We start from the raw sequence: 55501 nt of genomic DNA, 5'->3' as shown, positions 1-55501 counted from the left end.
CGATTTCGTGGATCGCACAGGGGTGCTGCGCGGCAAAACTCAGCGCAATGGTGCGCGGCACGATGGCCGCGTAATCCGCGCCCTGTAGCAGCGAGGGCAGCACGAGAAAGTCGGGCAGCGACGCACGCACGCGCGGGGTCAATTCGTGCCGCTCCAGCAGCGTCATCGATTGAGGATGCGACATCACGGCAACAAGGCGCAAGCCAGCAGGCGCGCGTGAGTCGAGCACGAAGTCATCCGCGAGCCCAAGCCGACGGTTCGCGGCTTCCGAAAGAATCAGCACACAGCGCTCGCTCAATAGCTCGGTGCGCTGAAAATGTTCGGATGCCTGATTGAAGTGGCCGATGGCGAAATCGATCTTGCCGGCTTCCAGCGCGATATTGAGCTGTTGCTCGTCCAGATGGAGCGTCTCCACGACCGCGCCCGGCGCACGCGCGTCGAGCGCGCCCAGCAAGGTCGGCAAGCAGGCGCTGGCTGCGAAATCGTTCATATGCAGGCGAAACACGCGCTGGGTGGTCTCGGGCGTGAAGCTCGCGCCATCGTCGAGCACGTCCTGAAGAATCGCGAGCGCCTTGTCGACCGAAGCCGCGAGACGCCGCGCGCGCGGTGTCGGCTCCACGCCCAGGCCGGTGCGGACAAACAGGGCGTCGCGAAACATCAGGCGCAGGCGACCGAGTCCGTAACTCACGGAAGGCTGCGTGACGCCCAGGCTCAGCGCAGCGCGTCCCACGTGCTTCTCCTGATACACCGCGCGAAACGTCTTCAGCAGGTTGAGATCGAGATCCTGCACGCGCAGCGCCGCAGGATGGGCGGGTGAAACACCCGCCGCGCCCAATGCAGGCGTAGCGTCGTTGAGAGCGTGACTCATGCTGGCCGTCCGCGTGTGACCGAAGGCGCGTGGCCGTAGCGGCGCACATAAGCCCTGGTGAAGTGGCCGAAGCTCTGGACGCCGCAAGCAAGCATCGTTTGCGCGACGCTGGCTCGCGGATCGCGCGTGAGGGCGGCATGCACCGCGTCAAGCCGCCGTTCGCGCACATAGACCGCGGGCGACATGCCCACGAACTGCGCGAAGCCGTTCTGCAGGGTGCGAGGCGAGACGCCCGCCACGCGGGCGAGAACGGCAAGCGTGAGCGGCGTGTCGAGGTGGGCGTCGATATGGTCGCGAGCGCGGCGTACGTGCACGGGCAGCGGTGTGCGCGTGTCGCTGCGCAGAAGCGCGTCACTGTACGTATGCGGAAGTTGCGTGAGCAACATGGTCATGAGCCACTGCGTGAGATCGCTGCCGAAAAGCGTGGCGGCGTTCGCGCCATCGCATTGCCCATGCAGCCGATGCAGGTGCCCCAGCGTTTCTCGTACGACGGCCGCGCCGCGATGGGTGGCGTCGACGCTCATCGCAAAGCGCAGCGGCGCGCGCGGCGTCGCTTGCAGCAGTTCCGCGAGCTTGTATTCGAGGGCGTGGCGCTCGATGCGCAGCAGCAGGCTGCGGCAGTCGTTGCTGGTTTCGATGCGGCTCGCGCGCGCGGGCGACGAAACGCTGATCGCGCCCTGCGTGACGGCTGCGTGCTCACGGCCCGAGCTCAATTCGCAGGCGCCCGCAAGCGTGAGACGAAACAGGAATTGCGTGTCGTTGCCCGCGAAATCGATGCGCGTCGCCCGCCCATAGCTAAGTTCCGCCAGTCCGCCGTGTGCCAGCGCGACGTCGTAAAGCTCTGCATTGAGCGGTTCGCGTCCCTGCGCCTGCATGATGTGCGGGCCGAGCAGACGCGCGACGGTGCGCTCAATATCGGCGCGCGCGTGCGTGGCGTGCAGCAGGTTGGGGTTCATGCGGGATATCGCGGGAGTCATAAGCCGGTCTCTTCGATTCGTCGTGCGTCTGTCGTGCTCGTCAGTGCCATGATCGGCGAGAAAAAAAGCGCCCGCAACCAGGGCTTGCCGGATTCGTAGCGGACTTGCGCGAATTGAAGCGACAGGGCAGCGCCCCGCGCGTAATTTCATTCCAGTCAGCGCGCGAATTCGACAACCCGATTTGCGGTCGAGCGATTCGCGCGTCCGATTCACGCAACACGGGCGCTGAATGCGCAAAACAGGAGAAGTGGGAATGAAGGTCTGCGTTCTGGGTGGTGGACACGGATGCCATGCGGCTGCTATCGACATGCTGGAAAAAGGGCACGAAGTGAGCTGGTGGCGGCGCGATCGCGATGCGGCGCAAAAGCTGCGCACGCTTGGCGCACTGGAGGTGCAGGACTGGCGTGGTACGCGTCGCGTGCCGCTTGCCGGGCAGCGTCAAGCCGGGGCGATTGAGGTGGTGGACGATATCGCACACGCCGTGGACGGGGCGCAATTGATCGTCATTCCACTGCCTGCTATCACGCATGAACCGCTCGCCGCGCAACTCGCACCGCTGTTGAAAGACGGACAAGTCGTCTATTTGCCGCCCGGCACGTTCGGTAGCATGATATTCGCCGATGCGCTTGCCGCCGCGGGTAATCGCAGCCGGGTGGCAGTCGCCGAAACAGGCACGCTGCCGTATCTCGTGCGCACGCACGGTGCGAATCGCGTCGTGATCAGTGCTTATGCAACGCGTCTGCCGACGGGCGTCTTTCCCGCCGACGCTGGAGACTGGGCCTTCGAGATTCTCGAAAGCGCCTATCCAGCGGTCGAGCGCATCGAGGATGCGCTGTCCGGCGCATTGATGAATGCGGGCCCGGTCATCCACCCGCCGCTCATTCTGATGAATGCGGGGCCGCTCGAACACTTCGAAAGCTGGGATATCCATAACGAAGGCACGCAGCCGTCGATCCGGCGCGTGACCAATGCGCTGGACGCCGAGCGCATGGCGGTGCGCGAAGCGCTTGGTTACGGCGCGCCGCATTTCCCGCTCGCCGATCACTACGCGAGCGAAGGCGACGAATGGATGTATGGGCGCGGCGCGCACGGCAAGCTCACCGATAGCGGCGACTGGCGCGAGAAGATCGATTTGCAGAGCCATCGTTACATGCTGGAGGACACGCGCCTCGGGTTGTCTTTCATCGTTTCCTGTGGGCGTTATGCGGGCGTGCCGACGCCGGTTGCGCAGGGACTGCTCTCGCTGGCGAGCGCGGTGACGGGACGCGATCTGTACGCGCAGGGACGCACGCTCGAAGCGCTCGGGATGGCGTCGTTGCCGCGAACGGCGCTGCGAGCGATGCTCGCTAGCGGAGTCCGCCAGTGAGCGCCGCTCAGGGCATAGGGCGCGTGCATATGGTGGGCGCGGGCCGCATGGGCCAGGGTATCGCGCTTGCCGTTGCTTTCGCGGGACTGCAGGCGACGCTCGTGGATTTCAAGGTGCGTTCCCACGCGGAGCATGATGTCTTTGTCCAGAAGGCTCGCACTGCAATCAGCGAGCAATTGCAGTCGCTTGTGGCGCTGGGGCGTTTGACTGCCGATCAGGCCGCGCGGGTTCTTGAGCGTATCGAATTCGTGAGCCGTGAGAACGGTGCGAAAGCGTTGCGCGAGGCAGCGCTCGTCTTTGAAGCGGTGCCCGAAGTGCTGGACGTGAAAGCCGACGCCTTGCGCTGGATGGAAAGCGCACTCGCGGAGCACGCGGTCATTGCTTCGACTACCTCGACTTTCCTGGTCACGCAATTGCAGGCGATCAGCGCGCGGCCTGGGCGCATTATCAACGCGCATTGGCTCAATCCCGCGCATTTGATTCCGCTCGTTGAAGTGAGCCGCAGCGACGCCACGCATGCCGATACCGTTGCGCTAACAACCGACCTGCTGACGCGCATCGGCAAGCGGCCCATTGTTTGCGCGCCGTCCGCGGGCTATATCGTGCCGCGTATCCAGGCGCTCGCGATGAACGAAGCGGCGCGCATGGTCGAAGAGGGCGTGGCCAGCGCGGAAGATATCGACACGGCAATACGCACGGGTTTTGGGCTGCGTTTCGCAGTGCTTGGGCTGCTCGAATTCATCGATTGGGGCGGCTGCGATATTCTCTTTTACGCTTCGAACTATCTTGCGCGTGAAATTGCGCCGCGTTTCGAACCGGCGCAGGCCGTCATCGACAATATGGAGCAAGGCCGCGACGGGCTGCGTACGCGCAAGGGCTTCTACGATTACGCCGATGTCGACGTGCCCGATTATGTGCATCGGCGCGTGGCGTCGTTTGGGGCGATGCTGGATCATTTGGGACTGGCGCCGGAATTCGACGGCGCGATACGCAAACCCGCTTGATAGTACGAAAGAGCGCCCGAAATGGGCGCTTTTTCATTGCAGTCGTCAAGCGGTCAGGCTGCCACCGGACGCGTGATCCGATGAAAATTGCGGCTGAAATAGACCAGCCCGTCACCGTCGCTGCGCACACGAATGCGAGTGGCTTCCACGAACATCACCGAATGCGAGCCGACTTCCTTCATCTCGACGATATTGCCCTCGATACTGGCTAGCGCGTCGCGCAGGACGGGTACATCGGAGTCGCCAGCGTCCCAGCCGGGCAAGGCAAAGCGCTCGTCCATCGGCAGCTTCGTGAGGCCCGCGAAATGCTTCGCAAGGTCTTCATGCTCGCCGGGCAGCACGTTGATGCAGACGCGCCGGTTGCCTTCAAAAGCGGGGTGCATCGCGCTCGACCGGTTCAGGCAAACCAGCACCGTGGGCGGCGTATCGGTCACGGAGCAAACCGCGCTGGCCGTGATGCCGCAGCGCCCGGCTGGGCCATCGGTCGTGATGACATTGACGGCTGCGGGCAGGTGCGCCATGGCTTGCCGGAAATTGGCGCGGGCATCGTCGGCGGGCGTGGGGAGGTTGCCAGGAGAGTGGGGCATGGTGCGGTTCCGGAAATGAGCATGAGCGATACGTTCAGATTAGGCCACGCGAATTTTGAAATGTATCGGCACGAATGCCCGCGCCCTAAGCGCTTGCCCGCATCGACATAAAGATTTCTTCAGCGTGTCGCGCGGGGCGCGCTATTCATCACCTAAGCGCAATACCTGGTTACCAGGCGCATTTTGATCAGATAGGATGGCACGATAGCAGGAGGCTCTTTCTACGCCTCATTTTCTGGGCATTAACTTATTGTGGAGAGAGCAGATGACGGTGCCTGCTCAGGTCGTTTATATCGTCGACGACGATAGCGGCATGCGTACCTCGCTTGCGTGGCTGCTCGATTCGGTGGGGATCCAGTCGCAAGGATTTGGCAGCGCGGCGGAATTCCTCGCGGCATTCGATGCGAAGACGCCGGCTTGCCTGATCCTCGACGTTCGCATGCCCGAGCGCAGCGGTTTCGATGTCCAGTTCGAATTGAACCGGCGCGGCGCCACACTGCCGATTATTTTCGTCAGCGGGCATGGCGATATTCCCATGTCGGTACGCGCGATGCAGAATGGCGCGATCGATTTCGTCGAGAAGCCCTATAACTCGCAGCAGATGCTCGACCGCGTCCAGCGCGCGCTCAAGATCGCGGGCCAGCGGCATGCCGCCGAAATGAAGCGCAGCGAATTGCGGCAGAGAATCGAGTCGTTGACGGCGCGCGAGAAGGAAGTGCTGCGCGGCGTGATCGATGGAAAGGGCAGCAAACGCATTGCCGCGGATCTGGAAATCAGCGTCAAGACGGTGGACGTGCATCGTGCGAGCATCAAGGACAAGCTGGGTGCCGAATCGATTGCGATGCTCGTGCGCGACGTGGTCGCCGTCTGGAATCCAGACGACGGCGCGGAGAAGATTTGATCGGGGCGGGATGTTTTATCAGCCGCATCGCGCGGCTGATAAAACCGGAAATACAACGCGGTTAGCGCATATACAGGCCGCCGTTCACGTCCCAGCAGGCGCCGTTCGCGAAGTACGCCTGGCCTGAGGCCAGCAGTATCGCCACATCGGCGACATAGTCGGCATTGCCGAGCCGACCCACCGGAATCCCCGCAATGACCTTGTCGAGCTTGTCCGCGGGCACGCTCTCGTGAACGATGGGCAGGTCGAGCGGGCCGGGCGAAATGGCGTTGACAGTCACGCCTTTGGCGGCCAGGTCGCGTGCAAACACTTTGGTCAGCGTGAGCGTGCCGCCTTTCGCGGCGGCGTAATGCGCGCCCGTCGCCGAGCCGCCATTCTGTCCCGCCAGCGAAGCGATATTGACGATGCGGCCCTCGCCCCGGTCGGCAAAATACTGGCCGAACACCTGGCAGCCAAATAGCACGCTCTTCAGATTGACATTGATGACCTGATCGAATTGCTCGCCGGTAATTTCCATGACGGGCACGACCTTCGATGCGCCTGCGTTATTGATGAGCGCATCGACCTGGCCCCAGCGCGTGACCACGGTTTTCAAGGCGCTATCGAAATCCGGCTTCGAGGTCACGTCCAGCGGCACGGCGAAAGCGCTCGATCCATCGGGGCTGAGCGACGCGGCGACTTCACGCGCGGCGTCGAGCGCGAGGTCGGCCAGGGCGACGCGATAGCCTGCCGCATGGAATTTTGCGGCGATAGTCGCGCCCAGGCCTCGGGCTGCGCCTGTCACGACGGCGACTCTTGATGTCATAGGGATGATCTCCAGAAAGGATGTGCGTGCAACGATCAGGCGGACAGCGCCGCTTCGATGCGGGACGCCACGGCGCAGACCTGTTCGTCCGCGCCATGTCGGCCGATGATTTGCAGGCCGGCCTTGAGTGTCGTGTTTTTCACGGGAATCGGCAGGCTCAACGCGGGATGGCCGCTCAAATTGAATGGCCGGATCAGCGACGACATCGCGATGACCGACGGGCCGTTGCGCGCCTGCTCCAGCGTGACCGGAAAGTCCGGCAGTGTCGGCATGACCAGCACGTCGACGGTTTCCAGCGCATGATCGACGGCCTGGGTGAACTGCGCTCTCACGCGCTCGGCGTTCTCGACGTCCTGATGGCTTGTATTGGCCGCGGCGCGTAATCTCGCTTCGAGATCGGGCTGGAGATGGCCGGTTTCGACCAGATGTCCAAATGCCGCCGACGTTTCGCGATTAATAATCGAAAGACCCGCAGTGAAAGCGTCGGCGAGCCCGGGCAGATCGATATGTTCCAATGCAAAGTCCGCGTTGCGCACGGCGAGTTCGACGGCTTGCGCAATGTCTTGTCGCGCTTCGGCCCGCACGATGCCAACGCGCGTATCGTTCGCTTTGCTTGTGGCAATGGAAAGGTCGAATTGCGGGCTGATTGCCGTCATCGCCGCTACGATCGTCCGCATCTCACGCGCAAATGGGCCGACGCAATCCAGCGTGCTGGTTGCAGGTGCAGCGCCAACCCGCGACACGCGCCCAAAGGTCGGCTTCAGCCCGATCACGCCGCAACAGGCAGCAGGGCCGCGTATCGATCCGCCGGTGTCGGTGCCAAGCGCGGCATCGGCCAGGCGTGCACCGACGGCGGCTGCGGAGCCGCTGGACGATCCGCCAGGAATGCGCGTAGCGTCCTGCGGATTGATCGGCGTGCCGGTAAAGGCATTCATGCCCGTCATGCCGAACGCCAGCTCGTGCATATTGGCTTTGCCGACAATGTGCCAGCCGTGGTCGAGCAGGCGCTGCACAACCTCGGCGTGCTGACGGGCCGGTGCAACATCGGCCAATGCGCGGCTCGCACCAGTGGTTCGATAACCCGCGATGTCGATTGAGTCCTTGATGACGATCGTAGGACTGGCGGCGCCGTGGCCGCCCAATGAAAATTGCTGAAGCAACGTGCTCATGCTGACAGCTCCTGCTCTGGCGGAAGAAGGGCCGCGCGTGGATTGACCGACCACGGCGCGTCGAAAAGGCGTTCCGTGCGGAAATGCGCAATCTGCCAGTCCACGCCGTTAGCCGAAGGCACAAAATCGACCACGAGCCTCGCGCCGATCAATTCCGCATGGCCATCGACATAACCTGAGGCCTGCATCATGATCCAGCGCCCGCACGCCTGCAGGCCATTCACATCGATGGTTTCGGAGGTGACGAAATGCACATTGGTCGTGAAATGCGCGGTGGGCGGCAAATAGCGCGACAGCATGGCGACAATCTGCGCGCGGCCACGCGAGCGCCCGAAGGTTTGCGCGTAATGTGTGCCGACGCCTTCCCAGATGGCGTCGTCGGTGAATAGCGCGCCCAGCGATTCGCCTTCGAGCATCGTGGCGGGCACGTCGCACAGCGCCATATAGCGCGTGAACGTGCGGCGCACGGCGCGCTCCGCTTCAAGTTCGGCGAGCCGCGCTTCCAGTGCCGCGATACGTGCGTCAGTGTCGCTCATGGTGCGAACTCACGCGTTCGTTGCGGGCGGCACGACCAGTTCGCGCCCAACGCGAGCTTCGATCTTGCCGTAGCGCCAGAGGTTGTATTCGCCGACCGTGGTCGTGCGATAGAGATTGCACACGGCGGTGACGGTGTCGAAGTCCACCACGTCAGCCATGATGTAGAACGTCCACGGCGCGCCGTCCGACTGGCCGACCACGAGTCGATCGTCGTCCATGATGCCCAGTACGCGCACGCCTTCCATGGCTTCGATGGCGGCCAGCATCCGGCCGTATGCCTGCCAGACGGTGCTGATCTGTTCGCGCGGCAGATCGAAGAAGTTCTGCGTGACGCCGCAGCAAAAGAGGACGCGCAGGGGGAATTTATTGGCGGAATTCATCGAATGGATCCTGGGTAGTTCGAATTAATGTATGAAACTGCAAAGCGGGCGCTTTACAGATAACCGGGAATCGGCGGCACGCCGACGAACACGGCGCCCGCGCCGTCGTAATTGCCTTCGGCAAGAAACGCGTGCTGCGTGACGACAATCGCGTCGCGCAGAAGGCGCTGGAGCGGGTGTGTGCGGTAGATCGCCATCGTGCCGCCCAGCCGGTAGGCGCGCATGACGACGTCAGCGCCTTCGCGTGCGGTCTGGGTGGCGGCCAGACGCAGCAGGCTCACCTGGTCGGGCGTCGCGCTGTTGCCCGCCGCAATCGATTCCCACACGCTTTCTGTGGCTTCGTAGAAGAACGCGCGCGTGGAGCGCAGTTGCGCCTCGGCTTTGGCAAGCTCGATGCGGTAATACGCGCGATCCGCAAGCTGTGGTGCACCGGTGGTCGTGCGGCGGCCGCCCGACATCTGGTTGGCGACGTCGAGCGCGGCGCGTGCGAGGCCCAGGTTGACGACGGCCAGCACTTGGGCGGCGTAGGCCACGGTCGGGTAGCGATAGAGCGGCTCGTCGACGGTGGCGGGGCCGCCGCGCACGAACGTCCATTCGTCCGATACCACCGCGCCTTTGAGGCGCAGGTCGTGGCTGCCGGTGCCCTGCATGCCGACGACGCTCCAGTTCTCGACGATTTCGATATCGGAGGCGCGAAAGACCGCGGTGCGCGGCTTGCCCGGCGCGCCGCCATCGTTCGCGCCGGTATCGATGCCGACGCCCAGCCAGTCCGCGCCCTTGCAGCCGCTCGCGAATTTCCACGTGCCTTCGACGAGCCAGCCGCCGCCTTCAGCTGGCTGCACTTTCTGCACGGGAAAAAGCCCCGCGCCGAATGCCTGGTCGGGGCCCGTCGCATAGATTTTCGCCTGCGTTTCAAGGGGCAGCGCGGCCAGGTAGATGTTCGCCGAGCCGAAGCTCGCGACCCAGGCGGCCGAGCCGTCGGCGGTGGCGATGCGCTCGATCATGCGCAGGAATTCGGCGGGCGGCCGTGCGTCGCCGCCAAAGCGCTTCGGCGTGGCGGCGCGATAGATGCCCACGCGCTTGAACATGTCGATCACGTCGCGCGGTACGTGCGAGAGCCGCTCGAACTCATCGCGGCGCGCCACGATGACCTCGACAAGCTCGTCCAGCGTCAGGCGGTCGTTGGCACAGGCTTGCAGCGAAGCCGGGAAATGGCCGGCCTGTGGCGAAATAGCGGTCGCGGTAGCGCGCATGAAGCATCTCCTGAAGAGTGGGCGGCAAGTGGTTGACGTTGTGATGCGGGCGCTGCTTACCTGCCGGAAAGCGACTCGTCCGATTTGTAGTTCAGTCTAGGAACGACAAAATTGGCCAGCAATTGGGGCGCAGGCTGCAAACATGGGTGAAATCCTGCGTCTCCCTAAAGAAATCTTCAGGTTCCACCGGTAAACAGCCGGTGCTATCGTTGCGCATGAGCGATGTGGCTCGTTTGAGAGAACCGTGCACATGACGTCCCTGGTAGAAACCGATTTCCGCCGATTGCTCGATGCGTTGACGCTGTGCGTGCTGCTGCACGACGCGCACAGCAAAGCCATCGTCTGGGCAAACCGGGCTGCGTGCGAAGCGCTCGGGTTCAGCGTGGATGAATTGATTCCGCTGAAAGCGCGCGACATGACCCGGCCCGAGCCGAAATACGATCGCGAACTGGCCATTGCCGCGATGAACCGGTCGGCCACGCAGGGCCCGCAGGTCTACGAATGGTGTTACCGGTCGCGCACCGGCGACGACATGCTTTCCGAAGCGATTGCCACGACGGTGCATCTGGAAGAGCGCGATGTCGTGATGGTGCAGTTTCGCGACATCAGCGCCGAAGAAGGCATCAAAAGAAAGTTGCGCGCGCACGAAATGCGGCTGCGCGAATTCATGCAGGACTTGAGCGAAGGCGTGGCGCTGCTCAATGACGTCGCCGGGATCCAGTACATCAGCGAATCGGGCAGGCGCCTGTTGGGTCTCGCTGCCAATGAATCGCCAGGTGCAATCGTCGATCACGTCGCCGACGAAGAAGCGTCGCGCCTTGTGCAGCAACTCGCGCAGGCGCCCGCTGACGGGCCGTCCGGGCCAAGCCGTTATCGCAGTGCCGATGGCGAGCGCTGGCTGCGCGTTACGTGCAGACGCATTGAGCTGGAAGAAGAGTTGCGTGGCGTGCTGATTCACTTTCGCGACGTCACCGACGTGGTGCGAACCGAAGAGGCGCGTCGCGAAGAGGCGCGCATGCTCGAATACGCGGGCCGCTACAACGCGATGGGTGAAATGGCGATGGCGATTGCGCACGAGCTGAGCCAGCCCGTAGCGGCGATCCGCAATTTCGTCGAGGGTGCGATCCAGCGGCTTTCGCAGGCCGCGCCGCCCGAATCGGTGACCTGGGGCCTGCGCGCAGCGGATCGCCAGGCCGAGCATGCCGCCGCGATCATCAAAAGCGTGCGCGAATATGTGGCGCGACGCGACCCGAATATCGCGGTTGCCGATCTGCGCGCGATCCTTTCCGAAGCCGCGTGGTTCGTGCAGTTGCGCGCGCGGGAAGCCGATGTGAGCGTTCATGTCGAGCCAGGCGACGAGCCGCTCTTGATCGAGTGCGAGCGCGTGTTGATCGGCCAGGTCGTGCTCAATCTGGCTTTCAATGCGATCGATGCGCTCGCTGCGATGCAAGGCGTGCAAGGCGAGAAAAAGACCTTGACCATTGGCGCGTGCCTGAGCGAAGGCCAGGCGTTGGTCTTCGTGCGCGACAACGGCCCCGGCATTTCGGAAGGTCATGAGCGTCTGTTCGACGGTTTTTCATCGTCGAAGGAAACGGGAAACGGCATTGGCCTGTCACTTTGCAAAAGCATCATCGCCCGACATGGCGGCGTGATTCGCGCCGTGCCGGTGGAAGCGGGCGGCCTTGAATGCCGGTTCTGGTTGCCGCTCGCTAACGGCCAAGCGATTTAGCCGTCTTGCCGCCAAGACCGAAATCCGTATTCGGAATGTCTTTGATCATGACGCGCGTGGCGTCGATGGGTGTATCCAGGACGGCCGCGCCCGTCTCGCAGAGCGCGTGAATGAGCGCGCGCTTTTGCTCGTCGGTGCGGCCCGCAATCAGTATCGCGATGATGACTGGCAACGCAGGCGGCGTGCCTTCGGAAGCCGCGCGACCGCCTATGCCGTAGTCGCTGGCCGCAAGCTCGCTGAGCAGAATGCGCACGGCGTCCGCTGGTGCGCCGATGGCGCTGACCGTGGCTTGCGTTAGCTCACCGATGAGTGCGGCTTTGCGGGACTCGGTGTGGCCCGCGGGCAAATACACTTCAAGCGTGGGCATAGAATTGACCGAAAGTGAAGTTGGCCTCGATGCATGATCGAGGCCGATGAGGTTCTGAAGCGGCTTTAAAGCGGCTTTAAAGCAGGAAACCAATCGCGTTCAATGCATCCGTCGAATCGATCAGCCGGATCACCTTCTGCACGAGACGCGGCTCGTCGTCGCCATCGAAGCGGATTCGATGCGTCAAGTCCGCGGCGAAAATCGTCGGCACGGAGCGCTTGTAGGCCACGATGATCTGCGCCGATTGCACTTCGACGACATTCGCCTCGTCGCTGGCCAGCGTAAAGCGCGAGACCGTGCGCACTGTGCGCGCCGCGTCCGATGCGGAAGCGGAGTAGCCTGACGTCATACGCTCCACGCGTTTTTCGCGCATCTCCTGATCGTCATACGCATAGTTCAGCGTGGCGGCGAAATCCGTCGTGGCCGGATCGATCGGCACGACGTAAAAGCCCTCGGGATCCCACAGTTGCAGCCACTCGCGATATTCGCGGCGATCGAGCATTTCGGCTTCGCGCCAGATGAAGCGCACCGCGCGCGAAAACGTATCCTGCGACATCAACTTGTTGCGGTCGTCCATCATGCCTCCATCATCTTGCGCCACTGCGCATAAGCTTCGCGCATGCCGGTTTCGTCGGTCGCGTGCGCGGTTTTTTCGCCATTGGGCGCGGTCGTTTCGCGATTCAGGCCGCGATTGACGAGAATCGGCGTATTCGCGCCTGCATGCGAGCCGCGCTGGACGCGCTCCCACGCTTCTGCGTCGTCGGGGCTGCCGAAGCCGAACGGGCCCTGAAAGTGTTCGTGAATGCGCAGGCGTACGCGATTCGCTTCGTCCGGGCCGCCATCCATGCCCAGCGCGACGTGCCGGATCTCGGTTTCATCGGCGGAAATCGGCCGCAGCACGCGGAAAAACGCCATCGACAGCGCGAGATTCGGGAACAGGTTCAGGTTGAAGCCGACGCCCATGAGCGAGCGCACGATCCGTCGCACTTCTTCGGGCGTGTGCTTTTCCGCCAGTTTCGCGGCGAGTTCGTCGAAACGTTCAGGCAGCGGCGCGCCGTCGTCCTGGTCGAGATCGACGAGTTCCGGCACGAGCACCGCGAGGCTATGGCCGTTGCCGAGCGAGCGGCAAAAGGCCTGGTCGCTGGTCATGAAGCTCGTGATGACCGCCGTGGTTTCTTCGTCGATGGACTTGAGCCACGACTTGTGAACGACCGGGAAATGATAAAGATCGGTCGTGTTTTCAAGCTGGATTTTCCAGTTGCCTTTAAAGCGGAACTTATGTTCGCCATTGGCCTTGACCGGATAGCCCGCGCCTTGCTTCATGAACAGGTCGATCCACGGCTTCGCGCCGCCCAGGAAATCTTCGAGCGGTTCGATCTCTGCGTTGAAGCTCGCGAAAATCAGGCCCTGATAGACGCCGACGCGCAGCTTTTCCAGCGGCAGGTCACCCTTTTCGCAGACGCCTTCGTAGCCGTCGCCATAAGGCAGCGCGCGCAGCGTGCCGTCGAGCGCGTACGACCAGCTGTGATAGGGGCAGGTAAAGCCCTTTGCGTTTCCCTTGTGCTCCTCGCAAACCGTCGCGCCACGATGGCGGCAGCGGTTCTGCAGGACGTTGATTGCGCCCGTCTTGTCGCGCACGACGATGACCGGCTGGCGGCCGATGGTGGTGGTGCGGAAGTCGCCGGGATTAGGCAGCTCGCTTTCGTGCGCGACCCAGATCCACGTCTTGTAGAAGATGCGTTCGAGTTCGGCTTCGAACAGCGCCGGATCGTAGTAGAGAGACGGCGCGATGCGGTCGGCTTGTGCGAGGCCGCGCAGCGAACGCGTGTCGATGCTTTGCCAGGTTTCGCTCATGATTTAAGGGTATCGAGGTGAATGCGGGGTGGATGTTTCAGTAACGGTGCGATTCGCGCGTTGATGGTGCAGTGCGTAGTTGCAGTGTCGTTCCGCTCGTGTCATGCGTCAAATTGATCTAAAATTAGTCGACACATAAATTGAATGGATATCTCATGCAAACGCTCGATGGCGTCGACCTGAACCTGCTGCGTGTCTTCCTCGCCATCGTCGAGGAGCAGAGCCTGACGAAAGCGGGCGAGCGCCTCGCGCTATCGCAGCCTGCGATGAGTTATTCGCTCGCCCGTCTGCGCGCGTTGTTCGACGACCAGTTGTTTGTCAGGACGCGTCACGGCATGCAGCCCACGCCGATTTCGCAGGAGCTGGCGGTGATCGTCGCGCGGGCGCTTGATTCGGTGCGCGAGGCGCTTAGGTATGCAGAGCGTTTCGACCCGCAGGTGAGCACGCGGGCCTTCCGTCTTTCTCTATCCGATGCCGGGGAAATGGCGTATCTGCCGTCGATCTGCGAAGAGGTGAAGCGGCTCGGGCCGCGCATCAAGATCTGTATCGAGCCGCTGCCCGTCGGCCAGATCGAAGAAGCGCTGCGTTCGCGCAAGCTCGATTTCGCTATCGGCAACCTGCCGGAGCTGACGTCGCGCACGCGCCATCAGGTGCTGTTCGAAGAGGGATATGTCTGCGTGCGCAGACGGCGGCCCGAAATGGCGCGCAGCCAAAAGATCACGCTGGCGGAGTTCGTCGAGGGCACGCACGTGCTGATCCGCTCGGTCGAGCACAGCCATCACGCAATCGACGACGCGCTGCGTTCAAAGGGCGTGGCGCGCAATATCGGGCTGGAGGTGCCGCACTTCGTCGCGCTGCCTGGCGTGCTGGCCGTGACAGACCTGATTGCGACCTTGCCGCGCCGCCTCGCTGAACTGCTGGCGCGTGGCGGCGGGTTTGAGATTTTCGAATTGCCGGTGGACATCCCTTCGGCGGCCGTGACGATGCACTGGCACGAGCACTTTCACGAAGACGAAGGGATTGCGTGGATGCGCGACCTGCTCATGAATATCATGCGGCGTTTTGCAGGGCCGGTTGGCGCGGGCGTCGGCCATGCAGCCAGCGCTCCGGCTAAAAAAGCCGCCGTTAAACGTCGAGGATCAGCAGCGGCGAGCGCGAGCGCGAAACGCAGCAGCAAATAACCTTGTTGCTCGCGCGTTCTGCCTTGCTCAAGCAATGGTCGCGGTGCTCGGGATCGCCTTCGACCACATCGACCATGCAGGTGCCGCACACGCCTTCGCCGCATGAGGTGTCGATTTCGATGCCGATGGCGGCCAGTGCGTCAACGATCGATTGTTCCTTGCCCACGCGCACGACCTGGCCGCTGCTCGCGATCTTGACGTCGAATTCGCCTTGCGCCGTGTCTGCGTCTACCGCGGCGGGGTCGGCGCCGAAACGCTCCAGGTGTACTTGAGCGACGGCCGGCGTGGCTTCGCCCACGGCCACGACTTCGTCCATGAAGGGCGCGGGCCCGCAGGTGTAGACGTGGGTGCCGCTCTGCACGCCAACCAGGCATTCGCGCAGCGCGACGGCCAGGTCGCCGTTGCCGACGCCGAAATGAAACCGCACATGCGAAGCGAACGGCTCCTGCGATAGCACGGGAAGGAACGCCGCATGCGCCTCGCCGCGCGCGAAATAGTGCAGCACGAATGGCTCGCCACGTTCGGCCAGCCGGTACGCCATCGACAGCAGCGGCGTGATGCCGATACCCGCGCCAATCAGCACGTGCGCGCGCGCCTGGGCGTCGAGGCGAAAGAGATTGCGCGGCGCCCCCACCAGCAGTTCGCAGCCAACGCCCACATCGTCATGCAATGAGCGTGAGCCGCCGCGCGATTCCGGTTCGCGCTTGACGGCGAAAAGCTGGAACTCGCTGAAAGCCGGATCGCCACACAGCGAATACTGGCGCGTAACGCCAGACGGCGCCGTGACGTCGATATGTGCGCCCGGTTCGTAATGCGCGAACGGTTTTCCATCGACGCGTGCGATGCGGAACGAGCGGATGCCGTGAGCTTCGTCGCGAATGCTATCGACACGGACTTTGAATGTGTTGGCTTGCATGATGACACCGGCTGGAGAGGACGTTGACTGTGATGCCATGAACGGCAGCATGTGAGCCGAGCATAGCCACTCGCCATTGATCCGGCAAATTGATGAAAATTAGCCATGCAAATCCATAGAATGGATATCTGAGGGAAATCTTAAGCACTTGTTGCAAATAAAAATCATTCTCGCTACTATTACGAAAAATTACGGATGAAAGAATTCATAACAAGCTGCGCATAAGCGGGGGCGTCGGGGGAACGCAAGGCGGTCGCGCTCGCGTTCGGATCCGGGAGAGGTCAATGCCCGGATAGGCTGGTCATCGTTCCGGCGCAAACGCTTGCGGCGAATACACCACCAGAAGATGTCGAGCCATCACACTTTTCGCAATCTCTTTGTTGTACTAACTTCAATCGCGGGCGCCAGATCCGCATTCGCACAGGCTGAGGCCACCAGTTCAGCAACGCTGCCGGCGATTTCGGTCAGTGCTTCCGCAGCGGGCGAGGCCTATTCGGCCAGCCGCACGCGCTCGGCGACCAAGACCGATGCGTCGGTCATGGACGTGCCACAGACGGTCAACGTGGTGCCGCACGCGCTCATCGAAGACCAGAACGCGAACTCGATGCAGGACGCGCTGCGCAACGTGCCGGGCGTGGGCTATTCGCTGGGCGACGGGCAGCGCGACCAGATCACCATTCGCGGGTTCAACAGCATCACGGATCAGTACGTCGATGGGATTCGCGACGACGCGCTGTACTATCGCGACCTCTCCAACGTCGAGCGCGTCGAGGTGCTCAAGGGGCCCGCCGCCGTGCTCTATGGGCGCGGCTCGGCGGGGGGCATTGTGAATCGCGTGCTCAAGCGTCCGCTCGCCAATCCGGTGAACGATGTCGGCTTTACGCTGGGCACGGAAGGCGAGCGCCGTGGCGAATTCGACCTCGGCTGGAATGCGAATGACGCGGCGCGCTTTCGCCTGACTGGCGCTACCGAGAATTCAGGCAGCTTTCGCGACAAGTTCCTGCTGAATCGCCAGGCGATTGCGCCGTCGGCGCAATTCAAGCTCGACCAGGACACGGTGCTCAACGTCGAATTCGACTACCTGCACGACCGCCGCACGTCGGATCAGGGCATTCCCGCCTATGCGGGGCGGCCCGTCAATGTGCCGATCGAGACGTACTACGGTTCAGCCGATGGCGGAAACAGCTCGTATAACGACATTTCGGCGAAGAGCGCCACGGTGACGCTCGATCATCGCTTCAGCAATTCGCTGGCGTTTCATGGTGCGATCCGCGCTTACGATTATTCGCTGGAGCGCAAGAACTACGTGACGTTCGAGCCCATCAAGGTCGCCGCCGCGCCGCGCGTGACGCTCGATCAGGCGACGCGTCAGCGCCAGGATCATGGCGTGGACGGGGTGTTCGAACTGACCCAGAAGACAACGCTGTTCGGGATGCAGCACGATCTGCTGTATGGCGTGGAACTGTCCCAGCAACAGAAGTTCGACACGATTTATAGCGTCACCAAGGTGGCAAGCTACAACCTGTTCAATCCGCAATTGATCGATTTGCCAGGCGTGCCCGCTGGCACGCCCGCACGCACGAACGCCTCGACCGTGGTGGGTGTCGCGAGCGGCTACGCGCAGGATCTGGTCTCGCTTACGGAGCACTGGAAGGTGCTGGCGGGCCTGCGTTTCGACTATCTCCAGCAAATTCGCCACGATTACACTGCAGCAAATATCAATCTCGATCGCAGCGATCGTGCGTGGAGCCCGCGCGTCGGCTTGATGTACGAGCCGCTCGACTGGCTCACGATCTATGGTTCGTTTAGCCAGTCATTCACGCCGCTGGCCGATACGCTGATCAGTTCGGGCGCGTTTGCCAATGGCGATGCGCTGTCGCCGCAAAAGACGACGGCGTATGAGGTGGGGACGAAATTCGATATCGGCGGCCGGGCGATTGGCACCATTGCGCTGTTCGACATGCGCCAGACCAACCAGCAGATCGGCGACCCGAACAATCCCGGCTACGTGTTGCCGATCGGCACGCAGCATGTGCACGGACTCGAACTCGGTTATACGGGCGAAATCGCGCCGAAATGGATGCTGTATGCGGGCTACGCGTATCTGGACGGGACGGTTGGCGGTTCGGCGCAGGCGGCCGGGGCCGGGCTCTCGGTTTCGTCGAATACACCGGGACTCATGCCGCGACATAGCGCGAACCTGTGGCTGCGTCACGATTTGCCGTACGGTCTTTACGCGGCGGGCGGCCTGCAGTTCCAGTCGGCCCGTTATACGTCGGCGAGCGACCTCGTGACGTTGCCGTCGTTTACCGTATTCAACCTGGGAGCGGGGTATCGGTCGAAACGCGTGGACGTGACCCTGACGCTCGACAATATCTTCAACCGTCGTTATTTCATCTCCGCGCACGGCAACGCCGATCTTTACAACATGCCGGGCGAGCCGCGCACGCTGACGGCGGCGGTGAAGTGGCACATGTAATCGTAAAGCGGCCGTTGTTTAAAGGCCGCGTCGATTGCGGCGCTTCGATTCGAGATCATGCCCGCGTTGCAATTCGATGAAACGCGAAGCAAAGATCGAATAGAAAAACTGGCGCAGGGTATGGGACATGGCTGGGTATCAGGCGAATCAAAATGATCGCGTTGAACGCAACAGCTATGCCATCCCTCAATCTCGTGGTTCGACGTGCAACGCGTCGAACCGCGCGCCCATTAATAGTGCCGCGCGGTTCGCTTGCAGCGCATGAATCACCACGATGGGGCGCGCGCTGCACAAGCGCGCACCGCTTCAGGCACCTGGCCGCGCCACCCAATTTCACCGCCAGGCCCTTTAAGCAACGGGGCTTTTGAATCGAAGCAGACGCGCTGGCACAGATCTCGCTAAATCCCCTGGCGAGAGGTGCGAAGTAATTTGCATCATCTTAGGATCGCTAGGGTTCCGGTCGCTGCGCAGGACGAAGTCACATTCAGTCCTGCGCCCGATGCCTGGTCCGAGAGCAATCCGGTCTCGTCTCCCACCTTCATATCGAGGGCGGTGCCGAGGCTCCACGGAGGGATAAAAGCCCGGGAGGTCGCGATGTCGTCTGGTCGCCCTCTCACGCTTATTCCCTTCGCAACCAGGAGCCTCCATGCCGTCCAGCCTCCACGCCGAACTACCCGACCCCGCACCGCTGTGGGAAACCGTGATTCCCGCCGGCACGCATTGGTCGGGCATTCTGCGCCGCGGCCTCACGCTGCGCATCGTCGACCTTGAAGGCGGCGCGAATCTCGCCGCCGTGTTCCATCGACAGGAAGATCCGCTAGAACGCTACAACATGGCGGATACGCTCAAGGCGCAGCACACTGCACATCTCACGCGCGGCGACGCGCTGCATACCGATATGGGCCGCGTGATCGCCTCGATTACCGGCGACACGCTCGGCTGGCACGATCCGCTTGGCGGGGTCGGCGACGCCGCGCTGTTCGAACGCAAATACGGCGAGAAGCGCTATCAGGCGCATCGCAACGAGATGATCCGCAATGGCCGCGACAGCCTTGTGCTCGAACTCGCGAAATATGGACTTGGCGCGCGCGATCTCGTCGCCAACGTGAACTTCTTCAGCAAGGTGTCGGTCGGCGACGACGGCTCGCTCGAATATGTGCCGAACCATTCGAAGGCTGGCAGCGCGCTCGATCTGCGTTTCGAAATGAATACGCTCGCGGCGTTTTCCACCGCACCGCATCCCCTCGATCCGCAACGCGATTACGCACCGAAGCCGGTGAAACTGATTGCATGGCGCGCCTATGCCGCCGATGCAAGCGCGCCCGCAGATGATCTCTGCCGCACGTCGTGTGCCGAAAACGGCCGCGCATTCACCAACACCGACCGCCTGTTCGCCTGAGGAGCCGCCATGCCGATCATCGAAAGCGCGCTCGACGAGCGCCACGCCCATTACGATTTCACGCTCCCCGCAGGCGAGCCGTGGCTGTATGACCTCAAGCGCGGCCAGACGCTGCGCATTGTCGATCTCGAAGGCAATCAGGCCGTCGATACGCTGTTTTATCGCAGCGAAGATCCTGTCGAGCGCTATAGCGCGCAGGACACCATTCGCGCACAACGCAACCTTTATCTGAGCGCGGGCAGTGTGCTGATGTCGAATCTCGGCAGGCCGCTGCTGACTATCGTCGCGGATACCTGCGGACGTCACGATACGCTTGGCGGCGCGTGCGCAGCGGAAAGCAATACGGTGCGTTATGCGCTCGACAAGCGCCATATGCACAGCTGCCGCGACAGTTACCTCAACGCGCTCGCACATTGCACCTGCGGCGCGGCGGCCTTGCTGGGCAAGCGCGATCTCGTCAGCAACATCAACTTCTTCATGAACGTGCCAGTTACGCCGCTGGGCAAGCTCACGTTCGAGGACGGCATTTCCGCGCCCGGAAAATACGTGGAAGTGCGCGCAGAAGAAGACGTGACCGTGCTGATCTCGAACTGCCCGCAACTCAACAATCCCTGCAACGGCTATAACCCCACGCCGGTGCGCCTGCTCGTGTGGGAGGCGTGATGGCGTTCGACAAGATCCTGATTGCCAATCGCGGCGAGATTGCGTGCCGCGTGATTCGCACGCTCAAGCGCCTGGGCATTGCGTCGGTGGCCGTGTATTCCGAGGCCGATCGCCACGCCATGCACGTGATGCTGGCGGACGAGGCCGTCTGTATCGGCCCCGCGCCCGTTGCGCAAAGCTATCTCAACGCGGCGGCCATTCTCGACGCGGCGCGCCAGACGGGGGCGCAAGCCGTGCATCCGGGATATGGATTTCTTTCGGAGAACGCAGCGTTTGCGCGGGCCTGCGAAGCGGCCGGCATTGCGTTCATCGGGCCGCGCGCCGACCAGATGACGGCGTTTGGCCTCAAGCACACGGCGCGCGAGATCGCCCAGGCGAATGGGGTGGCCCTGCTGCCGGGCACCGGCCTGCTGGCCGACGCGCAGGCCGCGCTCGAAGCGGCCGCGTTGCTGGGCTATCCGGTCATGCTCAAGAGCACGGCGGGCGGCGGGGGCATCGGCATGTCCTTGTGCCGCGATGCGGCTCAACTGGAAGCGGCCTTTGCATCGGTTGCCCGCCTTGGGCAAAGCAACTTCGCCAACGCGGGCGTGTACCTGGAGAAGTTCGTCGAGCACGCGCGCCATATCGAAGTGCAGATCTTCGGCGACGGCCAGGGCGAGGTGATCGCGCTGGGCGAGCGCGACTGCTCGGTGCAGCGGCGCAACCAGAAAGTGATCGAGGAAACGCCCGCGCCGGGACTGAGTGCGGCGGAGCGGCAGTCCTTGCATGAGACGGCGGTGCGTCTTGCGCGTGCGGTTCAATACGCCAACGCGGGCACGGTGGAGTTCGTGTTCGACGCGCGCGAGCGTGCATTCTATTTCCTCGAAGTGAATACGCGCCTGCAGGTCGAGCATGGCGTGACCGAGGAAGTCTATGGCGTGGATCTCGTCGAGTGGATGATCCGCCAGGCCGAAGGCACGCTGGCGCCGCTCTCCACGTTTGCTACGCGCGTGAGCACGCCGCACGGCGCGAGCGTCCAGGTGCGCGTCTACGCCGAAGACCCCAACCGCCAGTTCCAGCCGAGTTCGGGCGTGCTCACGCATGTCGGTTTTCCGGAAGACGTACGCGTGGATACATGGGTCGATGCAGGCGCGGAAGTCAGCGCGTTCTACGACCCGCTCGTGGCCAAGATCATCGCGACGGCCGACACGCGCGAAGCCGCGCTCGCGAAACTGTCGAGCGCACTGGAGCGCACGCAGCTTTACGGCATCGAGACCAATCTCGACTATCTGCGTGCCGTGGTGGGATCCGCGACGTTTGCCGCGGGCGAACAAACCACCGGTTTTCTGGGGCGGTTCCTGTTTGCGCCGCATACCGTCGATGTGCTCGATGGCGGCGTGCAGACCACCGTCCAGCAGACGCCGGGCCGTCTGGGCTATTGGGACGTGGGAGTGCCGCCTTCGGGGCCCATGGACGATCTATCGTTTAGTCTGGCTAACGAATTGCTCGGCAACGAAGCCAGCGCGGCGGGCCTGGAATTCACCATGGTCGGCGCGACGCTGCGCTTCAATTGCGAAACGCTGTTCGTGCTGGGCGGCGCGCCACTGGCCGCGACGCTGGACGGCCAACCTGTGCCGTTCTGGCAAGTCGTGCGCGCGGCGGCGGGCCATGTGCTCAAGCTTGGCGGCGTGACGGGGGCGGGCGTGCGCGCGTGCCTCGCGGTGAAGGGCGGCTTGCAGGTGCCCGATTATCTCGGCAGCAAGGCAACGTTTACGCTTGGCCAGTTTGGCGGCCACGCGGGACGAGCGCTGCGCAAAGGCGACGTGCTGCATCTGGCTCCCGGTGCAGGCAAGGGCGAATCGGGCGCAACGCTGCCGTTCGAACGCGTTCCGGCCCTGACGCATGAGTGGGAACTGGCCGTGCTCGACGGCCCGCATGGTGCGCCCGATTTCCTCACGCGCGAAGACGTCGCCATGCTGTACGAGGCGCGCTGGACGGTTCACTACAACTCCAGCCGCACGGGGGTGCGCCTGATCGGCCCGAAGCCGCAATGGGCGCGCGCGGACGGCGGCGAAGCGGGCCTGCATCCGTCGAATATTCACGACAATGCCTACGCGATTGGCGCGGTCGATTTCACGGGCGATATGCCGGTGATCCTCGGCCCGGATGGCCCGAGCCTGGGCGGCTTTGTCTGCCCGGTGACGGTGGTGGGCGAGCAACTGTGGAAGCTCGGCCAGTTGCGTCCAGGCGATACGGTGCGTTTCGTGCCTGCGCGCGCTCAGTCGTCGGGCGATGCGCACGAATGCGTGCTTTATCGAAGCGAGCCTGCGGACGAAGCTGAAGCAGTCGTTTTCCGGCGCTCCGGCGACCGCAATCTGCTGATCGAATATGGCCCGCCCGCGCTTGACCTCAAGCTGCGTTTTCGCGTGCATGCGCTGATGAAGTGGCTTGCCGAACATCGCCTGCCGGGCATTGTCGATCTCACGCCGGGGATCCGCTCGTTGCAGGTGCATTTCGATCCCGCCGTACTGCCGCTTGAAAGCCTGATCGATCACATCAAGAGCGCGCAGGCGCAGCTGCCCGCCGTCGATGCGATGCGCGTGCCCAATCGCATCGTGCATCTGCCGCTGTCGTGGGACGATCCGTCGACACGCATCGCCATCGAGCGCTACATGCAGAGCGTGCGTCCCGATGCGCCCTGGTGCCCGAGCAACATCGAATTCATTCGCCGCATCAACGGGCTCGACAGCATCGACGACGTGAAGCGCATCGTGTTCGACGCGCGCTATCTGGTGCTGGGGCTCGGCGACGTCTATCTGGGCGCGCCGGTGGCCACTCCCGTCGATCCGCGTCATCGGCTCGTCACCACGAAATACAACCCGGCGCGTACGTGGACGCCTGAAAACGCGGTCGGCATCGGCGGCGCGTATATGTGCGTGTACGGCATGGAAGGCCCCGGCGGCTATCAGTTCGTGGGTCGCACGGTGCAGATGTGGAACCGCTATCGCTCGACGGCGGAATTCGCGCCGGGCCAGCCGTGGCTGCTGCGCTTCTTCGATGAAATCCGCTTTTTCGAAGTGAGCGAAGCTGAACTGGCGGAATGGCGCAGCGAATTTATCGCGGGGCGGCGCGCATTGCGCATCGAGGAATCGGTATTCGATCTCGGCGAATACGAGCACTTCCTGAGCGAAGAATCCGCATCGATTGCCGCATTCAAACGCACGCAGCAGGCCTCGTTCGAAGCGGAGCGCGAACGCTGGCGCGAAGCGGGGCATGCGGAATATGTCGGCGAGCCAGGCGCCCAGGGCGCTGAGCAGGCGACCGCCCAGGACGCGCTGGACGACGATTGCCGTGCGATTGGCGCGGACGTATCGGGCAGCGTGTGGAAACTGCTGGTGGCCGCAGGCGAGCGTGTCGAGGAAGGCCAGGACGTTGCCATTCTCGAATCGATGAAGATGGAAGTGACCGTTTGCGCGCTCGCGGCGGGCGTGGTCGAGTCGCTCGCCTGCGCCGAAGGCGATGCGGTCACGGCAGGCCAGCGGCTCATGGTGATTCGCGTGGATGCCGATGTCCCTTCTCTAACCGCAACAGAGAACATCGGCGGCGAGGAGGCCGCATGCCAATGAATGCGCTCACAACGATATTCGACCAGCCGATGACGATTGCGGCGCTGCGCGCGCGCTATCTGGACGGCAGCCTCACGCCCGCGCAAGTCGTCGAGCAGATTGCCGCACGCACCGCCGGCGACGATGCGCACCCTGTCTGGATTCGTGCGCTCACGCGCGACGAAATGATGGCCTATGTCGATGCGCTGGCGGGACGCGATCCAGCGACGTTGCCACTCTACGGCATTCCGTTCGCGATCAAGGACAACATCGATCTCGCAGGCGTGCCGACTACGGCCGCGTGTCCTGAGTATGCGTACACCCCGCAGACAAGCGCGGCAGTCGTCGCGCGCCTGATCGCGGCGGGTGCGATTCCTGTGGGCAAGACCAATCTCGACCAGTTTGCAACCGGCTTGTCGGGCCAGCGCTCGCCGTTTGGCGCGTGTCGCAATGCGCTCGATCCGGACTACGCTTCGGGCGGTTCGAGTTCGGGGTCGGCCGTATCGGTCGCAATGGGGATCGCGGCCTTCGCATTGGGCACCGATACGGCGGGTTCCGGCCGCGTGCCTGCAGCATTTCATGGGCTCGTCGGGCTCAAGCCGACCAAGGGCGTGTTGAGTACGCAAGGCGTGGTGCCCGCATGCCGCTCGCTGGACTGCGTGTCGATCTTTGCGCACACAATCAATGATGCGCAAACGGTTTTTGAATCCGCATATGGCGTGACCGAAGGCGATCCGTACGCGCGTGAATGGGACGGTTTCGCGGCCGATGCTATCTCTCTGCGCGGTCTGCGTCTGGGCGTGCCACTCGCGGAGCAACGCGAGTTTTACGGCGACGAGTCGTACGCGCACGCATTCGATGCGGCGCTAGAACAACTGCGTGCCAAAGGCGCACAGATTGTCGAGGTCGATTTCGCACCGTTCCTGGACACGGCGCGCCTGCTCTACGAAGGCCCATTTGTGGCGGAGCGGCTGGCGGCAATTCGTCCGTTTTACGAAGCGCATCCGGAGGCCTTGCATCCGGTGACGCGCGCGATTATCGGCGGCGCAACGCGCTGGAGTGCCGCCGATACCTTCGCCGCGCTCGACAGGCTGGCCACGTTGCGTATGCAGGCCGATCGCGTCTGGCCGCATATTGATGCCTTGCTGACGCCCACATCGCCGACGACCTCGACCGTCGCGGAGCTGGAGGCCGATCCCATCGGCGTGAATGCGAAGTTCGGCTATTACACGAACTTCGTGAACCTGCTCGATCAGACCGCAATTGCGGTGCCTGCGGGAGTGTGCACAACCGGCAGGCACGCAGGCAAGCCCTTTGGCATCACCTTCGGTGCGCGCGCACACGAAGACGCGAAACTGCTGGCGATTGCACGCGCATGGCTGAACGAGAGCGAGCCCCTAAGCGCGATTCAACCGGATAACAACGTCCGTGTCGCCGTGGTTGGCGCCCATTTGAGCGGGGAGCCGCTTAACGGCCAGCTCACTTCGCGTGGCGCGCGCCTGGTCGAGACCACGCAAACGGCGTCCGCATATCGACTCTACGCATTGCCACAGGGCAACAAACCAGGCCTTCAACGCGTTGCCGAAGGCGGCGTCGCGGTCGAAGTCGAAGTCTGGGAAATGCCCGCCGCGCAATTCGGCTCCTTTGTTGCGCTGGTTCCCGCACCGCTTGGCATCGGCACGCTGATGCTCGCCGATGGCCGCACGGTGCAGGGATTCCTGTGCGAGAGCATCGCCTTGCACGGCGCGACCGATATCAGCGCTTTCGGCGGCTGGCGTGCCTGGTTGAACCACGATGCATCGACGCCCGCTGAATCGACAGAAAAGCAGGAATGCTGATGAAAGCGTCAATTTCAAATGCTTTAAAAACCACTGCCGTACCGTTCAATACCTGGAGATCAGCCATGAAAACCACGCACGTTACGTTTGAACAAGGCGCGGCCCCGGCGCGCCGCTGGGCCACCCGGCTTGCCGCGGGCGTCGCGCTCGCCGCCGGCCTTTTTGCCGCGGCCAGCCAGGCCGCGAGCGCCGCGCCGCTGCGTATCGGTTATAGCGACTGGCCGGGCTGGGTCGCGTGGCAGGTCGCCATTGACAAGGGCTGGTTCAAGGAAGCCGGTCTGGACGTGAAGTTCGACTGGTTCGATTACGCCGCTTCGATGGACGCATTCGCCGCGAACAAGCTCGATGCCGTGCTCGTGACAAACGGCGACGCGCTCACGATGGGCGCCAACGGCGCGAAAAACGTGATGGCGCTGATCACCGATTATTCGAACGGCAACGATATGGTGATTGCCAAGCCGCCTGCCCGGAAGATCCAGGACTTGAAGGGCAAGAAGATCGGCGTCGAGTTTGGCGTGGTCGATCATTTGCTGCTGCTCGACGCGTTGCAGCGCGCGGGCATGAAAGAGGGCGACGTCACGCTCGTGAATGCGAAGACGACGGAAACGCCGCAAGTGCTGGCGTCGTCCGACATCGCTGCGATTGCCGCGTGGCAGCCCAATGCGGGCGAGGCGCAGCGCGCGGTGCCGGGCGCGCGCCCGGTGTTTACCTCCGCCGACGAACCGGGCCTGATTTACGACGTGCTCGCCGTGAATCCCGTGAGCCTCGCGGCGCACAAGGCGGACTACGAAAAGCTCGCCAAGGTCTGGTATCGCGTCGTGCATTACATCGAAGACCCGGCCACGCAAGGCGATGCGGTGAAGATCATGTCGGCGCGTGTGGGCCTCACGCCCGCGCAATACCTGCCGCTGCTCAAGGGCACGAAGTTGCTCACGCTGCCCGAGGCGCAGCAGGCCTACGTGAAGGCGGACGGCTTCAAGTCGCTTTACGGTTCCAGCCATGCCGCCGACGTGTTCAACGTGAAGTACCAGGTCTACAAGACGTCGCAGGACGTGGGGACTTATGTCGACCCGTCGCTCACGAGCGCATTGAAGTAAACCGCACCGCCGTCTAGCAGCACAAGAGGAGAGCGCCATGGCCGAAATCAGCCAGACCGGTATGTTTGCAGTGCGCCGCGAGCTAACGCCACGCGGCAAATGGATGTTGGGACTCGGCTCGTTTCTGGTGCCGCTCCTCGTGTGGTGCGTGGTGAGCTATGTGCCGTTCGTGTGGCATCCGCAGATGTTGATCACGCAGCCCGGCAGCGTCGATTATTTCCAGCCGGGCATGCGTATCGACAAAGCGATATTCGCCGACGAGCTTGCGCATGCGCGCGAGACGCACGCGGCGCTGCCGGCGGGCGTCCCCGCCAATCCCGTGTACCTGCCCGCGCCGCACGAAGTCTTGCGCGCGTTCTACACGGCGTTCACCACGCCGCCTGCTTCCGCGGATGGCGTGTGGCTGCATCAAAGCCTCTGGCACAGCGTGCAGATCATTTTCTGGGGCTTTCTGGTGTCGTCGCTGATCGGCGTGCCGCTGGGCATCGTGTGCGGCACGTATAGCGCGCTGGCCCGCCTTCAGGAACCGTTCTTCGAGTTCTTCCGCTATCTGCCCGCGCCCGCTTTCGGCGCGCTGATGGTGGCCGTGCTCGGCATTTACGACGCGCCGAAGATCGCCATTATCGTGATCGGCACGTTGTTCCAGCAGGTGCTCATCATCGCGAACACCACGCGCAAGCTGGAGTTCGGCTTGCTTGAAGCGGCGATGACGCTGGGGACGACGCGCCTGAAGCTGCTCACGCACGTTGTCGTGCCGGGCATCCTGCCCGACCTCTATCGCGACCAGCGCATCTTGCTGGGCTGGGCGTGGACGTACCTGATCGTCGCCGAACTGGTGGGCACGAGTTCGGGCATCACCTGGTACATCACGCAGCAGGCGCGCTATCAGCACTTCGACAACGTCTATGCCGCGATCATGATGATCGGCATCATTGGCCTGGGCACCGATCTCGTGCTTGCGTACGTCGGACGCAAGCTGTTTCCGTGGGATCGCATCTTGAAGGCGTGAACGCGCTTCATGAGCCTCGCATGCATCACGCTTTCATTTAAAAGGACGCCACCATGTACAACCCGCAGCCCGTCCCCGACTATCTTCTGCAATCCAGCGAGGTACGCGAGCGTTTCGCAAAGCTCAAGGCGCGCGAGCCGATTCTCGAAGTGCGCAATCTCACCAGGCGCTTCGCCACGCCGCAAGGCGAGCATACGGCGCTTTCCGATATCAGCTTCACGACGCACCGGCGCGAATTCGTCTGCGTGATTGGGCCTTCGGGATGCGGCAAGTCCACCTTGATCCGCATTCTCGCGGGACTGGACGCACAGACGTCGGGCGAAGTGCGCGTCGACGGCAAGCCGGTGCGCGGGCCGGGCGTCGACCGCGGCATGGTGTTCCAGGGCTATACGCTGTTTCCGTGGCTCACGGTGAAGAAAAACGTGATGTTCGGACTGCGTATGAGTGGGCAGGGCGCGGCGCAGGCGGAACGCGAGGCGCTGCAATGGCTCGATCTCGTGGGGCTGGAGAAGTTCGCCAATGCGTATCCGCATCAGCTGTCGGGCGGCATGAAGCAGCGCGTGGCGATTGCGCGTGCGCTCGCCAACCGGCCCAGGATCCTGCTGATGGACGAGCCGTTTGGCGCGCTCGACGCGCAGACGCGCGCCAAAATGCAGCGTCATTTGCTCGATATCTGGCGCAACGTGGATATCACGATCTTCTTCATTACGCATGACCTTGACGAAGCGATCTTTCTGGCCGATCGCATTCTCGTGCTCAAGGCGAATCCGGGCGAGGTGCAGGAGCTGATCGAAGTCCCGGTGCCGAGACCTCGCAGCTATGCGCAATTCAATTCACCCGAGTTTCTCGCGACGCGCGCACGGCTCGATGCGCTCATTCATCCGCCCACGCAGGATGACGTGGAGGAAGACACGAGCGTGCAACCGTCCATGATCCGGCTCACCGATATTCACGATTCGGTCGAATGAAAGGACAAGGGCGTGCGGCGTCACGCGTCACTTGGCTGCGACCGATTTATGCATCGAATCGTTGTGCGCCATGTCGGGCCATTGAGCGCGGATTCGCGACACGACGGTTTCCGGCAGCGACACATAGTCGAGCGTCCGCAGCGCGGCGGCTCCGTGCGTGAATGCCCAGTCGAAGAATTTCAATGTTTCGTCGGCGCGACCGGAGCCGTCAGGCGCGGCGTGCAATAGCACATAGGTCGCGCCCACGACTGGCCATGCGTCGTGGTCGGGCTGGTTGGTGAGGATCGGCGCCAGCGAACTGGCCCAATTGGCGCTTGCAACGGCCGCGTTGAACGAGGGTGGGCCCGGCTGGACGATCGCGCCTGCAACATTGGTCATCGCCACATACGTCAGGTGATTTTGCTTCGTAAAATCCCACGCCACGTAACCAATCGCGCCAGGCAGATAGCCAACGTAGGTCGCGACGCCCTCGTTGCCTTTGCCGCCGATTCCCAACGGCCAATGGACGCTGGTGCCTTCGCCGACGCGCCGCTTCCATTCCGGGCTGACCTGGGCGAGATAATGCGTCCAGATCAAGGTCGTGCCCGAGCCGTCCTGACGGCGAACCACCGCAATGGGCGTATCGGGCATTTTGATCTGCGGATTCAACCGGACGATGGCCGGATCGTCCCAATACTGGATTTTGCCGAGGAATATATTGCCGAGCACTTCGCCCGTCAATATCAGCTGGCCAGCCTTGATTCCCGGCAGGTTGACGACGGGCACCACGCCGCCTATTGCAGTGGGAAACTGACGCAGGCCGTTGCGGCTGAGTTCGTCGTCAGTGAGCGGCGCATCTGAACCGGCGAAATCGACTTCGCGGGAAATGACTTGTTTTACGCCGTCGGACGATCCGGTGCCGTGATAGCTGACCTTGCCGCCGCCAGCCTGTCGATATTCGGCGGCCCATCGCGTATAGAGCGGGGCAGCGAGGGTGCTGCCGGCACCGGTCACGCCATCGGCTTGAGCCGTGAGCGCGCAAAAAACCAACATCAAGCCCAGAAACAAGGGGCAAACGGGTCTCATGGTTGTCTCCGGCTGGATCGCGCTGTGAAACGTCGCGGAGTTTGTTGTGCCGGGATGCGTCAGTCCCGGTTGGACAGGGTCGCGTGGCAGGTTGCTTCGATTGCTAACCTGCCTGCCTCAGTTTTTCCCGCTGGGCGATTGACCGCATTCTCATCATTACAGGTCGTTGACATAGCGGATTCAAATTGAATCAAGCTATCGTGGGCCTTCATCGTAATGTTTGGGAATTCCAGGCCGGAAATTGGTAATCCTGAATAAGCGGAGTAAATGGCTCGCCAGGAGCCATTCGATTTAGTCTGAGGAGAAGGCAGGATTTTCGGCGGGCAGCGTGTGATCGCCCAGCGTGGCATTTTCGGCTAGCGTCTTGATGCGTTGAGCCGTGTCGTCGTCTAGCGGCGTATAGACGATCATGCCCAGGTCTGGACGGCCATCGACGGCAAAGGCCGAATACTCCAGCTCGATTTGCCCGAGTTGCGGATGCAGCAGACGTTTGACGCCGCCATCGGCGTGATTGTGCAGGTCGTTCTCGCGCCACAATGCCTCGAATTGCGGACTCGCGGCGCACAGTTCATCGACGAGTTTGCCCGCCTCCGATACCAGGCCCGCACGCGCCACATCGGCCCTGAACGCGCCCACGACGAATCGCGCGACGCTGTCCCAGTCATGCTGCTTCGCGCGCACCGCTGCATTGCCGAATAGAAAACGCAGGATATTGCGCCCATCGGGCGGCAGCGCGCCGTAGTCGGTCAGCACGACGGCCGCGGCCCGGTTCCACGCAATCACGTCCCAGACCGGATTTTTGATGATGGCGGGGCTCGATTCCAGTGAATCGAGAAAACGTTGCAGGCGCGGGTGCACGTCGTTGACGGCGCGATAGCGGACTTCGGGCGGGCGGCCCAGACCGAGCATGAAAAGATGTTCGCGCTCGGTATGGGTGAGCATCAGCGCGCTCGCGATGCGTTCGAGCACGCTTGCCGAGGGCGCGCCGCCGCGCCCCTGTTCGAGCCATGTGTACCAGGTCGGGCTGATATTGGCGCGTTGCGCGACTTCTTCGCGGCGCAGGCCAGGCGTGCGTCGACGCCCGGAAAAACCAAAGCTGGCGGGGTCGAGGCGGGTGCGGCGGCTCTTCAGGAAGTCGCCGAGCGAGGCAGGCGTGGTGACTGACATGGCATTCCTGTTAGTCGTTTTACCATGATAACGTCACTACTTTAACGGAATAAAGATTCGGCAGATAGTGCGCCTGTCACGACCAGAAGGAGTTGAGCATGCGAATCTTTTTGACGGGTGCGACCGGTTTTATCGGCTCGGCCCTTGTTCCGGAACTGATCGAGGCGGGCCACGAAGTGACCGGCATGACGCGCTCGGATGCAGGCGCGCAGGCGCTGCGCACAGCGGGCGCGCAAGCGCATTTCGGCACGCTGGAGGATGTCGAGAGCCTCAAGCGCGGCGCGCAGCAGGCCGATGCCGTGATCCACGCGGCCTTCGATCACGACTTTTCGCGCTTCGTCGAGAACTGCGAAAAGGACAAGCGTGCGATCGCGGCGCTCGGCTCGGTGCTGGCGGGCTCGGATCGGCCCTTGCTGATTACCTCGGGCACGGGCGTGGGCAGCGGCGAACATGGCGAACTCGCGAGCGAGGACGTGTTCAATACGACCCATCCGAATCCACGCATCGGCTCGGAAATCGCGGGCAACGCGCTGCTCGACGCGGGCGTGAATGTCTCGGTGATGCGCCTGCCGCAAGTGCATAACCCCTTCAGGCAAGGGCTGATTTCGCCGCTGATCGCGATTGCGCGCGAGAAGGGCGCGGTCGCCTATGTCGGCGAGGGCCACAACCGCTGGCCTGCCGGACATCTGTCCGACGTCGTGCGGCTTTATCGGCTCGCCATCGAAAAGGCGGCGCCGGGCGCGCGCTATCACGCCGTGGGCGAAGAGGGCGTGAGCAGCCGCGAGATCGCGGAGTCGCTCGGGCGCGGTCTCAAGCTGCCCGTCGTGTCGATCGCGGCGGAGCAGGCGCAGGCACAGTTCGGCTGGATGGCGATGTTCGTCGGCATGGACATGCCCGCGTCGAGCGCGCTGACGCAAGCACGTCTTGGCTGGAAGCCGGTCGGGCCGTCGCTCATTGCCGACCTCGATCAGGCGCGCTATCTGGAGCTGTAGCGTGGAGCGGTAGCCCGGACGTCGCGCCGCCCGCCCGCGCGACGCCACGTTACGTCGCGCCGGGAAACAGGTGCCGGTGCAGGAAGTCCACGAACACACGCACCTTCGGCTGCGTCATGCGGCCCGACGGCCAGAGCGCGCTAAACGCAATCCGGTCGGCCGTGAAGTCGCGCAGCACGGCGACCAGCGAGCCGTCGGCAAGCTGCTTGCGCACGCTGAAGTCGGGCACGCTCGCGAGACCGAGTCCCGCTTCGGCCAGCGCGATGAGCGGCTCCACCGCGCTCGCGATGGCTGTCGAAGGCAGGTCGATATCGAACGATTCGCCGTCGCGCACGAAGCGCCAGCGCCGCAGCCGCCCGGAGCGTGAAAAGCGATGCTGAAGGCAGGCGTGTTCGCTCAGTGCTTCCGGCGTCGTCGGCGTGCCGCGTGCATCGAGATAGGCGGGCGCGCCGACGATCAAATGCGTGTAGTGGCCGAGCGTGCGCATCGTGAGCTGCGAATCGACAGCGTCGCCGGTGCGCAGCACGACGTCGAGACCCTCCTCGATCACGTCGACCATGCGGTCGCTGAAGTCGATATCGAGCTGCACCTCCGGATAGTCGCGCATGAACGCCGAGAGCACCGGCATCAGCAAGGTGCCGACGAGCGGAATGCTCACGCGCAGGCGGCCCATTGGCCTCGCGCGCGAGATTGCCAAATCGGATTCGGCTTCCTCGATTTCGCCGAGGATGCGCTGGCAGCGCGCGAGAAACAATTCGCCTTCGGGCGTGAGGCGCACGCTGCGTGTGCTGCGATGAAAAAGCCGCACGCCCAGGCGCGTTTCCAGCCGCGCGACCGCCTTGCCGATTGCCGACGCCGAGAGGCCGAGTTGCCGCCCGGCCTCGGCGAAGCTCAGCGTTTCCGCCACGCGCGTGAACACGACCATGCCGCTCATGTGATCGAGCGCGCCCGAGGTGCGGGCGCCGCTGCTGGTTACGCGTTCGGCACCGGTCATCGCGAGGTTTTCCCTTCGTGCGCGCGAGCGCGATTGCGCATTATCGGAACGGCTGGCCGCGCGGTAAATCCCCCGGTGCCGGCATGACTATTCGGTTCGCCGGAACAATCGCGCCAGCGTCACCGCTGGTGGTCACTGCGCGACTGCGGACACGCGTGTCCGGGCTGAGCCCACCGCCAGACGGTTTTTCCCGGACGGCTGCGCCTCTACATTTCGTCTCAAGCGTCGCCGGTTGTCGGCATGACGCAGCAGCTAAACGGAATTGTGGAGATCGAAATGTCCAGACTCTTTTCACCCGTCAAGGTCGGTTCGTATGAATTCGCGCATCGCGTCGTGCTCGCCCCGCTCACCCGCATGCGAGCCGAAGAGGGCGCGCGCCCCGGCCCGCTGATGGCCGAATATTACGCACAACGTACTTCGCGCGGCGCGTTGCTGATCGGCGAGGCGACCATCGCCGCGCCGGAAGGCAACGGGTATCTCGGCGCGCCGGGGCTTTACGACGACAGCCAGGTCGCCGGATGGAAAGCCGTCACCGATGCGGTGCACGCCAGGGGCGGCAAGATTTTTCTTCAGCTGTATCACGCGGGCCGGCAGTCGAACGCGCAGTTGCAGCCCGACGGCGGACGCCCGGTCGGGCCGTCCGAAGTGCCGCACGGCGGCGTCGCTTACACGGAGGCGGGCTGGGTGCCGAACACGCCCAATCGGGCGCTCGAAACGGCGGAAGTCGCGGCCATCGTCGAGCGCTTCCGGTCGGCGGCGCAGCGCGGCGTGGCGGCGGGCTTCGACGGCGTGGAACTGCATGCCGCCAATGGCTATCTGTTCGACCAGTTTCTTCAGAACGGCAGCAACCGGCGCACGGACGAATACGGCGGCTCGATCGAAAACCGCGCGCGTTTGCTGCTCGATACGACGCGTGCCGTGATTGATATCTGGGGGGCGGACAAGGTTGCGGTTCGGCTTGGGCCGAGCGGCTCCTGGGGCGATATGTCCGATAGCGATCCGCAGGCGCTCTTTGCGTACGTCGCGGCGCAGCTGAACGCGCTCGGCATTGCCTACCTGCACCTGATCGAGCCGCGCATCGCCGGCAATATCGAGGACGATGCGCGCGACCAGGCGCCGGTCGCGGCAAAGACGCTGCGCGCGGTCTTTCACGGGCCGATCGTCGTGGCAGGCGGCTTCGATGGTGCGAGCGCCGAAGCGATCGTGCAGTCAGGCGACGCCGATCTGGTCGCGTTCGGGCGGCACTTCATCGCGAATCCGGATCTGCCCGAGCGGCTGCGCAAGCATCTGCCGCTCAATCCGTACGACCGCGCAACCTTCTTCGGCGGCACCGCAGTGGGGTATACCGACTACCCGTTCTTCACTGAGGATGCCGTCGCGGTTTGAGTCATACGCGGTCTTTCAGCGCGAGGCCAAAGTCTTACTGGCCGAAGTAGACCGGCTTCATGCCGTCGTACGAGGGGCGCACGGCAACCGGCGCACCCGACGCGCTCGATCCATCCGACACGCCGCCGACGGCGGTGTTTTGCGCGGCAACCTTGGCTTCGGCGGCAAGGATGTCGTCGGGGTAGTGCGGGTCGTTGCCGCGTGCGGGGCTATAACCGGCCTTTTCGAGCTGAACCAGTTCGGCGCGCACCTGAGCGCGGGTCAGCGGGCCATTCGACTGGGCGAACGAGGCAACCGGAACAACGAGGGCAACAGCAACGGCGACGGCTTGAATCAGGGACTTCATGACAACCTCCAATGTGCTTTGGTATTCGGTGCGGCGGATTCGCCGCAACCGATGAGGCAAGTCTAGGAGTTTGAAGCCCTGGGGTTAACCATGATTTCGGGAAGTCATCCTTCCTCGTTCTGGAAGTATTGGTCGCGGTTGCTATGGCGCCGCCAGGACACCGATGCGCCACCGAAGCCAGGACGATCAGGCCCCCAGCCTGAAAATCGACACGGCGGCGCGCAGCGTCCCGGCCTGGTCGGCCATGGCCTGCGCCGCCGCCGTGGCCTGCTCGACGAGCGCGGCGTTCTGCTGCGTGACGTGATCCATCTGCGTTACGGCCACGTTCACCTGTTCGATGCCGGTGGTCTGCTCGACCGATGCGGATGCGATCTCGCCCATGATGTCCGTCACGCGCTGCACCGAGCGCACCACCTCGCTCATGGTCTGCCCCGCGTCATGCACGAGTTCCGAGCCCGCCCGCACATGCGACACCGAGGTCTCGATCAGCGCCTTGATCTCCCTGGCGGCGCTCGCGCTGCGTTGCGCGAGCGTGCGCACTTCGCCCGCGACCACCGCGAAGCCGCGCCCTTGCTCGCCCGCGCGCGCCGCTTCGACGGCGGCATTGAGCGCGAGGATATTGGTCTGGAAGGCAATGCCTTCGATCACCGCGATGATCTCCGCGACTTTCGATGAGCTCGACGAAATGTCCTGCATGGTGCCAACCACGCGATGCACGACATCGCCGCCTGCGCTGGCGGTCTGCGAAGCCGTGCCGGCCAGCGTGCTGCCCTGGCGTGCGTTGTCGGTGTTGGCCTTGACCGTGGCCGTCAGCTCTTCCATGCTCGCGGCGGTCTGTTCGAGCGAGGCGGCTTGTTCCTCGGTGCGTTGCGAAAGATCCAGATTGCCCTGCGCGATCTCTCCGGCCGCCACGGAAATCGATTCCGCCGATGCCTTGATGTCCCCCACGATGCGCGTCAGTCGCGCGCGCATCGTTTCGAGTGACGCCATCAGGCTGTGCCCGTCGCCATCGGCGAGCCGGATGGGGACGGCCAGGTTGCCCGCCGCGATCTGGCCGGCGATCTGCTGCGCATCGCTGGGTTCGCCGCCCAGCTGGCGCAGCACGCTGCGCGTGAGAAGCACGGCAGTGACGACGGCGACCATGATGGCTAGCGCCACCATCGAGCCGACCAGGATGCGGATATTGCGGTACGTTTGCTCCGCGTCCTGCTGCGATGCGGCGTTTTCCTGGTCCTCCTGATCGGCGAGCGCGACCGCTTTCGCAAGCCATGCGCGTTGCGGCGCGCGCGCTTCGTGCATGATGGTGCGCGTGGCGGCGGGAATGTCGCCGGCGACGGCCTGCTCGACGGCATGGTTCATCGGCGGGACGGCGGCAGCTTCGCTCTGGTCGACTTCGGCCAGCAGCCTGCGTTCGCTGTCGCTTGTGGTGACTTCATGCGCGAACATGTCGCGTAGCTGCCTGGCGGCATCGGCGTAAATCTGCTCCTGCTTGCGGATGCGATCGACTTCGGCGAGGAGTGCCTGGCGATCTTCCAGAAAGGCCAGGTTGCGCACGGCGATGGCGCGATCCTGGATCGACGACTTCAGCACGTTGGCAAGGCGGGATTCGGTGTTGTTGATGCGCGCGATCTCGTCCAGCTTGCCGTTCAACTGCGATAGACCGTAAAACGCCAGGCCGGCCATGGCGAAAAGCAACAAGGTCAGCAGGGAAAAGCCCGCAATCAGACGCGTCGATAGCTTCAGGTTCTTCATAGGCCTTCCACAGAAAGTGAGCGCCTTTGAGGCGAGGTCAGCAGGTCAGTCAGTCTGTGGTTACGGCATCGTCTGATGAATCTGAAGGGTGGTAGAAAGGTTTGGGGAGAGGTTGTTTGATCCAGGTCTGGTTGTGTCCACCACGGAAAATGCGCCATGAATTCAACATGCCTTCCGATTATTTCGGTCTTCGAACGGTCGCCCGATCGCGGCAGGGGACTGGCGCGCGACATGCGGGTTCGGTGGGCGCTCGAAGAGGTGGGACAACCGTACGAGGTTCGTCTGGTTTCGTTCGCGGCGATGAAGGCGCCCGCACATCGGGCGCGGCATCCGTTTGGGCAGATTCCGACTTATGAGGAGGGCGATCTTTGCCTCTTCGAGTCGGGGGCCATCGTGCTTCACATCGCTCAGCGTCATGCGGGGCTGCTGCCTGACAAGGCCAATGCCAGGGCCCGCGCGATCGCGTGGATGTTCGCCGCGCTCAACACTGTCGAGCCGCCGATTCTCGAATTGCAGACCCTCAAGTTCCAGGAGCGCGACAAGCCCTGGTACGAGGCGCGACTGCCCCTTGTCGAGGATCGCATCCGTGGCCGTCTGGGCGAGCTTGCCGAATGTCCGGATGCTGGCGGGTGGCTCGACGGCGGATTCAGCGCGGGCGACCTGATGATGGTGACGGTGCTGCTGAGGTTGCGGGCGTCGGGCCTGCTGGACGAATTTCCGGCGCTTGCCGCTTATGCCGCGCGCGGCGAGGCGCGGCCCGCGTACCGGCGTGCCTTCGACGCGCAACTGGCGCTGTTCAACAGCACGCAATCGACCGACTGAGACGGTCTTCGGGGGCGGCGGGTACGCCATCCTTACGCGTAGATATGAAGGTAAGCTTTGCAGTTTAGCTTCATATTATCTAGAATGCGCGCATGACCTCCCCAACGACCCCTGGCCAGTCCCGTCCTGGCGCCGAACCTGTTTCTGCGCAGGCCGATGCGCTCGCGGGCGACCTGCGCGCCCTGGTCGGCAAGCTCAAGCGGCGTCTGCGCGAGCAGTCGAGCGCCGGTGACTTCACGCCATCCCAACTGGCGCTCCTGCAACGCCTGGAGCGCGACGGCCCTGCCACGGTGTCGAGCCTCGCGCGCGCCGAAGGCATGCGCCCGCAGTCGATGGGCACGGTGGTCGCCGCGCTTGAAGCGGCCGGTTTGCTGACCGGCGCGCCGGATCCCGCTGATGGCCGCCAGACGCTCTGGTCGCTCACCGACGCCTTCGCAAGCCGCATGCGCGCCAGTCGCGCGTCGCGCCAGGACTGGCTCGCGCGCACGATCGACGCGCAGCTCTCCAACGCCGAGCAGACGGAACTGGCGCGCGCCGTCGCGCTGCTTCAGCGTCTCGTGCAGCCATAGCAACGGGAGGCAAGGCATGAGCGATTCCGCCACCGGCATGTTCCGTTCGCTGCGCAGCTTCAACTATCGCGTGTGGTCAGCGGGCGCCCTGGTGTCCAACGTCGGCACGTGGATGCAGCGCACCGCGCAGGATTGGCTCGTCCTGACCGGCCTCACGCACCACAGCGCGGCAGCGGTGGGCGTGGTGATGGGCTTGCAGTTCGGGCCGCAGTTGCTGTTTCTGCCGTGGTCGGGCTACGCCGCCGATCACTTCGATCAGCGCCGCCTGCTGATGTTCACCCAGGCCATCCTGGGTGTGCTCGCACTGGCGCTCGGGCTGCTCACGATCACGGGCGTGGTGCAGCTCTGGCAGGTCTATGTGTTCGCGTTTCTGTTCGGCACGACGACGGCGTTCGATTCGCCGGTGCGCCAGACCTTCGTTTCAGAGCTGGTTGGCGATGGCGACCTGGCCAATGCCGTCGCGCTCAATTCGACCTCGTTCAACGCCGCGCGCATGGTGGGCCCCGCGGTCGCGGGCGTGGTGATTGCTTCAGTGGGCGTGGGCTGGGCGTTCGTGCTCAACGGGCTGTCGTTCGTCGCCGTGCTGGTGTCGCTCACGCGGCTGCGCTCGCACGAACTGCGCAACCGCGCGCGCGCCAAACCCGCCAAGGGCAGCCTGGTAGCGGGGTTTCGCTACGTGTGGTCGCGCCCTGACCTGAAGGCGATTGTGGTCATGCTGTTCTTGATCGGCACCTTCGGCCTGAATTTTCCGATCTTCATTTCGACGATGGCCGTGCGCGTCTTTCACGCCGATGCGGGCGGCTACGGCCTGCTGTCCTCATTGATGGCGGTGGGCACGGTGTCGGGCGCGCTGTTCGGCGCGCATCGCAGCAACCCGCGCTTTACGTCGTTGCTGGTTGCGTCCGCGATGTTCGGCGTGGGTTGCGTGCTGGCGGCCATCGCGCCGAGCTATGGCTGGTTCGGCGCCGCGCTGGTGGTGATCGGCGTGGCGGCGCTGACGGTCACGACGGAAACCAACAGCCTGATGCAGCTTTCGACCGAGCCTTCGATGCGCGGGCGCGTGCTTGCGATCCGGCTGGCCGTGGCGCTGGGCGGCACGCCCATCGGCGCGCCGATCGTCGGCTGGGTGGCCGACCACTGGGGCCCGCGCTGGGCATTGCTGGTGGGCGCATCGTCCGGATTCGCAGCGGCCGCCGTGGCGATCTGGGTGATGACGCGCGGCCGCTTGAACCGCGCCGATTGAACCGTGTCAATTGAGCGCGCTGCTCGATTCACGCCGAAGCACTGAGGTACGCCTAAGCACGCTGATTCAGCCGCCCGTCTTGATTGCTGACTAGGCGCAGAGCTTTGCGCTGACCAGACGGTTGAGGCTCACGCCGTCTTCGGTGGCCTGGATCACGAGCGCGCGATGGGCCGCAGGCGGAATGCGCACCTTGAAGATGCCGCTATAGCTGCGATCGGCGATAGGATCGGGCACTTTCTCGCCGTTGGCCGTCATTTCCTGCACGACTTCGTCCACCAGGCGGCGAATGCCGGCCAGCGCGCCTTCGGGCGACTTGTCGAGCCACGAGAGCGAGGGAAACTCCGCGCACAGCCCAACGTGTTCCCCATCCTCCGGCGACCACGAGATGCGATACGTAAAGTGATCGTGCTTCATGATTGCAGCTCCTTGAGCTTGTCGATCGCGGCGAGCACCTGGCGCACCTGATACACCTTGGCCTTGCCGTGATCGTTCTGGATATTCACGCGCGGGTCGCCCGGCCACGGCATCCTGAAAACCGCATGACTGGAGCCGGACTGACGGGCCGCGCCGAAGAACGTTTCACAGACCTTGAAGAGGTCGTTGAAGCGCACGTTGGCGGGTTCGCCGCGCATCTGTTCGAGTATTGTCTGTTCGTGTTTCATGGTGTCATTATTGACACCATTCGTCAAGCCGTGAGCGACACTCGCATAGCGCCGGTTTGCGCGCCATCAAGTTCTGGGTGAACACGGTGAAGGGCCGAATGGTGACGAAGCGGAAAAGGACTGCGGGATCGAGTCCGACGCGAAAATCTTAAGAACGGGCGCCGATGCGCAACACCTGGCCGGATGGCCAGAAATAGCGTCCGGTGTGTCGTCTGATACGCTTCGCCAGGCCATTCAATCAACGCCTGCGCACGCCGCATGGATCGACGCTCCCTTTTGCGTTCCCTTTTGATTCGCGCAGTCTTCGCGCTCTGCCTGCTTGCGGCGACCTTCAATCACGCGCGCGCCATCGCGGCGCACGGGTTGTTCTGGGACTACGGTTATGGCGGCGACGTCCTGTTCGCGAGCCAGGTCTTCTGGAGCCTGCTCACGCTCCTCGACCCGCTCGCGGCGCTGCTGCTGTTCGTGCGCCCGCGCGCGGGCCTCGCGCTGACGGTCGCGATCATCGTGGTCGATGTGGTGCACAACGGCTATTACGTCGCGCGCCACGGACAGTGGCTCGCGACGTTCTATGTGTCCCAGGTGGCGTTTTGCCTCGCGGTGCTGGCGCTGGCTCCGCGGGCGGCCAGGCCGTTTCGCTCGCGTGTCGCGCTTAAATCAGACGTTCCGAAATCACGCGAAACGGCGCAGCAGGAATAACGAAGCACAACGGCGCGCCCGTCGCGCCAATACCGTCGAGAAAGGCGCCGCTCACCGCCGTCGGCGCGACTTCCAGCGGCTGGGCGCTTTGCGGATCGATCGGCAGGTCGATGCGTGCGTGCGCGAGTCGTCCGCAATCCTCGACATGCGAGAGCGCCGCGTCCTGAAGACAGATCCCCGCCACCGCTTCATCCCACGAGTTGAAGAAACTGCCGAATTGCGGCGGCAATGCACGCGCCGTGGTGTGCCGGGCTTCACACCGAAAGTCCGGCGCGCTGCCGCGTCCGCCCGTAATCACGGTGCGATAGCCCTGCGCATGGCTGCGATGCTCGAAGTGCTGTGACAGATGCGAGGGCAGCGCGTCGCTGAACACGCGGCTGCCGATCGCATAGATCGCCTGATCGACCACGTTCTTGACGAACAGGACGGTCGGCTCCGGCGCGCTCGCGCCACCGAAGCGATCGACATAGAAGCGCCAGTTGCTTTGCAGCGGCGACCCAAAGAGCCGCCGTAACGGGCCCGCCATCGCCGGGCCGAAATGCCGGTGTGCGTAGGTCAGGATCGTGAAAAGCGTCTTGCCTTCGCGTTGTACGAGTTCGACGCCGGGCGGCACGAGCCCGGCCGCCTGGATACGCGGCAGATCGACGGCCCACGTGCAATAGACGATATCGGCGACGTCGCTCGCGAGCGTCATGAACGGCAGCCGCCCAAGCACAGCACGGCGCGCGCGCAGCAGTGGGCGGCAGCCGATCAACCGTTCGGCGGCGGCGCCGCTGAAACCCGGCGAGGGAGAGACGAATTCGTTGGTGAACAAGCAGGAACTCCGGCGCGAAGGGGATGAAAAAAGGGGGCGTTTGAATTGAAGACGCGCAGTATGCCCCGAGACCTTCAAACCGTGCCGTGTGCCTGTCCCAGTCTGATTCACCCAGCATCGGCGGGCGAAAAAACGGTCTTTTTACACCCGCCGTGCAATGTTTTGTGTCGTCGGAAGAGGCGGATACATTGGGATACAAAGCGCCGTTCGCTCTGCGCTATAAAGCTTCCATCGCTATCCGCTATCCGCTATTCAACACATCAACGCATCGAGGAGTACGTCCATGAACGCCGAGGCCTTGCACGGATCCTGCCACTGCGGCGCCGTGCGCTTCGAAGTCCGCACTGCGCTCGCGCCCGCTTCGCGCTGCAATTGCAGCCTGTGCCGCCGCAAGGGCGCGCTGATTTCGCCGCCGTTCGCGGCCGGCGAACTCACGATTACGCGCGGCGAAGCCGACCTCACGCTCTATCAGTTCAACACGCGCGTCGCGAAGCATTATTTCTGCAGGCACTGCGGCATCTATCCGTTTCATCAGACGCGCAAGGATCCCAACCTCTGGCGCGTGAACCTCGGCTGCCTGGACGGCGTGGATGCCTACGCGCTCGAAGCGGGCGTGAACGACGGCGCGAGCCTTTCCGTGGTGGAGGACGCATGAAGCGGCTCTTTGCGATGCTCGCGCTGCTGGCGGGTGGCCTTGCCAACGAAGCGGTGCACCCGCTCGTCTGCACGCTGACCACGGCCACGCGCCGCGAAAACCTGGAACCGGACGACGATCCGGCCGCCAACCCCAACGACCGCCGACGCCATGGTGCGCGTCGCCCGGCGCAGCGCGGAGTATGATCGGCGCATGGAAAAAATCGACCACATCCTGATCGTCGACGACGATCGCGGCATTCGCGAACTCATCGCGGATTACCTCGAAAAGAACGGTATACGCGTGTCGCTCGCCGCCAATGGCCGCGAAATGCGCGCGGCGCTGGAGAACGGCGCCCCCGACCTCATCGTGCTCGACCTGATGATGCCAGGCGAAGACGGCCTCGTGCTGTGCCGCGACCTGCGCGCGAGCCGTTTTCGCGCCGTGCCGGTGCTGATGCTCACGGCGCGCAGCGAGGAAACCGATCGCATCGTCGGCCTGGAAATGGGCGCCGACGATTATCTGTCGAAGCCATTCGCCGTGCGCGAACTGCTCGCGCGCATCCGTTCGGTGCTGCGCCGCACGCGCATGCTGCCGCCCGGCATGCAGGTCACGGAAACGGCGCCGATGCTCGGCTTCGGCGAATGGCGCCTCGACACCACGGCGCGCCACCTGCTCGACGAGGAAGGCACGCTCGTGGCGCTGTCCGGCGCGGAATACCGGCTGCTGCGCGTGTTCCTCGATAACCCGCAGCGCGTGCTCACGCGCGACCAGTTGCTCAACCTCACGCAGGGGCGCCAGGCCGATGCGTTCGACCGCTCGATCGACCTGCTCGTGAGCCGCCTGCGCCAGCGTCTGCGCGACGGCGCACGCGAGCCGCGCTACATCAAGACGCTGCGCAACGAGGGCTATGTGTTCTCGTCGACGGTGAGCGCGATCGAGGGTTCGCCATGAACGCCGCCACGCCTGCCGCCACCACTGCCGCGGCTGCCGGTTTCAGCGAAGGCGCGGCGCGCCACCTGCTGCACTGGCCGCGCACGCTGTTCGCGCGGCTCGCGCTGATCCTGTGCATCGGGCTTGCGCTCACGCAGACGTTTTCGGTCTGGCTCACGCTCACCGAGCGCGACGAAACCACGGCCAACATGATGATGGATTACGTCGAGCGCGAGGTCGCCAGTTCCGTGGCGCTGCTCGACAACCTGCCGCCCGCCGAGCGCGCCGCGTGGCTGCCCAAACTCGCGCGCCGCAGCTATATGTTTGTGCTGGGCGAGGGCGTGAAGGGCGTCGCGCCCGATGCGCAATTGTCGATGCGTTACGAGTCCGCGATTTCGAAGGGCATCGGCAAGCACTACGCGATGACGGCCAACGCGATCCCCGGCAATAGCGAGCACTTCCAGGTGCACCTGCACCTGAGCGACGGCACGCCGCTCACGATCGACGTGCGTCCGCAGCATTCGCTGCCGCTCTCGCGCTGGCTGCCGCTCGTGCTGATGCTGCAACTGGTCGTGCTGGCGGTGTGCTGCTGGCTGGCGGTGCGCGTGGCGACGCGGCCGCTGAACGCGCTCGCCAAGGCCGCCGATACGCTCGGCCCCGATCTGAAGGCTGAGCATCTCGACGAAAACGGGCCCTCCGAAGTGGCGCGCGCCGCCCGCGCGTTCAATGCGATGCAGGCGCGCATCGCCGGTTACATGGCCGAGCGCATGCAGATTCTCGCGGCCATTTCGCACGACCTGCAGACGCCGATCACGCGCATGCGCCTGCGTGTCGACGTGATGGACGACGACACCCAGGGCGCGCGCCTGCGGCAGGACTTGCAGGAGATGGAGCAGCTTGTGAAGGAAGGCGTCGCCTATGCGCGCACGTTGCATGGCGCGGCTGAAAAGCCGGTGCGCCTGGACCTGGATTCGATGCTCGACAGCATCGTGTGCGATTACATCGATGCGAGCAGCGATGTGCGTTACGACACGCGCGCGCCGCTGGCGGTGGTGACGCGCGCCCAGGCGCTCAAGCGCGTCGTCGGCAACTTTGTCGACAATGCGCTGAAGTTCGCGGGCGCCGCCGAGATCGCATTGGTCGAAGGGCCGGGCGACGGCAAGGTCACGATTTCCGTGATGGATCGTGGGCCGGGCATTCCGGAAGAAGCACTTGAGAAGGTGTTCGAGCCGTTCTACCGGCTCGAAACGTCGCGCAATCGCGGCACCGGCGGCACCGGTCTGGGGCTGGCCATCGCGCGCCAGCTGGCGGTGGCGATGGGCGCGCAGCTGTCGCTGCACAACCGGCCGGGCGGCGGGCTAGAGGCGCGCCTCGTGTTGCAGCGCGCGTCGGGCACATAAGGCTCGTAAGGCTTGTAACGCTCGTAGCCTAGGCCGGATTCGTAACGCAGGCCCAGATCAGGCCGTCGCGTTCACAGGCCGGATACACCGTGGCGTCGTTCGCGCTCATGCAGCGCGGCGACGCCACCGTCAACATCCTGACCTGCTGGCCGTTCACATCGAAGCGCCAGCCGTGCGAGGGGCAGGTGAGCAGCCCGCCGCTTACGCTGCCGCCCGATAACGGATCGCCCCGGTGCGGGCAGCGGTCGTCCCAGACGTGCACGCCGCCTTCGCCGTCGCGCCAGACCACCAGCCGCGCCGCGCCGAGCGTGACGGCGCGCGCCGTGCAATCGGCCACCTCGTCGCTCGCGCAGACTGCCTGCCAGTCCATTGCGTCTTCTTCAAACTGCCGCGCAGCGCTCGCACCCCGTCCCGAAAGTGGCATACCTGTCGATCCATCCAGAAAGCATCAAAAAACCTATCTTACGACATCGACTGCCGATCCGGCACTAGCCGCCGCTGACGCGCACCGCGGGATCGGCGAGCAGCTTGCCAAGCTGACGCATCGCGGCCTCGATACGCTCGCTCCACGGATGGCCGAAGTTCAAGCGGATGCAGTTGCGAAAGCCGTGTTCCGGCGAAAAGATCGGCCCCGGCGCGAGACTCACGCCGCTTGCAATCGCCAGCCGATGCAGTGCCATCGCGTCGATGGCCTCGGGCAATTCCAGCCACACGAAATAGCCGCCGCCGGGACGCGCATAGCGCACGCCGCGCGGCAGCCAGCGCCGGATCGCGCGTTCCATCTCTTCCAGTTGCGCTCTTAGCGCCGCGCGCACCTTGCGCAGATGCCGGTCGTAGCTGCCGTGTTGCAGGTAATCGGCCATGCCTGCTTGCACGGGGATGCTCGCGGACAGCGTGGACATCAGCTTGAGCCGCTGCACCCTCTGCGCGAAACGGCCCGCGGCCGTCCAGCCAATGCGATAGCCCGGCGCCAGCGTCTTCGAAAACGAACTGCAATGCATGACGAGACCCTGCGTGTCGAAGGCGAGCGCGGGCAGCGGATAGTCGGACTCGAAATGCAGCTCGCCGTAGACATCGTCTTCGATGAGCGGCACGTCGTGGCGCGCGAGCAAGGCGACCAGCGCGCGCTTTTTCTCGACGCTCAGCGTCACGCCGGTCGGGTTCTGGAAATTGGTCATGAACCAGCACGCGCGAATCGGGTGCTGCTCCAGCGCGGCCGCGAGCGCATCGAGATCGAGACCCGTGACGGGATCGACGCGAATCGGCACTGCGCGCAGGTCGAGTCGCTCGATGGCCTGCAAAGCCGCGTAAAAGCCGGGCGATTCCACGGCCACGCAATCGCCGGGACGCGTGACCGCCATCAGGCAGAGATTGAGCGCTTCAAGCGCACCGTTGGTCACGACGATCTCGTCCATTGGCTGGGCAATGCCCATCCCCATGTAACGCAGCGCGATCTGCTGGCGCAGCGCTTCGTTGCCGGGCGGCAGGTCGACGACCGTGCTCCACGGATTGAGATGGCGCGAAGCGGTCGCAAGCGATTTTGCGAGGCGTTCGAGCGGAAAGAGTTGCGGCGAGGGAAACGCGGAGCCGAGCGGCACGATATCGGGTTCGCGCGCGGCATCGAGCACCGAAAACACCAGATCGCTGATGTCGACCTTGCCCGCGGTTGTGGTTGCGTTTGCGATTGCGTTTGAGAGCGGCGTGCGTTCGACCGCTGTTACCCCCGCGCCCGGCGCAACGTAATAACCGGAGCGCTCCTGCGCACGCACAAGCCCCCATTCTTCGAGCAGATAATAAGCGCGCGTGGCCGTGGCCTGGCTCACGCCGTGTTGCGCGATCACGTGACGCAAAGAGGGCATGCGTGCGCCCACGGGAATGCTGCCGGAGCGGATCTCTTCGGCCATGGTGTGCGCGAGGGTTTCGTAGCGATGCATCGTTGGTACAGGCGTGCCGGTCGTGCGCGAAGCGCACGGCGGTGAAACGATAAAGCCTGCATCCTACGATGGCGCGTGTAAATCTGCTACGGAATCCTCATGTCCGGACGATGTCTGGATTCCTGTGTCGATCTCTGCGTTGATCCCTTAAACCTGCGACATTTTGCGCACTGCTGCGACGATGCGGTGCATAACTGCTTCTATACGCTGCATCGGCGAAATTGAATAATGGCTTCAGTGCCCGACGCTGCTTACATCCAATCTGTCGACATCGGGCATCAGGATTACTGCGCGAGTGCCTGGGTCATCACCCCTTAAAACCCGCAGAGCTTGCAGCTCTTTCTTTTGCCTGTTTTTTGCCTTTGGCGTGGCAAGCACTCAGCCCCGGCGTGTCGACGCGCCGGGGCTTTTTTACTTCGTCGAGAACGAAGCGAATTACGACGCCGAGAGTTTCACCGACACGCCCGTGTTCGTATAAACCGGCGTGGCCTTGAAGCCATCGACGTTGATCGTCGTGAACTGCTTCGCGCCGCCGCTGCCGTCGATGAGGTCGAGCGTATCGCCGGCTTTCGGCGTGTAGCCGTTCACGAACTTCACGTGCAGCGTGCCGCCCGCGATGGTGAACTGGCCGCCCACGCGCAGGCGTCCGCCGCCATTGCCGTCAAGCGACAGTTCGAGCGTGGTGTTGGCGAGCTGCGTGAACTTGCCGTTGACCGTCACCGGCGTGCCGCTCGCAGCTACCGCGACGCCGCCGTTGCCGCCCACGTACACATCGCCGCTGCCGAACGCATTGGCCGAATCCGCTTCGAGCACGCCGCCGCTTACCTGCGAGCCGCCGCTGAAGGTGTTGTTGCCCGCGAGCTTGAGCGTGCCGCTGCCTTGCAGCGAGAGCTTGCCCGTGCCGGAGATATCGTTGCGCCACGTATCGGCGGCATTGAAGCCGCCCTTGGTCGCGTCCATCGATACGCTCACGTTGCCGTTGAACACGCCATAACCGTCGCCTGCGGCGAACATGTTCAGGCGGCCCCAGCCTTCGGCGTCGTCCATGACGGGGTAGCCCGAGGCGATTTCCGTCGTCTTCAGCACGACGCGGCGCTGATCGGCGCTCAGGTACGGGAAGCGTGTTTCGAGCAGCACTTCGGCGCCCTTGGGCACCACGGGCGGCGCGTCCGTCGATTCGATCTGCGAGAAGCCGAACGTCATGCGGCGCGCGAATTCGCTCTTGTTGGTCGCGTAATTGGCGAAGCGGTCGGTCGTGCTCGTACCCGAATGCGCGTAGGCCGCGAAGGTCGTCGCGCTCGTGCTGGTGAGCTGCATGAGCGTGTTGTGCGCCTGCGTATAGGCCGCGCTCTTGAGCGTGGCGTTAGCCGGATCGTAGAGATTGGCGGCGGTGGCCGCGAGCGCGAACATGCGGCCGCCGATCACGTCGAGCGGCGAGTGCATGCCCGCGAGAATGCGGTTTTCGCCGAGTTCGAGACCCCGGCTCGCCATTTCCTGGAAGCGCTCGGGCACGAGATAGGCCATCGTCATGGCGTCGCGCATCGCTTCGGCTTCGTGGCCGCTGATGAAGCCGCCATCGGTGGCGGGCGCCGTGCTGATCGCGGGCACCAGCGTGGGATCGACCACGACGCTCGTGCTCCAGCGGAACGGGCGCGCGTACTTGTAGAAGCGCTTGGCCGGTTCCGTCGACGCGTTGTTGCCCATCGTGTTCAGGAGGTCGACGACCTGGCCGAAGCTCGTGTTGGTCGTGCTGCCCACGCCGACGTTGTTGCCCGAGTCGTTGTAGAGCGTCGTGGTGGCGTCGCTGGGAATCGACGTGATGCTGGTGGTCTGCTGGGCCGCCGAGCGCCACACGCTCGTGAGCGGGCCCATGCCGTCCGTCACGCTGTAGCCCTTGCCGCGACGGTCGTCGTAATAGGCCGCGTCGGCCTGCGCCTGGGTGCGGCTGGTCGTGGCGTTGACCACGTACTGCACGTTCGCGCCGAGCACCGTGCTGTTGAGGATCGCGCCGCCGGGCGTGCCGTCGTTGGGCACGCCAGTCCACGTCGATTGCGTGACGGCCGGGAACGAGCCGTTCGCGGGGGCGGACACGCCTGCATCGACGAGCAGCGTCAGCGGTTGCCAGAGATCGAGAAAACGCGCGCCAATGCGCACGCCCGCGTTGGTCGCGAGCGTCGCGTAGCGCGCATCGCCGCGCTGGTTGGTCGCGATGTTGTCGACGAAAGCGGGGACGTCGGGAATCGGCGCGTTATCGACGAAGCCAGGATCGGCGGGCGGGGCCGGCGTTGCGGCAGTGGTCGAATTATTGTTGTTGCCGCCACCGCAGGCAGCCAGCGCGGCAACGCTGGACAGCACCGCGAGGCGCAGCGGAAAACGAGTGCGTGTAGCACGTGAGGCAGACATGCAAGGGGCTCCGTCGTCGTGAGAGCTCGCGAACGAGCGTTAAGTAAACTGAATTCACGGCGGCGGATTATGGTTACGACGAATTACTCCCCAATTACGAATTTATTACTCAGATGTTAAACGGCGTAAGTAATGGAGGCCTCATTCTGGTGCATCGGTTCCTGCTCCAGACGCCTTTTTGCCACGCGAAGCCCCAGTGGGCGCGGCTTGCGCCGCCACGCGCGGCGACACCATCTGCCGCCCGCGATGGCGGATTTCCTTACTGAATTCAAGGCAGGTTTGCGTCATGAGATCGGTCGAGCGATAGACCATATAGACGTCGTAATCCGGCAATTCGTCGCGAATCGGCAGCGGCTTGAGCGCATCGGGATTGAGCGCGAGCGGGCCCACGCCGCCATAAAACACGAAATCCGACCAGACGCTGATGAGATCCGTGCGCGTGGCCAGTTGCAGGCCCAGCAGATTCGAGCTGCTTTGCACCACATCGCGCGGCATGTCCAGGCGATGCAGGCGCATGAGGCTTGCCAGCGGGCTGCCCGGATCGTCCAGCGGATCGAGCGTGAGCCATTGCGCGTCGGCCAGCGAGCGGATGCGCGTGGTGCGGCCTAAAGGGTGGCCAGGACGCGCCGCCACGATCATGCCCACGGAAAAAAGCGGCTCCCACTGGAACGCGCCGGTGCCGGGGCCGCTATTGGTGGAAATGAGCGCGAGGTCGAGATGGCCTTCGCGCAGCCCTTCGAGAATTTGTTGCGGACGCAACTCATAGGCGCGAATCGTCACGGCGGGAAAACGCGTGCGAAACGCGGCGATGGCTTCGGGCAGCGGGCCGCTCGACGCGACGGCGGAAAAGCCGATATTCAATTGCGCTTCGGCGTGGCCGCGCATCGACTCGATATCTTCCAGCGCGTGACGCAGTTCATGCTCGACGACGCTCGCGCGCTTGACCAGCGCGCGGCCGTAGTTCGTCAGGCTCACGCCGCGCACGGAACGCGAGATCAGCGTGACGCCCAGTTCGCGTTCCAGTTCGGCGACGGCTTTGGACAGCGCAGGCTGCGAGACGTGCAGGCTGCGCGACGCCTCATGCATGCTGCCGTGCTGCGCGAGCGCGAGCAGCACGCGCAACTGGTGGAGTTTCATCGGCTTGAATCCTCTGGGGCGGGAGCGAGGGTGATTTTACCGGGCGCGCCGTGCAAACGTGAGCGCTTGAAGCTTGCTTGCGCTTTCCTCCAAACAAACCCTGGTTTGCTGCGTTCTACCTCGCGCGTTGCCGATTTGTGCTGCCGTTGCGCATTTTTGGCCTTCTACATTGCCCTCGAAGCGCGACGCCGCTTATTTGCCCTGGGGTACGCCTCGATCAGCCGGGTCTCGTGCGTGTGCATCGGTGTGCATCTAGATGCACCAATGTGCAACCGGCACGCCGCGGACTTCCACTCACGCTAAATACGATTCAAAAAAACGATGAACAATAAATTGACCGGTCAGGCATTAGCAGTCCTTTTCATGGGTATTTCGGGTGGGGCGTGGGCGCAGAGCAGCGTCACGCTCTACGGCACCGTGGATGCGGGCCTGATTTACTCGACCAACCAGCAGACGACAAACGCCGATGGCTCCGTTCACGGCGGCCATGCCGTGCAGATGAGCGGCGGCAACCTGGTGCCGTCGCGCTGGGGCTTGATGGGCAGCGAAGACCTGGGCGGCGGCCTCAAGGCGAGCTTCGACCTCGAAAACCAGTTCCTGACCGGCACGGGCGCCATGCTGCAAAGCGGCTCGCTGTTCAATCGCCAGGCGTGGGTGGGGCTGGGCGATGCGCGTTACGGCACGCTCTCCGCCGGTCGGCAATACGATTCGTATTCGGATTTTCTGGGCGTCTATGCGTCGAGCAACAATTGGGCGACGCTGTACGGCTCGCATTTCGGCGATATCGACAACCTGAACGAAGCCTTCAACTTCAATAACGCGCTCAAGTTCACCAGCGCGAATTTTGGCGGCTTTACTTTTGGCGGAACGTTCAGTTTTGGCGGGCAGGCGGGCAATTTCTCGGCAAAACGCGGTTATGCGCTGGCCGCCGCCTTCAATCAAGGGCCGTTCTCGCTGAGCGCGGGCTATCTGTCGCTGAACCAGCCGCTCGACGCGGCGCTGGGCGGTTCGAGCGGCTATATCGGCGACCTGGCCTGTTCCAATACGGACGCCTCGTATTGCCAGTTGCAGAACGCGTCGTCGATGAAGGCCTGGGGCGCGGGCGGCTCCGTCGTCATCGACAAGGCCACCGTGGCCGTCGTCTATACGCATACGCGCCTTGAAAACAGCCAGTATTTCGCGAGCGGTGCGCGTCCAGCCGGCGCCGATGTCTCATTCGATATTGCTGAACTGAATGCCGTCTATACGGTGACGCCTGCATGGACGGTTGGCGCGGCGTATATCTTCAACGATGCGAAAGTGAGCGGCGGCAGCTCGACGCGCTTTCATCAGGTCAACCTGGGCACCAATTACTCGCTCTCGAAGCAGACGGCGCTTTACGCGGTGGCAATTGCGCAGAAGTCCTCGGGCGCGGGCCTGGGCATAGACGCGCAGACGGGCGCAAGCGTGAACTATGCGCAGATCCCGAACCTCGTCAACAGCAATTCCGATCGGCAACTGGCGATCATGGCCGGCATCCGGGTGAACTTCTAAAGCCGCCGGCCCGAAAACATGCACGCAATGACCTCGATTCATCGGGCGGGCGTTGGGGCAGACGAAGCGCAGGGTCAGGAACTCGGCATCATGCACAGCATCACGGGCAGGATGAACGGGTTTCTGTACCGTCAACTCAATGACGCGACTTACACAGTCGTCTATGCGACGCCTTCCATTGCCGCGCTCACCGGTTATCCCGCCGCCGATTTCATTCACAACGCCGTGCGTACCTTGCCTTCGCTGACCGAGCCGGAAGACGAGGTCTATGTGCTCGACGTGGTGCGCAAGGCGCTCGCGAAACGCGAGTCGTGGACGATCGATTACCGCATCCGGCCTGCGCGCGGCGAGCCTGTCTGGGTTCGCGAAGTCGGCGGCGGCGTGTACTCGGAGACGGGCGAGCTGCGCTTTCTGGAAGGACTCGTGATCGAAGTGCAGGGCGAACGCGCCGCGCAACTGGCGGCGCAACATCGTCTCGCGGCGATGACGGCCGCCACGAATCCGATTCTCGCCGACGTCGACGAAATCCTCAGGACGATCCGCACGCTCTCGATTCTTTCGTTCAACGCGCGCGTCGAAGCGGCACGCGCGGGCGATGCGGGGCGCGGTTTCACCGTGGTGGCTTCGGAAATGAAGCGCCTCGCCGACGATACCGACAAGCTCGCAAAGCGCATCTCCGAGCGCGTGAAAGTCGCGCGCCAGGTGCTGGCCGATCCGGCAGCCCACTAGTCCACGACGCAGGTGGAGGTTTTCCCTGGGCCACGACCACTTGCCAATCTGTGCTGACGCTCCCCGTTTTTGGGCACTTAAAGTCATTTCAAACCTGAGCGGAGAGCATCGATGTACAGCATTAAACCCGGCGAAATCGTGCCGGAGATGGAGGAGCTGGGCACGGTCGCGGATCTCGGCGCGACGATCCTTGAGGGCGAGGCGAAAGTATCCGGCCTGCTGACGCATGGCTCGCCGGACTCGCCGGTGAGCGCGGGCTGGTTCGGTTGCACGCACGGCCGCTTCGACATGGTCTATCCGTTCACCGAGCAGGCCACGGTCGTCACCGGCGAAGTCACGCTGCGCAACGGCCTGACCGGCGAAGCGGTGCGTTATCGCGCAGGCGACAGCTGGTTCGTACAGAAGGGCACGCCGGTCACGTGGGAAATTCATACCGAGCGCTTCGTCAAACATTATTTCGCGGTGGCCTGAAGGCTGCCAGCAGCAGGATTTACGATGCACACAGATGAAACTGCGACGTACTACACGGCCACGAAGAAATACGAATTGAGCTTTCCGTCGCTGGAAAACGATATTCAGGCCGAGGTCGTGATTATCGGCGGCGGCTTTTCGGGCATTCACACCGCGCTGGAACTCGCCGAGCAAGGCGTGACGGATACGGTGGTGCTGGAGGCGCGATATCTTGGCTTTGGCGGCACGGGGCGCAACGGCGGCCAGGTGATGGCCGGCATTGGCCACGATCTCGACGCGATCAAGGCCGACGTGGGCGAGGACGGCCTGCGCACGATTTTCGCGCTCAGCGACCTTGGCCCGCAGATCATGCGCGAGCGCATCGAGCGCTACAACATCGACGCCGATTTTTGCAGCGGCTACGGCTATCTGGCCTATAACGCGCGCCAGGCAAAGACGCTGCGTAGCTGGGAAAAAGATTTCAAGTCGCTTGGGAGTCCGCACGAGATTCGCTATGTGGAAGGCGCGGACGTCAAGCAGCTCATCGGTTCCGATGTGTACCATGCCGGTCTGTTGCATATGGGCGGTGGCCACGTGCATTCGCTGAACCTGCTGCTCGGCGAAGCCAAGGCGGTTTCGGAAATCTACGGCGTACGCATTTTCGAATATAGCCCGGCGCTGCAAATCAGCTACGGCGACACGGTGCATGTGCGCACGGCCAAGGGCAGCGTGCGCGCGAAGAAAATCGTCTGGGCGTGCGATGGCTTCAATAACGGCATCGAGCCGGAACTGCACAAGAGCACCATCAACGTCTACGCGTATAACTCGATGACGGAGCCGCTGAGCGACGAGCTGATCAAGCGCATCAGCCCGATCCACGGCGCGTACAGCGACATTCGCCCGGTCATCAACTATTACCGCGTGACGAACGAAAACCGCTTGCTGTTTGGTTCATCGACGTCACTGGTCGAGCATATTCCGAGCGACCTGAAGGCGTGGAATCGCAAGCTGATGCTTGAAGTCTTTCCCTATTTGCAGGACGTCAAGATCGACCTCGCATGGGGTGGCCCGATGGCCTCGACGCTCAATCTGTTTCCGCAGATCGGCACGCTGCCTGACCGGCCGAATGCCTATTTCGTGCAGGGCTATTCGGGCTTCGGCGTCACGCCCAGCCAGATCATCTGCAAGATCCTGTCCGAAGGCATTCTGGGTGGATCAGACCGTTATCGCCTCGTGAGTTCGATTCCGCGCGCCAGCATTCGCGGCAAGGATCAATACCGTGCGTTGCTCGTCACGCTCGGCAAGGTCATGCATCAGACGTCGGGCTACTGGCACGGCCGTCGTTGATCGCCGCTTTATTTATTTACCGACACGGAGTATTCAATCGTGAGTCTTACCGCAATCCAGCATGGCATCCAGATTTCCGAACTCGACGCATGGGGCAAATTGAGCGACCTCGGCGCGCAGATCATTGAAGGCGGCGACATCGGCGCCTTTGGGAAGATGACGCATGGCGCGCCGACCGACGCAGTGTCGGCGGCTTATTTCGGCACGAACCAGGGAAAGTTCCGCCTCGTCTATCCGTTCTCCGAGCAGGCGACCGTCGTGCAGGGCGAAGTGCGCCTGACCGACGAATCGACGGGCGAAACGCGCACGTTCAAGGCCGGCGATTCGTGGTTCGTGACCAAGGGCACGTCGACGGTCTGGGAAGTGCTGTCCGATGGTTTCGTGAAGCATTACCTCGCTTTTGCCTGAAGCAGGCGCGGGAGAGTGGGATGGAGTTCAGGGTTCGGGCGCTGTCCGATGTGCACGATCATTCGCTGGCGGTGAACGGCTGGGAGCAGGTGTATAGCCAGCTCACGCCGGGCCGCTTCGAAAGCGTCGTCATGCAGGCGCAGGCGTCCGACTTCCTGTTCTTTCGCGAATCGACCAATCGCAGCGTGGCGCAATCCGGTATTGCGCCACGCGGTTTTGCGTCGATTGCGTTGCCGTTGCAGCGGCCGGTGTCGGGCACGTTTCAGGGCTGCCGGCTGGATGGCTACGCGCTCTGGCTGCTCGGCCCTGGCGAAGATTTTCGCTTTTATACGCCTGAAACGATGTATTACCTGGGCGCAAGCATTCCCGCCGACGAAATGCGCGCGCTGGCGGCGTGCGTGCTGGGCGAGCGGGCTGCCGCGCTGCTCGCTCGCAATTTGCTGCCGGTTGTCGCGCAAGAGGGCGAGCGTGTGGGGGCGGAGCTGTCGCGCTTTCTCGACGCGTTCCGGCAACAGCCGGAGGCTTTTGACAATCCCGTGGCGAGCAAGCGCTTTCGCGACGAAATTCTCAGCATGCTGCTGGAGTTGTTCAATCCCGAGTACGCGCAAAAGCGCGACGTGACGCATGCGACTTATGCCGAAATCGTGTCGCGTAGCGAGCGCATTCTGCAACAGCGCGCGGATGAACCGCAGACGGTGCTCGATCTGTGTGTGGCGTTGCGCTGCAGCCGCCGCACGTTACAGACGAGTTTCCAGCGGGTCGCCAATGTGTCGCCTATTGAATATCTGCGTTCGGTGCGTTTGAATGGCGTGCGCCGTTTATTGCGCTCGACGGCGCAGGATGAATTAATGGTGGGCGACGCAGCCGCGCAATGGGGATTTACGCACCCGAGTTATTTTGCGCGTGAATATCGCGGGTTGTTTGGGGAGTTGCCTTCGCAGACTTTGCGCAAGGGGTGAGGCGATTTTTTACTTGCGCAGCGCGAGTTGCATGCGTCGCGCACTTGTTAATGGCCGTAATGTTTCCGCTGACGCCAGAAATGGCCATGCGATTTGGATTCTTCTAAGGCTGTTGACCGATTGCAATGCTTTGAGTGGTGGTAGCCGCTATTATGTCGACCTTGCGTTTGAAATTGAGGTGCGACTAGAAGG

At 63.5% G+C, this 55501-nt stretch carries 53 protein-coding genes and 1 riboswitch (1 of these 54 cut by a window edge); of the genes, 29 read left to right on the top strand and 24 right to left on the bottom strand.

The window, feature by feature from the left end; translation table 11 throughout:
* A protein-coding gene (locus BBA01S_RS26995; protein ID WP_052391909.1) for a LysR family transcriptional regulator crosses the window boundary here: on the bottom strand, positions 1 to 868 show its 5' portion. Its footprint begins 191 nt before the window's first position; 868 of the gene's 1059 nt are visible here — the first part of the coding sequence; the start codon lies at positions 866 to 868; the stop codon falls past the left edge of the window.
* On the bottom strand, positions 865 to 1845 hold the full coding sequence (locus BBA01S_RS26990) for an AraC-like ligand-binding domain-containing protein (RefSeq protein WP_027819173.1): 981 nt from the start codon (positions 1843 to 1845) through the stop codon (positions 865 to 867). Before BBA01S_RS26990 ends, BBA01S_RS26995 begins: the two co-directional genes overlap by 4 nt.
* A gap of 253 nt (positions 1846 to 2098) precedes the next feature.
* On the opposite strand from BBA01S_RS26990, the gene BBA01S_RS26985 reads away from it, so the two are divergent.
* A complete protein-coding gene (locus BBA01S_RS26985) occupies positions 2099 to 3211 on the top strand; it encodes an NAD/NADP-dependent octopine/nopaline dehydrogenase family protein (protein ID WP_027819172.1) in 1113 nt (370 codons plus the stop codon).
* Positions 3208 to 4215, top strand: coding sequence for a 3-hydroxybutyryl-CoA dehydrogenase (locus BBA01S_RS26980; protein WP_027819171.1), 1008 nt, complete (start codon positions 3208 to 3210; stop codon positions 4213 to 4215). The genes BBA01S_RS26985 and BBA01S_RS26980 overlap by 4 nt, the downstream gene beginning before the upstream one ends.
* A gap of 53 nt (positions 4216 to 4268) precedes the next feature.
* Here the strand turns inward: BBA01S_RS26980 and hpaC are convergent, their stop codons facing one another.
* Complete coding sequence (gene hpaC / locus BBA01S_RS26975) at positions 4269 to 4802, bottom strand: 4-hydroxyphenylacetate 3-monooxygenase, reductase component (protein ID WP_027819170.1); 534 nt, start codon at positions 4800 to 4802, stop codon at positions 4269 to 4271.
* Between the two features lie 265 nt (positions 4803 to 5067).
* On the opposite strand from hpaC, the gene BBA01S_RS26970 reads away from it, so the two are divergent.
* Positions 5068 to 5703, top strand: a complete 636-nt coding sequence (locus BBA01S_RS26970; protein WP_027819169.1) for a response regulator transcription factor — start codon at positions 5068 to 5070, stop codon at positions 5701 to 5703.
* Between the two features lie 61 nt (positions 5704 to 5764).
* Here the strand turns inward: BBA01S_RS26970 and BBA01S_RS26965 are convergent, their stop codons facing one another.
* The 5 genes from BBA01S_RS26965 to BBA01S_RS26945 are packed head-to-tail and all read right to left on the bottom strand — an operon-like array spanning position 5765 to position 9847.
* Positions 5765 to 6508, bottom strand: coding sequence for an SDR family NAD(P)-dependent oxidoreductase (locus BBA01S_RS26965; RefSeq protein ID WP_027819168.1), 744 nt, complete (start codon positions 6506 to 6508; stop codon positions 5765 to 5767).
* A 35-nt stretch (positions 6509 to 6543) separates the two neighbouring features.
* The gene (locus BBA01S_RS26960; RefSeq protein ID WP_027819167.1) at positions 6544 to 7677 is read right to left on the bottom strand and encodes an amidase; all 1134 of its coding nucleotides are present in this window, start codon (positions 7675 to 7677) and stop codon (positions 6544 to 6546) included.
* Positions 7674 to 8213 (bottom strand): nuclear transport factor 2 family protein, encoded by a 540-nt coding sequence (locus tag BBA01S_RS26955; RefSeq protein ID WP_027819166.1) that lies wholly within the window; start codon positions 8211 to 8213, stop codon positions 7674 to 7676. Before BBA01S_RS26955 ends, BBA01S_RS26960 begins: the two co-directional genes overlap by 4 nt.
* A 9-nt stretch (positions 8214 to 8222) precedes the next feature.
* On the bottom strand, positions 8223 to 8594 hold the full coding sequence (locus tag BBA01S_RS26950) for a hypothetical protein (RefSeq protein WP_027819165.1): 372 nt from the start codon (positions 8592 to 8594) through the stop codon (positions 8223 to 8225).
* 53 nt (positions 8595 to 8647) lie between these two features.
* A complete protein-coding gene (locus tag BBA01S_RS26945; RefSeq protein ID WP_027819164.1) occupies positions 8648 to 9847 on the bottom strand; it encodes an acyl-CoA dehydrogenase family protein in 1200 nt (399 codons plus the stop codon).
* A 250-nt stretch (positions 9848 to 10097) separates the two neighbouring features.
* Here BBA01S_RS26945 and BBA01S_RS26940 point away from each other — a divergent pair, with 250 nt between their 5' ends.
* A complete protein-coding gene (locus tag BBA01S_RS26940; RefSeq protein WP_027819163.1) occupies positions 10098 to 11576 on the top strand; it encodes a PAS domain-containing sensor histidine kinase in 1479 nt (492 codons plus the stop codon).
* Here BBA01S_RS26940 and BBA01S_RS26935 read toward each other — a convergent pair.
* The 3 genes from BBA01S_RS26935 to BBA01S_RS26925 form a co-directional block, all read right to left on the bottom strand.
* On the bottom strand, positions 11557 to 11943 hold the full coding sequence (locus BBA01S_RS26935; protein WP_027819162.1) for a tautomerase family protein: 387 nt from the start codon (positions 11941 to 11943) through the stop codon (positions 11557 to 11559). The two genes, BBA01S_RS26940 and BBA01S_RS26935, sit on opposite strands and share 20 nt — an antisense overlap.
* Before the next feature lie 76 nt (positions 11944 to 12019).
* Positions 12020 to 12523 carry an aromatic-ring-hydroxylating dioxygenase subunit beta gene (locus BBA01S_RS26930; RefSeq protein ID WP_027819161.1) on the bottom strand — a complete coding sequence of 168 codons (504 nt, stop codon included), beginning with the start codon at positions 12521 to 12523 and terminating at the stop codon, positions 12020 to 12022.
* The gene (locus BBA01S_RS26925; protein WP_027819160.1) at positions 12520 to 13797 is read right to left on the bottom strand and encodes an aromatic ring-hydroxylating oxygenase subunit alpha; all 1278 of its coding nucleotides are present in this window, start codon (positions 13795 to 13797) and stop codon (positions 12520 to 12522) included. Before BBA01S_RS26925 ends, BBA01S_RS26930 begins: the two co-directional genes overlap by 4 nt.
* 155 nt (positions 13798 to 13952) lie before the next feature.
* Between BBA01S_RS26925 and BBA01S_RS26920 the strand changes: the two genes are divergently transcribed.
* A complete protein-coding gene (locus BBA01S_RS26920) occupies positions 13953 to 14978 on the top strand; it encodes a LysR family transcriptional regulator (RefSeq protein WP_027819159.1) in 1026 nt (341 codons plus the stop codon).
* Here BBA01S_RS26920 and BBA01S_RS26915 read toward each other — a convergent pair.
* Complete coding sequence (locus BBA01S_RS26915) at positions 14923 to 15894, bottom strand: PDR/VanB family oxidoreductase (protein WP_027819158.1); 972 nt, start codon at positions 15892 to 15894, stop codon at positions 14923 to 14925. The two genes, BBA01S_RS26920 and BBA01S_RS26915, sit on opposite strands and share 56 nt — an antisense overlap.
* Before the next feature lie 346 nt (positions 15895 to 16240).
* Here BBA01S_RS26915 and BBA01S_RS26910 point away from each other — a divergent pair, with 346 nt between their 5' ends.
* The 8 genes from BBA01S_RS26910 to BBA01S_RS26870 all read left to right on the top strand — a co-directional run bounded on the left by BBA01S_RS26910 (position 16241) and on the right by BBA01S_RS26870 (position 28931).
* A complete protein-coding gene (locus tag BBA01S_RS26910) occupies positions 16241 to 18373 on the top strand; it encodes a TonB-dependent receptor (protein WP_027819157.1) in 2133 nt (710 codons plus the stop codon).
* Between the two features lie 437 nt (positions 18374 to 18810).
* A riboswitch (guanidine-I (ykkC/yxkD leader) is annotated at positions 18811 to 18963 on the top strand.
* A 56-nt stretch (positions 18964 to 19019) separates the two neighbouring features.
* Entirely contained in the window at positions 19020 to 19772 is a 753-nt protein-coding gene (locus BBA01S_RS26900) for an urea amidolyase associated protein UAAP1 (protein WP_027819156.1), read from the top strand.
* A gap of 9 nt (positions 19773 to 19781) precedes the next feature.
* A complete protein-coding gene (locus BBA01S_RS26895) occupies positions 19782 to 20435 on the top strand; it encodes an urea amidolyase associated protein UAAP2 (RefSeq protein ID WP_027819155.1) in 654 nt (217 codons plus the stop codon).
* Complete coding sequence (locus BBA01S_RS26890; protein WP_027819154.1) at positions 20435 to 24040, top strand: 5-oxoprolinase/urea amidolyase family protein; 3606 nt, start codon at positions 20435 to 20437, stop codon at positions 24038 to 24040. The genes BBA01S_RS26895 and BBA01S_RS26890 overlap by 1 nt, the downstream gene beginning before the upstream one ends.
* Entirely contained in the window at positions 24037 to 25857 is a 1821-nt protein-coding gene (gene atzF / locus BBA01S_RS26885) for an allophanate hydrolase (RefSeq protein WP_156966096.1), read from the top strand. The genes BBA01S_RS26890 and atzF overlap by 4 nt, the downstream gene beginning before the upstream one ends.
* 65 nt (positions 25858 to 25922) lie before the next feature.
* Positions 25923 to 26954, top strand: a complete 1032-nt coding sequence (locus BBA01S_RS26880; protein WP_027819152.1) for an ABC transporter substrate-binding protein — start codon at positions 25923 to 25925, stop codon at positions 26952 to 26954.
* Between the two features lie 37 nt (positions 26955 to 26991).
* Complete coding sequence (locus BBA01S_RS26875; RefSeq protein WP_027819151.1) at positions 26992 to 27963, top strand: ABC transporter permease; 972 nt, start codon at positions 26992 to 26994, stop codon at positions 27961 to 27963.
* A gap of 53 nt (positions 27964 to 28016) precedes the next feature.
* A complete protein-coding gene (locus tag BBA01S_RS26870; RefSeq protein WP_027819150.1) occupies positions 28017 to 28931 on the top strand; it encodes an ABC transporter ATP-binding protein in 915 nt (304 codons plus the stop codon).
* 27 nt (positions 28932 to 28958) lie between these two features.
* Here BBA01S_RS26870 and pstS read toward each other — a convergent pair whose 3' ends face one another.
* Complete coding sequence (gene pstS, locus BBA01S_RS26865; RefSeq protein ID WP_027819149.1) at positions 28959 to 29996, bottom strand: phosphate ABC transporter substrate-binding protein PstS; 1038 nt, start codon at positions 29994 to 29996, stop codon at positions 28959 to 28961.
* Between the two features lie 291 nt (positions 29997 to 30287).
* Entirely contained in the window at positions 30288 to 31163 is an 876-nt protein-coding gene (locus BBA01S_RS26860) for a helix-turn-helix transcriptional regulator (RefSeq protein WP_027819148.1), read from the bottom strand.
* 98 nt (positions 31164 to 31261) lie between these two features.
* On the opposite strand from BBA01S_RS26860, the gene BBA01S_RS26855 reads away from it, so the two are divergent.
* Positions 31262 to 32155, top strand: coding sequence for an SDR family oxidoreductase (locus tag BBA01S_RS26855; protein WP_027819147.1), 894 nt, complete (start codon positions 31262 to 31264; stop codon positions 32153 to 32155).
* Between the two features lie 49 nt (positions 32156 to 32204).
* Here the strand turns inward: BBA01S_RS26855 and BBA01S_RS26850 are convergent, their stop codons facing one another.
* Complete coding sequence (locus tag BBA01S_RS26850) at positions 32205 to 33149, bottom strand: LysR family transcriptional regulator (protein ID WP_042297966.1); 945 nt, start codon at positions 33147 to 33149, stop codon at positions 32205 to 32207.
* A gap of 276 nt (positions 33150 to 33425) precedes the next feature.
* Between BBA01S_RS26850 and BBA01S_RS26845 the strand changes: the two genes are divergently transcribed.
* A complete protein-coding gene (locus BBA01S_RS26845) occupies positions 33426 to 34535 on the top strand; it encodes an alkene reductase (protein WP_027819145.1) in 1110 nt (369 codons plus the stop codon).
* 34 nt (positions 34536 to 34569) lie between these two features.
* Here the strand turns inward: BBA01S_RS26845 and BBA01S_RS26840 are convergent, their stop codons facing one another.
* On the bottom strand, positions 34570 to 34881 hold the full coding sequence (locus tag BBA01S_RS26840) for a DUF4148 domain-containing protein (RefSeq protein WP_027819144.1): 312 nt from the start codon (positions 34879 to 34881) through the stop codon (positions 34570 to 34572).
* 186 nt (positions 34882 to 35067) lie between these two features.
* Positions 35068 to 36633 (bottom strand): methyl-accepting chemotaxis protein, encoded by a 1566-nt coding sequence (locus BBA01S_RS42950; RefSeq protein WP_084162571.1) that lies wholly within the window; start codon positions 36631 to 36633, stop codon positions 35068 to 35070.
* A 156-nt stretch (positions 36634 to 36789) separates the two neighbouring features.
* On the opposite strand from BBA01S_RS42950, the gene BBA01S_RS26830 reads away from it, so the two are divergent.
* From BBA01S_RS26830 to BBA01S_RS26820, 3 genes are all read left to right on the top strand, one after another.
* A complete protein-coding gene (locus tag BBA01S_RS26830) occupies positions 36790 to 37455 on the top strand; it encodes a glutathione S-transferase family protein (RefSeq protein WP_027819143.1) in 666 nt (221 codons plus the stop codon).
* 92 nt (positions 37456 to 37547) lie between these two features.
* Entirely contained in the window at positions 37548 to 38024 is a 477-nt protein-coding gene (locus BBA01S_RS42945; RefSeq protein WP_084162570.1) for a MarR family winged helix-turn-helix transcriptional regulator, read from the top strand.
* Positions 38025 to 38040: 16 nt separating this feature from the next.
* Positions 38041 to 39267 (top strand): MFS transporter, encoded by a 1227-nt coding sequence (locus BBA01S_RS26820; protein WP_027819142.1) that lies wholly within the window; start codon positions 38041 to 38043, stop codon positions 39265 to 39267.
* A 90-nt stretch (positions 39268 to 39357) separates the two neighbouring features.
* Here BBA01S_RS26820 and BBA01S_RS26815 read toward each other — a convergent pair whose 3' ends face one another.
* Together BBA01S_RS26815 and BBA01S_RS26810 are read right to left on the bottom strand one after the other, a co-directional pair.
* Positions 39358 to 39681, bottom strand: coding sequence for a type II toxin-antitoxin system HicB family antitoxin (locus tag BBA01S_RS26815; protein ID WP_027819141.1), 324 nt, complete (start codon positions 39679 to 39681; stop codon positions 39358 to 39360).
* Positions 39678 to 39929 carry a toxin HicA gene (locus BBA01S_RS26810; RefSeq protein ID WP_027819140.1) on the bottom strand — a complete coding sequence of 84 codons (252 nt, stop codon included), beginning with the start codon at positions 39927 to 39929 and terminating at the stop codon, positions 39678 to 39680. The genes BBA01S_RS26815 and BBA01S_RS26810 overlap by 4 nt, the downstream gene beginning before the upstream one ends.
* Before the next feature lie 288 nt (positions 39930 to 40217).
* Here BBA01S_RS26810 and BBA01S_RS26805 point away from each other — a divergent pair, with 288 nt between their 5' ends.
* Positions 40218 to 40628 carry a hypothetical protein gene (locus BBA01S_RS26805; RefSeq protein ID WP_218004262.1) on the top strand — a complete coding sequence of 137 codons (411 nt, stop codon included), beginning with the start codon at positions 40218 to 40220 and terminating at the stop codon, positions 40626 to 40628.
* Here the strand turns inward: BBA01S_RS26805 and BBA01S_RS26800 are convergent.
* On the bottom strand, positions 40582 to 41442 hold the full coding sequence (locus BBA01S_RS26800; protein ID WP_027819138.1) for a DUF2071 domain-containing protein: 861 nt from the start codon (positions 41440 to 41442) through the stop codon (positions 40582 to 40584). The two genes, BBA01S_RS26805 and BBA01S_RS26800, sit on opposite strands and share 47 nt — an antisense overlap.
* Positions 41443 to 41725: 283 nt before the next feature.
* Between BBA01S_RS26800 and BBA01S_RS26795 the strand changes: the two genes are divergently transcribed.
* The 4 genes from BBA01S_RS26795 to BBA01S_RS26780 are packed head-to-tail and all read left to right on the top strand — an operon-like array spanning position 41726 to position 44409.
* Complete coding sequence (locus BBA01S_RS26795; protein WP_027819137.1) at positions 41726 to 42097, top strand: GFA family protein; 372 nt, start codon at positions 41726 to 41728, stop codon at positions 42095 to 42097.
* Positions 42094 to 42282, top strand: a complete 189-nt coding sequence (locus BBA01S_RS26790; protein ID WP_027819136.1) for a hypothetical protein — start codon at positions 42094 to 42096, stop codon at positions 42280 to 42282. The genes BBA01S_RS26795 and BBA01S_RS26790 overlap by 4 nt, the downstream gene beginning before the upstream one ends.
* A 7-nt stretch (positions 42283 to 42289) precedes the next feature.
* Complete coding sequence (locus tag BBA01S_RS26785) at positions 42290 to 43030, top strand: response regulator (RefSeq protein WP_027819135.1); 741 nt, start codon at positions 42290 to 42292, stop codon at positions 43028 to 43030.
* The gene (locus BBA01S_RS26780; RefSeq protein ID WP_042297965.1) at positions 43027 to 44409 is read left to right on the top strand and encodes an ATP-binding protein; all 1383 of its coding nucleotides are present in this window, start codon (positions 43027 to 43029) and stop codon (positions 44407 to 44409) included. The genes BBA01S_RS26785 and BBA01S_RS26780 overlap by 4 nt, the downstream gene beginning before the upstream one ends.
* A 28-nt stretch (positions 44410 to 44437) precedes the next feature.
* Here the strand turns inward: BBA01S_RS26780 and BBA01S_RS26775 are convergent, their stop codons facing one another.
* From BBA01S_RS26775 to BBA01S_RS42940, 4 genes are all read right to left on the bottom strand, one after another.
* Positions 44438 to 44779 carry a Rieske 2Fe-2S domain-containing protein gene (locus tag BBA01S_RS26775; RefSeq protein WP_027819133.1) on the bottom strand — a complete coding sequence of 114 codons (342 nt, stop codon included), beginning with the start codon at positions 44777 to 44779 and terminating at the stop codon, positions 44438 to 44440.
* 118 nt (positions 44780 to 44897) lie between these two features.
* Positions 44898 to 46343, bottom strand: coding sequence for an aminotransferase-like domain-containing protein (locus BBA01S_RS26770; RefSeq protein ID WP_027819132.1), 1446 nt, complete (start codon positions 46341 to 46343; stop codon positions 44898 to 44900).
* Positions 46344 to 46778: 435 nt separating this feature from the next.
* The gene (locus BBA01S_RS26765) at positions 46779 to 48746 is read right to left on the bottom strand and encodes an acid phosphatase (RefSeq protein ID WP_042297964.1); all 1968 of its coding nucleotides are present in this window, start codon (positions 48744 to 48746) and stop codon (positions 46779 to 46781) included.
* A gap of 141 nt (positions 48747 to 48887) precedes the next feature.
* The gene (locus BBA01S_RS42940) at positions 48888 to 49883 is read right to left on the bottom strand and encodes a LysR family transcriptional regulator (RefSeq protein WP_042297963.1); all 996 of its coding nucleotides are present in this window, start codon (positions 49881 to 49883) and stop codon (positions 48888 to 48890) included.
* A gap of 321 nt (positions 49884 to 50204) precedes the next feature.
* Between BBA01S_RS42940 and BBA01S_RS26755 the strand changes: the two genes are divergently transcribed.
* The 6 genes from BBA01S_RS26755 to BBA01S_RS26730 all read left to right on the top strand — a co-directional run bounded on the left by BBA01S_RS26755 (position 50205) and on the right by BBA01S_RS26730 (position 55309).
* Positions 50205 to 51416: a porin gene (locus BBA01S_RS26755; protein ID WP_084162569.1), complete on the top strand. Its 1212-nt coding sequence runs from the start codon at positions 50205 to 50207 to the stop codon at positions 51414 to 51416.
* 18 nt (positions 51417 to 51434) lie between these two features.
* Positions 51435 to 52145: a methyl-accepting chemotaxis protein gene (locus BBA01S_RS26750; protein ID WP_084162568.1), complete on the top strand. Its 711-nt coding sequence runs from the start codon at positions 51435 to 51437 to the stop codon at positions 52143 to 52145.
* Between the two features lie 111 nt (positions 52146 to 52256).
* Positions 52257 to 52616, top strand: a complete 360-nt coding sequence (locus tag BBA01S_RS26745; RefSeq protein WP_027819128.1) for a cupin domain-containing protein — start codon at positions 52257 to 52259, stop codon at positions 52614 to 52616.
* A gap of 24 nt (positions 52617 to 52640) precedes the next feature.
* Positions 52641 to 53942: an NAD(P)/FAD-dependent oxidoreductase gene (locus tag BBA01S_RS26740; RefSeq protein ID WP_027819127.1), complete on the top strand. Its 1302-nt coding sequence runs from the start codon at positions 52641 to 52643 to the stop codon at positions 53940 to 53942.
* Between the two features lie 39 nt (positions 53943 to 53981).
* Positions 53982 to 54350, top strand: a complete 369-nt coding sequence (locus tag BBA01S_RS26735) for a cupin domain-containing protein (protein WP_027819126.1) — start codon at positions 53982 to 53984, stop codon at positions 54348 to 54350.
* Positions 54351 to 54370: 20 nt separating this feature from the next.
* Positions 54371 to 55309, top strand: a complete 939-nt coding sequence (locus BBA01S_RS26730) for a helix-turn-helix domain-containing protein (protein WP_027819125.1) — start codon at positions 54371 to 54373, stop codon at positions 55307 to 55309.
* Positions 55310 to 55501: the final 192 nt, after the last annotated feature.

The organism is Paraburkholderia bannensis NBRC 103871, assembly GCF_000685015.1.
Classification (GTDB): domain Bacteria; phylum Pseudomonadota; class Gammaproteobacteria; order Burkholderiales; family Burkholderiaceae; genus Paraburkholderia; species Paraburkholderia bannensis.
This window is presented reverse-complemented; position numbering and strand designations above follow the sequence as displayed.

Excerpts from the sequence above, each read along its gene's own strand:
- BBA01S_RS26990 (WP_027819173.1), bottom strand. The coding sequence starts at position 1,845 with ATGACTCCCGCGATATCCCGCATGAACCCCAACCTGCTGCACGCCACG.
- BBA01S_RS26985 (WP_027819172.1), top strand. The coding sequence starts at position 2,099 with ATGAAGGTCTGCGTTCTGGGTGGTGGACACGGATGCCATGCGGCTGCT.
- hpaC (WP_027819170.1), bottom strand. The coding sequence starts at position 4,802 with ATGCCCCACTCTCCTGGCAACCTCCCCACGCCCGCCGACGATGCCCGC.
- BBA01S_RS26970 (WP_027819169.1), top strand. The coding sequence starts at position 5,068 with ATGACGGTGCCTGCTCAGGTCGTTTATATCGTCGACGACGATAGCGGC.
- BBA01S_RS26965 (WP_027819168.1), bottom strand. The coding sequence starts at position 6,508 with ATGACATCAAGAGTCGCCGTCGTGACAGGCGCAGCCCGAGGCCTGGGC.
- BBA01S_RS26960 (WP_027819167.1), bottom strand. The coding sequence starts at position 7,677 with ATGAGCACGTTGCTTCAGCAATTTTCATTGGGCGGCCACGGCGCCGCC.
- BBA01S_RS26955 (WP_027819166.1), bottom strand. The coding sequence starts at position 8,213 with ATGAGCGACACTGACGCACGTATCGCGGCACTGGAAGCGCGGCTCGCC.
- BBA01S_RS26950 (WP_027819165.1), bottom strand. The coding sequence starts at position 8,594 with ATGAATTCCGCCAATAAATTCCCCCTGCGCGTCCTCTTTTGCTGCGGC.
- BBA01S_RS26945 (WP_027819164.1), bottom strand. The coding sequence starts at position 9,847 with ATGCGCGCTACCGCGACCGCTATTTCGCCACAGGCCGGCCATTTCCCG.
- BBA01S_RS26940 (WP_027819163.1), top strand. The coding sequence starts at position 10,098 with ATGACGTCCCTGGTAGAAACCGATTTCCGCCGATTGCTCGATGCGTTG.
- BBA01S_RS26935 (WP_027819162.1), bottom strand. The coding sequence starts at position 11,943 with ATGCCCACGCTTGAAGTGTATTTGCCCGCGGGCCACACCGAGTCCCGC.
- BBA01S_RS26930 (WP_027819161.1), bottom strand. The coding sequence starts at position 12,523 with ATGATGGACGACCGCAACAAGTTGATGTCGCAGGATACGTTTTCGCGC.
- BBA01S_RS26925 (WP_027819160.1), bottom strand. The coding sequence starts at position 13,797 with ATGAGCGAAACCTGGCAAAGCATCGACACGCGTTCGCTGCGCGGCCTC.
- BBA01S_RS26920 (WP_027819159.1), top strand. The coding sequence starts at position 13,953 with ATGCAAACGCTCGATGGCGTCGACCTGAACCTGCTGCGTGTCTTCCTC.
- BBA01S_RS26915 (WP_027819158.1), bottom strand. The coding sequence starts at position 15,894 with ATGCAAGCCAACACATTCAAAGTCCGTGTCGATAGCATTCGCGACGAA.
- BBA01S_RS26910 (WP_027819157.1), top strand. The coding sequence starts at position 16,241 with ATGTCGAGCCATCACACTTTTCGCAATCTCTTTGTTGTACTAACTTCA.
- BBA01S_RS26900 (WP_027819156.1), top strand. The coding sequence starts at position 19,020 with ATGCCGTCCAGCCTCCACGCCGAACTACCCGACCCCGCACCGCTGTGG.
- BBA01S_RS26895 (WP_027819155.1), top strand. The coding sequence starts at position 19,782 with ATGCCGATCATCGAAAGCGCGCTCGACGAGCGCCACGCCCATTACGAT.
- BBA01S_RS26890 (WP_027819154.1), top strand. The coding sequence starts at position 20,435 with ATGGCGTTCGACAAGATCCTGATTGCCAATCGCGGCGAGATTGCGTGC.
- atzF (WP_156966096.1), top strand. The coding sequence starts at position 24,037 with ATGAATGCGCTCACAACGATATTCGACCAGCCGATGACGATTGCGGCG.
- BBA01S_RS26880 (WP_027819152.1), top strand. The coding sequence starts at position 25,923 with ATGAAAACCACGCACGTTACGTTTGAACAAGGCGCGGCCCCGGCGCGC.
- BBA01S_RS26875 (WP_027819151.1), top strand. The coding sequence starts at position 26,992 with ATGGCCGAAATCAGCCAGACCGGTATGTTTGCAGTGCGCCGCGAGCTA.
- BBA01S_RS26870 (WP_027819150.1), top strand. The coding sequence starts at position 28,017 with ATGTACAACCCGCAGCCCGTCCCCGACTATCTTCTGCAATCCAGCGAG.
- pstS (WP_027819149.1), bottom strand. The coding sequence starts at position 29,996 with ATGAGACCCGTTTGCCCCTTGTTTCTGGGCTTGATGTTGGTTTTTTGC.
- BBA01S_RS26860 (WP_027819148.1), bottom strand. The coding sequence starts at position 31,163 with ATGTCAGTCACCACGCCTGCCTCGCTCGGCGACTTCCTGAAGAGCCGC.
- BBA01S_RS26855 (WP_027819147.1), top strand. The coding sequence starts at position 31,262 with ATGCGAATCTTTTTGACGGGTGCGACCGGTTTTATCGGCTCGGCCCTT.
- BBA01S_RS26850 (WP_042297966.1), bottom strand. The coding sequence starts at position 33,149 with ATGACCGGTGCCGAACGCGTAACCAGCAGCGGCGCCCGCACCTCGGGC.
- BBA01S_RS26845 (WP_027819145.1), top strand. The coding sequence starts at position 33,426 with ATGTCCAGACTCTTTTCACCCGTCAAGGTCGGTTCGTATGAATTCGCG.
- BBA01S_RS26840 (WP_027819144.1), bottom strand. The coding sequence starts at position 34,881 with ATGAAGTCCCTGATTCAAGCCGTCGCCGTTGCTGTTGCCCTCGTTGTT.
- BBA01S_RS42950 (WP_084162571.1), bottom strand. The coding sequence starts at position 36,633 with ATGAAGAACCTGAAGCTATCGACGCGTCTGATTGCGGGCTTTTCCCTG.
- BBA01S_RS26830 (WP_027819143.1), top strand. The coding sequence starts at position 36,790 with ATGAATTCAACATGCCTTCCGATTATTTCGGTCTTCGAACGGTCGCCC.
- BBA01S_RS42945 (WP_084162570.1), top strand. The coding sequence starts at position 37,548 with ATGACCTCCCCAACGACCCCTGGCCAGTCCCGTCCTGGCGCCGAACCT.
- BBA01S_RS26820 (WP_027819142.1), top strand. The coding sequence starts at position 38,041 with ATGAGCGATTCCGCCACCGGCATGTTCCGTTCGCTGCGCAGCTTCAAC.
- BBA01S_RS26815 (WP_027819141.1), bottom strand. The coding sequence starts at position 39,681 with ATGAAGCACGATCACTTTACGTATCGCATCTCGTGGTCGCCGGAGGAT.
- BBA01S_RS26810 (WP_027819140.1), bottom strand. The coding sequence starts at position 39,929 with ATGAAACACGAACAGACAATACTCGAACAGATGCGCGGCGAACCCGCC.
- BBA01S_RS26795 (WP_027819137.1), top strand. The coding sequence starts at position 41,726 with ATGAACGCCGAGGCCTTGCACGGATCCTGCCACTGCGGCGCCGTGCGC.
- BBA01S_RS26790 (WP_027819136.1), top strand. The coding sequence starts at position 42,094 with ATGAAGCGGCTCTTTGCGATGCTCGCGCTGCTGGCGGGTGGCCTTGCC.
- BBA01S_RS26785 (WP_027819135.1), top strand. The coding sequence starts at position 42,290 with ATGGAAAAAATCGACCACATCCTGATCGTCGACGACGATCGCGGCATT.
- BBA01S_RS26780 (WP_042297965.1), top strand. The coding sequence starts at position 43,027 with ATGAACGCCGCCACGCCTGCCGCCACCACTGCCGCGGCTGCCGGTTTC.
- BBA01S_RS26775 (WP_027819133.1), bottom strand. The coding sequence starts at position 44,779 with ATGGACTGGCAGGCAGTCTGCGCGAGCGACGAGGTGGCCGATTGCACG.
- BBA01S_RS26770 (WP_027819132.1), bottom strand. The coding sequence starts at position 46,343 with ATGCATCGCTACGAAACCCTCGCGCACACCATGGCCGAAGAGATCCGC.
- BBA01S_RS26765 (WP_042297964.1), bottom strand. The coding sequence starts at position 48,746 with ATGTCTGCCTCACGTGCTACACGCACTCGTTTTCCGCTGCGCCTCGCG.
- BBA01S_RS42940 (WP_042297963.1), bottom strand. The coding sequence starts at position 49,883 with ATGAAACTCCACCAGTTGCGCGTGCTGCTCGCGCTCGCGCAGCACGGC.
- BBA01S_RS26755 (WP_084162569.1), top strand. The coding sequence starts at position 50,205 with ATGAACAATAAATTGACCGGTCAGGCATTAGCAGTCCTTTTCATGGGT.
- BBA01S_RS26750 (WP_084162568.1), top strand. The coding sequence starts at position 51,435 with ATGCACGCAATGACCTCGATTCATCGGGCGGGCGTTGGGGCAGACGAA.
- BBA01S_RS26745 (WP_027819128.1), top strand. The coding sequence starts at position 52,257 with ATGTACAGCATTAAACCCGGCGAAATCGTGCCGGAGATGGAGGAGCTG.
- BBA01S_RS26740 (WP_027819127.1), top strand. The coding sequence starts at position 52,641 with ATGCACACAGATGAAACTGCGACGTACTACACGGCCACGAAGAAATAC.
- BBA01S_RS26730 (WP_027819125.1), top strand. The coding sequence starts at position 54,371 with ATGGAGTTCAGGGTTCGGGCGCTGTCCGATGTGCACGATCATTCGCTG.